We start from the raw sequence: 45,424 nt of genomic DNA on the forward strand, positions 1-45,424 counted from the left end.
TTTATGATAACTTTTACTAAATCGCAACAAAATTGCCGGGCTTTAGCCCGGCCGCCCATTCACCACCCGCCTATAGAGGCGGGAGTCCTCTGGGCTAATTTTGATAGATATATTCACAGGAAAAGGTTAAATAGCATAAATGTAGCTTTATGTGTTAGATTTGATAAGATAAAATGGAAGTTTCAAGTAAGAAAAATGGGGCGGTAAGATGGGTGTGCAGCCAAGGCCGGCTGTTCTCAATTATTTTATGCAACTTATCCATGGGGCTGTGCGGGAAAAAAGCCGCCTGCCGGCGGCCTAAAATACAGTAGTTTCCGTTTTGTATTTTCCTATAAGCTCATCTTTATCTTTTAAACCAGCCATATCCAAACCCGCGGTAATAACGGTTCTTTTAGCGTATTCAGCATTTTTTCTTTCCAACTCTTCCCCTCTTATTTCCGGCGTCATTTTAAACCCTCCTCTCAATTTTGATTTTAGTATGCTTAAAAAAGGATTAGGATATAATAAGTTATTTTTGGGTAAAAATTAATTTTTTTTTAATAGGTCAAAGGAATTGGAAATGTTTCTTTTGATAAAAACGCGCATGATGAATAACTCCAATCCTGCGCCAGTTAATGGTAACGCTATCAGCTATTGCTGCTTCTGCTTTTTGCAGGTCACTACCACGTATTGGGTTAAATGCACATAAGCCATACTACAAATATACCGGCATGCTGCCATAAAGTGTAACGCCGTGCATCTCCACCCTGCACCCCAGGGCGTAGACCTCCACCCCGCTCTGGTAAGCCCGACGCAGGGCCCTGCCGAAAAGGGGGTCGCAGCCATCATTGGGGGTGAAATATTCCCCGTCTTCCCGCTGCACCACGAACACCACCGCCGCCCGGTACCCTTCTCCCCGGGCCAGCGCCAGTTCCTCCAGGTGCCTGACCCCGCGTTGCGAGGGGGCGTCAGGAAAGCGTGCTTCCCCTCGCTCCACCAGAGTTACTGATTTTACCTCCACCAGGCACCGGCCCCGGTCCCCGGCAAGCAGAAAATCCATCCGCCCCTCCCGGTAGGGAAACTCCCGGCGCACGCCGGTATACCCCGCAAATTCCGGCAACTCCCCCCTTTGCAAAGCGCGGTACAACAGCCGGTTGGGCAGCAGGGAATCCACGGAAACCAGTATGCCGCCGTATTCCACCAGTAACAGGGTAAAAGCCGTCCGCCGCCCCGCCACGCCGGACGGGGCCAGGTAAACGACAGCACCGGGCACCAGCAATTCCCCCATCCGGCCCGAACTGGGCACATGCACCGAAACTTCCCGCCCATCCAACGTTACCAGGGCTACAAACCTGTTTTTGCGTTCCACAAACCGTGCCTCAACCAAGTTACGGGGCAGCGGCCAATAAGTCAATCTCACCACTTCCATTTAACACATTGCCGTTAATATTATTCCATATATCAATTATATTTGGCTTACCGCTTCTTTTTCCACTGCATTACTTTCAATTAATTGACTGTCTGCCCCCGCAGGAAGTTTTTCATTTGTGCTCTTTTTAAAGAAATCCATCAGGTCGTAACCGGTCAGGCCCTTCACCGTTTCCGGCAAGGTGGCCATGATGTCGGTAATGTAACCGGACACTTTGGCGGCACCTTGGCCCTGTCCGTTACCGGAATCCACGATAACGATTTTTTCCACTTTGGCCAGGGGTTCGGCAATGCTTCTGGCAATCTCCGGCAGCTTGTCAATGATCATCTGAGCCATGGCGGCGTCGTTATATTGTTTGAAGGCTTCCGCCCTCTTCAACAGAATTTCCGCCTCAGCCTCACCTTTTTTGCGGATCACTTCCACTTCCGCGTCGCCTTCGGCGCGCCGGGCCTGGGCATTGGCCTCACCAAGCAGCTTAACGCTTTCGGCTCTGGCCTGGGCATCTTGAATGTCCTTGAACTTGATGGCCTCGGCCTGCTTTTCCTGGCTGTACTTTTCAGCATCAGCCTGCATTCTGATGGTCGCGTGCAATTCCTTTTCCCGGCGCAGCGCTTCCTGTTCGGCCAGTTCTATTTCTTTCTTCTTCCTGACTATCTCCACCTGCATTTTTTCCTGTTCAACATTTTGCTGTACTTTATTGGCTTCAATATCATAGGCCAAGTCTGCCCCGGCTTTTTTCGTTTCCTGTTCCTGCCTGTACTGGTGAACCTTCAGTTCTTTCTCCTTGGAGGCTTCGGCAATCTGGGTTTCCGCCAGCAGCCGGGCTTCCTCACCCAGCCGGTTGGCTTCGGCAGTGCGAATTTGGGTTTCTTTCAGGGCTTCCGCTTCGGCAATGTCGGCATCACGCTTTACTTCGGCAATCCGCTTTTTGCCCAGAGCCTCGAGGTAACCGTTATCATCGGCAATGTCCCTGATGGTAAACGCCTTTATCTCCAAACCCATTTCCGCCAGGTCCACGGCGGCCACTTCCTGCACCTGGGAGGCAAACTTTTCCCGGTCTTTATATATTTCTTCCACGGTAAGCTTGGAAATAATCTCCCGCAGCTTTCCTTCCAGCACATCTTTGGCGGTATCTTTAATTACGCCGATAGTGTCGGTTTCCTTACCGGTGTTGAACTGCTCCAGCGCCGAAAGGATGGACTCCTTATCGGACTTGACTTTTATGACCGCCACGCCGTCCGCCTTGATGTCCACGCCCTGTTCCGTCAGGGCGCCCCGGGTCTCCACGTTGATTTTCATGTTCTCCAGCGAAATTCTGTCCGCCCGCTCCAAAAGCGGAATAACAAAGCCCCCTCCACCGGAGATGACCCGTTTTTTCAAACCGGTAACTACCAGCGCTTTATCCTGCGATACCTTTTTCCACATTGTTACTACGCTTAAGGATAAAAGTATAAGGACTACAACAATGATGGCTGCAACATATAACGTACCCATTTCCATTTCTCCTTTCAAATTTTGGTAACCAGGAATACATTTCTGTTAATGTCCACAATGACCACCCTGACCCCCCTGGGTATTTCATCTCCGTCCACAGACCTGGCCGGCGCAGAGTATGTATTGTCGTTAACCACATAAGTAATGCGGCCAAAGCTGCTGCCCTTGATATCCAACTGTACCTGCGCCGGCATACCGACCAAATCTTTTTGGGATACCGCGGCGGTGTTTTGCACCTTGTACAGCGGTACGATCAGAAACCTGAATAAAATAAACGAAACCAGCCAGCCGCAGAAAACAGCCGCCGCCAGGGTGCCAAACACCCCCAACTTCAGGTGTTGCAGGCCAATAATACCCACTCCACCGAATACGGTGATAAATGCCGCGATGACCACCGGTTTAAAAGGTGAAATCATGGATTCACCCGAGCCGGAATCAACATCACCGCCCAATTCCCCAAAATCAAGCAACTGCCCCAGTATAAACGATGCCGCGGTAAAAAGCGCTCCCACCCAGAAGCATAGCTGAAATACTTTCAGTAACATTTATTAAACACCGCCCTGCGAAAAATTTTATATTGTTGAACCATCACCCCCTTTCCTGCAAGGGCAAAGCTTGAAATTATAGCCATATTATTCTTTTTTCTCCTGCAGTTTGGCTTTCAGACGTTGCAGTTCATCATCAATTTCACCGGCCCCATTACCCAGTTCGGCAAGCTCATCATCCAGGTTTTTGCTCGCACTGCGCAATTCCTGGCCGGCGGATGCCTCGGCCTCGAACTGGAGCACTTTTTCTTCCATGCGCTCAAACCCCTTACGGGCGGTATCCTTACCAAACCCGGACATGGTTTTGTTGATTTCCTTCTGGGCTTTGGCCGCTTCGGCCCTGGCCACCAACGTGGCTTTCCTGGCCTGCATCCTGGTAAATTCATCTTTCATATCCTGCAGCTGCTTTTTCAGGTTATCCGCCACTTCCCGGGCCCGTTCGAACTGCTCCTGGTAATCTGCAGCCTTGGCGGCATGTATTTTTTTATCTTCCAGGGCCTTTCTGGCCAGATCTTCGCGGTTTTGCTCCAGAGCCTGCACGGCCTGAGCCTCCCTCTTTTCCACCATGGCCTGCGCGTCCCTGTACGAGCCCTCGAAACGCTTCACCACGGCGATCTGCTTGGCCACAGCCACCTCGGCGTCCGCAATATCCTCCTCCATGTCCCGCAGGTACTGTTCCAGCATTTTCACCGGGTCTTCCGCCTTATCCAGTAAACTGTTCAAATTGGCCCGAATGTTGTCTCCTATGCGTTTGAATAAACCCACCCAAATCGCCTCCTAAAACTTTTTTTTAGATCATTCACAGCAGATTTTTTCCGTCCGCTAATTGATTGAACAACTGACGGTATTTTTGCCTGGCCCGAAACAAAATTACCCGAACCGTGGACGGAGATTTGTTCAACACCGCACCGATTTCTGCAAAACTCATTTCTTCCAATTCCCTGAGTATTATCACCGCCCTATATGTTTCCGGCAACCGGTGCAGGGCCTCCCCGGCTAATCGCCGGTTTTCGGCATCCTCCAGGGCCCGGTCCGGGTTGCCGGTCCTGCCCCGGTCGGGAATATTCCGATCCAAAGGTAAGTGACGGTCCCGGGGATGGCCGCGCAAATACCCGGTATATACGTAAAAAGCTATACGATACAGCCAAGTGGAAAGGGTCGACTCACCATGAAAGTTTTTCAGCGAAACACAGGCCCGGTAAAACGTCTCCTGGGTCAACTCCTCCGCCAGGTGGCAGTCCCCACCCATGCGGTAAAGATAGCGAAACACCCCAACCCTGTAATCTCGATAAAGTTTTTCTATGGTTGACACAGTCAACCACTCTCCCTTTAATAAAGTGTCCGATGAGCGCCAAATGTTACACTGTAATTTTCATATGTCCGTTTTAACCTTGCGTCTCTTTAACTTTTCCAAAGCACTTAAGGGAAGTTTTTTGCGATCCCCCTTTCGCCTTAGATTAAAGCAGTTTTTTTAATAACGACTTGAGATACATGCTTATATTACATTAAGTGGTTTTGCTTACTATGTCTTACCTTATTGAAATCATATCATATAGTAAAACAGTGCTCAATACCCATATTTAACAAAATAACCTCGTAAATACTCATATTTTTAAAATATGCCAATTGTTTTTTCCATAATCTTTTAAATACTAATTATGCCTTATCACATTGCCATTTATATTCTAAGTCGTGTTATCATAATTATTGACATGTGGTTTTTAAAACTATATAATATGATCGAGGTGGTATAAGGATGAATATGGAATTAAACAATAAAGTCCTGGAAAAGATCGGCGGCGAGCTTTTTTTAACTGATGAAATAAAGCCTTCGGACATCCCGGATCTGGAATTATACATGGAACAAATACTTGGTTTTCTGGACGGAAAGCTTGGCCACTTGAAAAGGGGCGAAGATGACAAAGTCTTTACCAAAACCATGATCAACAACTATACAAAGGCGGGTATATTGCACCCGCCCCAAAACAAAAAATACAACAAAGAACACATTATTTTATTGATTCTCATCTATAACTTGAAAAACATATTGTCCATCAGCGATATCCGGACCATGTTCGCGCCCGTTTTGAACGACATCAACAGCCGGGCTGACGATATTATTCCCCTGGAAGAGATTTATGCAACATACCTGGAATTGAAAGAGGATGAATTTGCGGAGTTTCGCAGTACTTTTAACGAAAAATTCAAGTTGATCAAAGAAAAGACCCAAAGTATTAAGGACGAGAGGAGCCAGGATCTGGCTGAAATATTCTTGACGGTGCTGATGCTGGCAGCGCAGGCTAACGCCGCAAAACGGCTTGCCGAGAAAATTATCGACAATTATTTTAAAGAACTGACCATCTAAACCAGGGATAATCAGTCCATAATTTTAGAGCCGGTGCTTCCTTTTAAACTTAATATTTTTCGACCATTTTAAAAAGCATAAAAGATTTGCGGCCAGCCATAATAATAACATCTTAATTAATGAAGGAGGAATGCACAGTGCCGAGAATTATGTGCTCTGTAAAAAACTGTATGTATCAAGAAAAAAGTGAGTGCCGGGCTTCCAGTATCCAGGTAAAACCCTCAACGGAAGACTTAATCACCAGCGTGACGGATGACACCGCATGCCAAACCTTCAGACCGCGTAACGCTATGATTGAAGATATATAAATAACATTTAAAGTTCTGTCGTCTAAAAAGCGCAGGTGATATATTTTGCCACCTGCGCTTTTACTATTTGCCGCAATGATTACTTGTTCTGCAAGCCTATTTATTAAACCCGCGGCGTTTGGCAGCCAGCAGCCGGGAGGCCGTTTGCTCCGGCTCCGCCGCCCTGGCTTTGCTTTTCCCCTCAGCGGATTGGGTGAATCCGGTTTCAGCACCTATGCCGGCAGGTGCCTGCGCACCGGCCCCGGCAGTTGCGCAGGCGCGGCCGCCGTCCTGCTCGCCCGCACCTGCACCGTTTGGGCTGGAATGCGCCGGTGGTGCCGTCCGGCCGTTCACTCCACCTCGATGCCGGCGCATATCCCGCACCTTGGTCAGGGTGCCGCCGGTCCAGTCAGGCCGGGCCTCCCGCTCCCGCCCCGGCCGCAGCCGGCGCCGCAGCGCCTGTCCGGAGCGACGCAGGGCGGCGCGTTCCTCGGCTCCCAGCACCAGGCGCCGCCCGGCCACATCCACCAGCCACAGCAGCGCCGCCACCGCCAGCAACCCGGCGCTCAGGTCCCGGCGGGCCCGCACCGGCGGCAGGTTATCCGCGAATGCCTGCTCCGGTTTCTCCAGCACTGTGCCGCCCCCGGCCCGGGCAATGGCCCGCAGGCGCTGCATATCCACCCCCGTTTCCCGGTATTCCGGCGGGTAGGGCACGACCACGCCGCTGCGGGCCAGCACCTGCGGTTGTTCCCCGCCTCCGGCGACGGATAATAGATAGGCGCCCGGCTTTTCCACCGGCTGCCGGGCCTCGTAACGCCCGGGCCCGGCGGGCTGCAGCGGTACCGTCAGGGTGCTGCCGCCGGGTCCGGTGACCAGGGCACGTAAAGCGCGCACCTCCTGCCAGCTGCCGGGATCTTCCACAGTAATTTTCAGCGCCTGACCGGTCGTGTCCCCGCCGGTGGAAGTCACTTCCGTTTCTACGTTTACAGAACCGGTGTTATGCGCCGGCAGAATCCAGGACAGCACATTGCCCCACAGGCGCGGAAAAACATCCCCGGCGGCCCAGGGGCCGCTCCAACGCCCGCCCGCGTCCGGCGTCCAAGCCACCGCCCGGCCCAACCCGTACTGCCAAGCCGCCAGGACAGGATCGCCTTGCGGCGAAACCAGCAGGGTCTCCGCCAGATCTTTGCCGGTTACTGTAATATATCCTTCCAGGGGCGGTACCTCCGCCAGCCCCCGCAGCAGGGCACCGGAAGCAGCCACCCGGGGGTAAAAGCGCTGGTTGACGGCGAAGCTCCGGGTGGCCATGACCGTTTCCTTGGTGAAAATGGCCGGAATGTTATCCGCATCAGCGGTGGCGTAAAAACGCCCACGGCCCAGTTCGGCCAGCGCCTGCAGCATGCCCGCGTCGGCCCCCTCCCCCACGGCCACCGCGCTTAGGGTGATACCGGCGGACCGCAAATCGGACAACAGCGCCTGGTAATCCCCCCCGCTGGCTGAAATGCCGTCGGTCAACAATATGATGTGTTTCACCTGGGTGGGCATATCCCGCAGCGCCTGGTAGGCCGCCAGCAGCGGCGGGTAGATTTCCGTGCCGCCCCCGGCCTGAATGCTGCTGATCTGCCGGTGCAGTTTTTCCTTATCATCCACCGGTCCGGGGGGCACGACCCACCAGGGCATGCTGTCAAAGGCCAGCACGCCCACCCGGTCCCGCCCGGTGAGCACGGATATGCTGCGGGCGGCGGCCTCCCGGGCCAGGCCGATCTTGCTTGCCCCGCCGGCCGGCGCTTCCATACTGCCGGACTTGTCGATAACCAGGATTAAACCCAGCGAGGGCAATTCCCCCCGGCCCTTGATATCCATTTTCACGGGCAGGGCACGTTCCACCGGCGTGCCGGCGTAGCCGCCGGGACCGAAGGAATCGGGACCGCCCACCATCACCAGGCCGCCGCCCCCGTCCCGCACATAGGTCTCCAGTTCGCCCATGGCCCTTTCCCCCAGACTGTAGGCCGGCACGTTGACCAGAAAAACAGCCTGGTAGCGCGCCCAGTCCGTCAAGCCCCGGGGCGCCGCGCCGGGGCCGGACACCGTAACGTCCACCCGTCCCGAGGCGCGCAGCGCTGATACCAGGCCGCGCGCCTCAGCGGCGGACGGAGCCAGCACCAGCACCCGGGGCGGACCGGTCACTTCCTGGATACCCCCGGCCTCATTGTTCGCGGCAAAGGCGTCGACGGTACAGTCCTCCGCCATCACCCGAACCCGGTAGCGGTGCAGCCCGGCCGGGCCCGCCGGAACCGACAGTGCCAGCTGGTTCACGCCGTCCCGCAAACTAACGGGCCGGGAGGCCAAAAGTTCTCCGTCCCTTTCCAAGTAAATTTCTGCGCCGGTGGCGGAATCAGCGGTTACGGTTATTTCCACCACGGTATTTTCGCCCACCCGCGCCCGGGGTGGCACATCCACGTTGTCCAGTCGCACATCGGACCCGGCGGCGACGCCGGCCGGCACTACATCCACCCGCACCCCGCCGGCCTGCAGCATGCGGGCGGCAGCCACGGCCCCATCTTCCGTATCCCGCCCGTCGGTAACGAGCACCACCCGCTGCCGGGCGTCCCGGGGCAATATGGCCCGGGCAAACCGCAGCGCCTCGCCGACATCGCTGGCTTCCTTGCCCGGGTCGGCGGCGGCCCGGTAAAAGTCGGGCTGCGTGCCGGGCGGCTCTTCCACCAGGGCCCGTTTGCCGAAAGATACAACGCCCACCGCAGCGCCGGGCGGCCTGGCGGCCAGAACGTCCCTGACCCAGCGTTCCCCCTCGCTGACCGCGGGACCGACGCTGGCCGAGACATCCAGGGCCATAACCACCGCCTGTCGCTGAATCACGCTCACCAGGCCGGGGCCGCTCAGCGCCGCCACCAGCAGAACAAGCAGGGCCAGGCGGGTATAAAAACGCCGGCGCTCCCGGCGCTTTTGCACTGCATTGCCGGGCATGTGCAACCAGGGCAGGCGCAGGTACCAGGCCAGCACGCCCAGCACGGGCAGGAGCAGCCACCACAACGGATCGGTAAAGCTAACGCCCACGGCTGGCCACCCCCCATTCCACCATAACAACCAGCAGGGCCGACAGGGCCAGCCACTGCACCAGCGGCAGCGCCCGCCGGCTTTCACCGGCTTCCGCTTCCACAGGAGCCGCCCTGTCGCCGGACCCACGCGGATCACGCGCCCGCAGATCGGCCTCACCGGCGATATAACCGTTTACCGCAATTTCCCGCACCGTGCTCCCGTCATCCCGGTAAGCGATGAGCCGGTACAGGCCGGGTTCGGCGGGTACCCAGGGGGACGGCGGGAAGGGCGGGGCCAGTTCCTGCGCTGCGCCGCCGGCATCTTCCACCACCATGCGCCGGGCCAGGGGCGGAGGGACAATTTTCACCTCATCACCCGGTCGGATGCTGCCCGGTACGCCCAGGGCGGGGGGTAACAACCAGTCCAGCGTATTCTGCATCAATACCGGGAACGCCGGGCGCAGGGGCAGGTCCGAACGGTGCAGGTCCACCGACCACACCGCCACGCGCCGGTCTTTCAGTTCACCATGGGCAAACAAGGTGTTTGCACCGGACACAATGTCGACGGACCATCCCGCCCCGGTGGTTAAAACCCGGGCGTCCCGGACGTTGACATCATCCAGGCTCACATAGGCCAACAAGGGACTGCCGGGAGCAGGGGCCGGTCGCACCCGGTCGATGGCCGGCCCTACGGTGAGCCCCGGGGCCGGGGCGCCGGCCGGCGGATCCACCAGCAGTGCCGCACCGGGCGGCAGAGGTCCGGGCACGCCGTCCAGCACGGTAATATCATAAGGATACGCGCCGTGCAACAGTAGTTGGTACCGCGCCGCGTCAGCCACGAAAACTTCCGCCTGCGACATCAAACCCAGCGCCCGCTCCAAGAAAACATTACCGCCGGTGACCAGTAAAATTTTACGTTTTGTCTTGCCTTCGGGCACTGCCCAGGCCAGGTTGTCCAATTCCAGCAAGTCCATATCAGGCCGGTCTGGCTTGAGCCGGGCCTCCACCGTCACATTCCGGGGCAGGCCGGTCCAGAGCAGGTGGCCGGTCTCCCCCGGGGCAAGCCGCCATTTCTTGCTGCCCGCGGGATAATGACCCTTCATAAGGGCCACGGTGCCCGAAGCCGGGCGGGAACCGTGGTTGACCACCGTCACCTGGGCCGCCTGCCCGGACCCGGTGGAACGCAGGTGCAGGGCGGCAATGGACACGTTGGCGTCGCCGCCGCCCACCGAAATAAAATCAACATCACCGCCGGGCAGGTCCAGGCCGCCGTCGCTGACCAGTACCAGCCGGGGATTTTCGTACTGCCTGGCCAGGGACCGGGCCAGGGAAAGCGCCGGCCCGGGGTCCGCGGCACAGGTGGAAGGAGTTATCCTCTCCAGCGCCCGGCTGACCTCCCGCGGTTGGGCACTGTCCCGCACCACCACCCGGGGCTGCCGGTCAAAGGCTATTACCGTGATGGTGGCGTCGCCGCGCAGCCCGGCGGTCAGGGACACCACCTCTTCCCGGGCCCGGTCGAACCTGGTGGCACCCTGTTCCACCGCCCGCATGCTGGCGGAAGCGTCCAGCAATACAATGGTGCTGCGCGATTCAATGACGGCACGCCACACCGGGCCGGCGGCGGCCAGCACCAGCAGGGCCGCCGCCAGCAGCTGCAGCCACAACAGCGGGCCGGACCGCAAGCGCTGCCAGGGCCGGCTGGCCTCCAGCCCGGCAGGCGCCGGTCGCCACAGCAGCGTACTGGGAATCACGGATTGCCTGCGCCTTGGCCGCAATATGTATAAAGCCAGTATGGCCGGCATCGTCAACGCCAGCCACAGCATCCAAGGATGATAAAACAACACCCCAAACCCTCCCCAAGATCCCCAAGGGGTCAGACTTAAACTTGTTTAAACTAACTACTTACTTTATATATAAGCATATAGTTATACAGCTTAATACGTACAACAACCGCAACTATTCTTACCACCCGCCAGTACCAGGACAGTAAACCCATGAAACCTACCCCGGCTGGCATTTAAAAAGTGCCCCGCCTGTGGCCACCGGTAAATTACAAGTTAATAAGTCTTTAATACTCCCAACCGGGGCAAAGTATGCAAAAGGGTTTGTGCAAAAGGAGCCCCGGTGTCTAAAAGCAGGCGCCGGGCGCCCCAGCGCCGGCAACTATGGTCCAACTGTCGGAAAAATTCCCCTAAACGACGGGCGTAATCCTGCATTGCCGCGGGGGTGAAAGACACATCCACCCGGGCCCCGGTTTCCGCGTCAACCAGCGTCCACTCCCCTTCGCCCGGCGGGTTAAGCTCACCGGGAGCCAGAATATGCATTAGTGTGACCGCCATTCCCCGCCCTGCAGCCAGGCGCAGCATATCTTCCACTCCTTGGGGGTCCCAAAGATCGGAAAATACATACAGGCCGGCGGCTCCCGACAGCACCTGCAAGCCGGCTTGCAAACACCCCGGCAAATCCGTGCCCCCGCCGAAAGAAATTTCGCCCAGCCGGTTCCAGAGTCGCGGCAACGAGCGGCGTCCATTCAGGGGATCAATGGCCTGCACACCGCTTTGCCCGCCCCGGTTTACGCCGGCCGGGTTGCCGGGTTCAGCGGCGGAAACCGCGCCGGCCACTATGGCCAGGCGGTCATTACCCGCCAGAACGCAGGTGCCCAATCCGGCGGCCAGGCGCAGAGCATAACGGCCCTTGTGCTCATCACCGTCACCCCAGTCCATGGAAGCACTGGTGTCTATCAGAAAAAGCACGGAATCCTGCCGTTCATCCTGAAATTCTTTGACATAAAGGCGCCCCAACCTGGCGTAGGCTTTCCAGTCCACCCGCCGGGGCTCATCGCCCGCTGTGTATTCACGGTAATCGGCAAACTCCACAGCACCGCCCTTGCGGAGGGAACGCCTGGGGCCGGGGTGCGCGCCCGGCACCGGCCGCTGCCGCACCAACCGGTAATTTTCCAGACGACCGAGCAGCCCGGCATCCAGCAAAGTATTCTCGCCCATTGTAATACCCACCTTAATTATTAAGCCTGCTATGTTACATTGCATTAACCGGTTAGTGAATAAAAAATTCTGTTGTATAATATAAACCCGGGCCATTTAAAGGCCGTAAATTAACAATGCAAGTCGTAACACAGTAATCTATTTTTTAGGAATTAACCATTTATTACAATATATAAATATTGCAGTTAGTTTAAACTAGTTTAAGTCTGACCCCAGGATTTCGGTGATCAGGTCGTCCGCTGAAACCCCTTCGGCGGTGGCTTCGTAATTTAGCAGCAACCGGTGCCGCAGCGCCGCCGGGGCCACCCGGCGCACGTCTTCGTAGCCCGCGCCGGGCCGCCCGGCCCGCAGCGCCTCCGCCCGGGCGCCCAGCAAAAGTGCCTGCAACCCCCGGGGGCCGGAACCGTAACGCGCGAAACGACATACTCCCTCCGGGGCTTCGGGGGCGTCCGGGCGCGTGGCCAACACCAGGCGCACCGCGTAGTCCATCACATCTTTAACCAACACCACCCGGCGCACCATCTTCTGCCACTTGAGTAGTTCGCCGGGCTCCAGCACGGTCCGGATTTCCAGTTCCGCAGCACCGGTGGTCAGTGCCCCGATGGCCAGCAATTCCTCGGCCGTGGGGAAAGCCACGTTCACTTTAAATAAAAACCGGTCCAGTTGTGCTTCGGGTAGTGGATAGGTGCCCTCCATTTCCAGCGGGTTCTGAGTGGCCAAAACAAAAAAAGGCTCGGGTAGTGGGTAACCCGTGCCGCCCACCGTCACCGTACGCTCTTGCATGGCCTCCAGCAGGGCGCTCTGGGTCTTGGGTGTGGCCCGGTTTATTTCGTCGGCCAGCACTATGTTGGCGAAAACCGGTCCGGGCGCGAACCGGAACGGCTCACCGGCGCTTTTTCCGTCATAAACCTGGGTGCCCGTTATGTCCGCCGGCATCAGGTCCGGGGTGAATTGAATGCGGCGAAAGCTGAGCCCCGTTACCCCGGCCACAGCGCGCACCAGCGCCGTCTTGCCCAGGCCCGGCACCCCTTCCAGCAGCACGTGACCGCCGGCCAGCATGGCGATCAGTACCTGGTGCACAACCTCCCTCTGACCGACAATTACCTCGCCCAGGGCTTGCTCCACTTGCTGCAGGCGCATTGTCACTTCCTCCAGCGACCGCTCGACGGATTCAACAGGCTGTTCTCCCTCATTTTCACAATTTATATTATGTAAATCGTTCATTTCCATCCCTTCCTCTGGGTCCTCTGGTGCCGGGTGTTGAAAGTTGAAAGCACTTTCAACTTTCAACTTTCAACTTTCAACACCCGGCACCGGTTTAATCTTCGTTCAAGGTACTGAAATACTCCCAGACCAGCTTTTCCATATCCGGCGGCAACGGCTCCCGGCTTAATGATTCATGCGCCCGGGCCATGTATTGGCCGTATACCTCCGTGTACGGGCGCAACGCCCCCAGCGCGGTGGGCGACCGGTCCAGGCCGACCTGGCTGCCTTGCTCGCCCTGCTGCAACCGGCCCGTTACCCGGGACGGGTTGGCCCGACCGTCCGGCAATAAGGGAGTGTATACCAAATCCAGGCCCCCGCCGCTTTGCCCGGCACCGGCCCCGCCACTACCGTTGCCGCCGGCGCCGGTACCGCCGCCGCTTCCGTTGCCGTTGCCCGGCCCACCGCGGTCACCGCTGCCGCCGGCGTTACCGCCCCCCCGGTTGTCGCCGCCCGCTGCGCCGCCGTTACCGTCCGCAGCACCGCCGCTGCCTGTACCGTCGCCCGCAGCGGTAACGTCGCTCACATCTCCGGTATCCCCGGCAGCCAGGGCCGTTGCCCCGTCAGCGCCCGCGCCGGCCAATCCGTGGGCCAGGGCGGCCAGGGTAGCTGAAGCCTGGCCAAGGGCGGTGCCGGCGCCTGCCGCTTCAGCCATGCCGGACAGCGCCCCGGATAAGGCACCGGTCGCCGCAGCCAGACTACTGCTTCCGGACCCGTTCCCTCCGCCGCTGCCGGAGGTCCCCCCGGCGGCCGGGCTGCCGTTGTCCAGCACCGCACCCGCCATATCCCGCAGCTGCCGGCGCAGTGACGGGTTATCCACGGCACCGGCGCCCCGGAACAAAGCGGCGGCCATTTTCTGTCGCTGATCACCGCCAGCTTCCTGTATAGCCTGGTTCAAATCCCGCATGGCCTTGTCAATGGCCCGGGCATTGCCCTGTTCCAGCGCTGCCGCCAGGTTCTGCAGTCCCCGGCTATCTATTTTTTTCCACATATCAGCCAGCCGCCGTAAATCCTGCTGCACCGCAGGGTCGATTATTTTCCGGGCCTCGTCCAGCCGCCAGCGGGCCTGCTCCAGTTTGTTCGCCGCTTCCCGCCGGTCGGCGGAATTTTTAATTTCCCGGGGCAGCCCGGCCAACTTTCGCTTAATTTCCCCGGCTAATACATCCTCTCCGCTTACTCGCAGGTCCTTGACCCGCTCCACCACCCGGCTGGTCTCCAGGGCCGCAGCATCCAGCGCCTCCTGCTCGGCCCGCCTGTCCGCCCAGTAGGTTGCCAAGGGATTGGGCACCACCTGGAACACTACCAACAATACCGCCAGCAGCGCCACGTCCCGCCAGGGGCGCCGGTTATTTATCAACGGGTAGGCGAGGGCCAGGTCCGCACCGGCGCGGCGGCAGGCCGCTATTCCTTTCACCGCCGCCGCCCGGGACCATTTGTCGGCCGCACCTTCCTCCAGCACCCTGAATGCCGTCACCGCCGCTCCGTTTAATCCCAGCCGGTCCGCCACACGCACCACATCCAGGGCATTCGGTCGCCGGTAAACGCGCAGCGCCACCGCGGCCAGCACCGCCATGCCCCCGCCCGCCGCAGCCACAGCGGGCGGCAACACCGGAAAAAGCCATACCAACGCCACCGCCGCCACCGCCATGGCCAGTCCCCACAGCAGGGCCAGCCGGGCGCTTTCCAACCAGTAACGCGCCGCCACCCTGCCGCCCAGGGGCTGCAGGGCCCGGGCCAGTTCGGGGTCGGGCCAACGGTGGCGCCCGGCCCCGCGGGTTCCGCGCAAGTCAGCTTTTCCAAGCATTGTACCGCCTCCTCATCAGGGGGTCAGACCCGTCATTACTTCAATACAGCCACTTGTTCCTGTGTTATAGAAGAAATGGCCGTATATTACATAAAAATCGAAATATATAGATAATACAGTTAGTTTAAATACGTTTAAGTCTGACCCAGGGTTTGCGGGGGGTGATGGCGAGCACCGCCACCACCAGTGACACCAACGCCAGCACCGCCTGGTTCAGGGCGAAGCGGGCCCAGAACGGCCAGGCCGCCGGCCCGCCGGGTTTTTCCTCCCCCGTCGCGGCACCGGACGGCACGTAGCCGGTACTATAGCCCATTTTCATGGCGTATTCCCGCATTTCCCGGGGCTGAAACTGGCGCATCAGTTCATTCATCACCGAACTGATCAGGGGAATCCCCCGCCCGGTATTTATGTTCCCCGTATCCGGCATAGCATCCGTCATGGCCGACAGCGGGCTCATGAAAACATACCAGGGAATCGCCGGCGGCCGGTAGTCATCCGGATCGCCGTACGGTACGGGCCGTTCGTCGTAATTGTCCCTGGCAGCTGCAATGCCCGCAACGATGGGCGTACCGAAAATCAATATAAACACCAGCACCAGCGACACAATGGTAGCGGCCTGGCTGCGCCGCAGCACCGCGGACAGGCAGATGCCCAGGGCACCGTAACCCAGGCCGGTAATCATACACAACAACACGGCCATCATAACGGTGGCCGGGGGCACCCCGCCGTAAAGAAAGACCACCGCCAGCACGGGCAGCGCCGCCAGCACCAGGAACAGCAGGTAAACAATGGAGGCCAGCCACTTGCCCAGCACTATGCCGGTCAGGGAAGCCCGGGTGACCAGCAGCAGGTCGTAAGTGCGCCGTTCCCGCTCCCCGCTGATGGCACCGGCCGATACCGCCGGGGCGATAAAAGCCAGCAGCAGCACCAGGCCGAAAACCATGATGCCGTAAAGGGACAGCCCGACCTGGGGATAAATATTACCCACCTGCTGCAGGTTCAACCACAAAAAGGCCACCGTGCCCGCGCTGAGCAGGCCCAGGTAAACCGAAAGCAGCGCCGGAGAGCGCCAGCCCCGGGTGCGGGACCGCATTTCCTTGCCCAGCATGGGCGCCAGGCCGTTGCGCAGGCCGGCCCAGTACTCTTTCCAGCCCGTTTTGATTCCACCGGTTAACGCGCTCATTGTTCTTGCACCTCCCGGGCCAGTTGAATAAAGGTATCTTCCAGGCTTTGTTCCGTCTGAGCAAAGTGCACCACTTCCGCCCCCGCCCCGATGATTCCCTTCAGCAGTCCTGCCACTTCGGCGGCATCGCCGCTCATACGGAATTCCACCTGCTCGTCGGCGGCATTGAGCACCGCCGCCCCGGGCCAGCCTTCGATCACTTCCACGGCCGCCCGGGCCGGGCCGTTGCTGCGCAGGATAAATTTCCGCACCCGGTCGCCCGCCAGCATTTCATTCAGCGGCCCCTGCCGCAACAAACGGCCCTCGCTGATCATGCCCACATGGGTGCAAAGGTCGGCCAGTTCGGAAAGAATGTGGCTGCTGATGATAATTGTTTTACCTAACCGGCACAGTTCCCGCAATATTTCCCGCATCTCCACCCGGGCCAGGGGATCCAACCCGCTGGCCGGCTCGTCCAGCAGCAGCACTTTGGGGTCGTGAATCAGCGACCGGGCCAGGCAGAGGCGCTGCTGCATCCCCCGGGACAGGGTGTCCACAAAGGCGTCCCGCTTGTGACCAAGTTCCACCAGTTCCAGCAAATCGTCCCGCAATTTTTGGGCGGTGGCCCCCCGGATGCCGTACGCGGCGGCATAAAACAGCAGATACTCGCCCACCCGCAGGTCATCGTAAACGCCGAAGAAATCGGGCATATAGCCCACCACTTCCCGCACGCCCCGGGGGTCGCGCAGCACGTCCCGCCCGGCCACTTCGGCCCGCCCCGCGTCGGGTATGAGCAGCCCCGCCAGAATGCGCAGGGTGGTGGTTTTCCCCGCCCCGTTCCGGCCGATGAAACCGTACACGGCACCCTCGGGAACGTTTATGTCCAACCCTTGCAGGGCCAGGGTACGCCCGTATTTTTTAATTAGACCGCTGGTAGAAATCACTCTTTTTCACCCCCGTATGCCACCGTGGGCGGCAGGAAGAAAAATCCCGTGCCCTTTTCCGGGTAGCCGCCGGTCACCCTCACTTTTACTTCCCCGTCGGTAGTGGCGTAATCACCGGGCAGGTTGAAGGTGCCGGACCCGGTCAGAGGTTGCCAGGTTCCCCGCCCCGGATGGTAAATTTCCAGCACCCCGTCCGGCACAGGGCCGGGTTTGGTCGCAGGCGACATACCCCTCCGGGGGGTGCCTTGCATGGGATAATAATCAAAGCGTAACGTAACTTGATTTATTTTCACCCTTTCGGGCAGTGAAGGCCTGAAAGCAAATGTCACCGAACCGCCTTCCATGCCCCGCAGGTTGTTATGCCCGAACATGCCCCGTATTTGTGAATCAGTCACCTCCGGCATCACCAGGCCGGCCGGAACAGTGAAAGGCCCGGCAGCCAGCTTGATTTCGGGGCTCAGGGCAAACATGGTCAGGTAATGGGGCGGGCGGTAAAGTTCCTTTAACCCCAGGTCCAGCACCGGGCTTTCACTCCAGGCCAGCACGGTCAGCGGCCAGCCGGTTTCCACCGGCCCGCGTCTGAATTCTTCCATCCAGTTATCCATTAAGCCGGCCCGCCTCTGTTCAGCCACGTTCAACCGGCGTTCAGGCCTCGGTGATGGCATGCCGGGTTTCACCGCCGGTGGCCCGTCGGGATACATGAACACCTGCCAGCCATTGGGGAATTCGGGACCATAACTCCCCTTGGCATTATACTGCGGAACGCTGACCGGTAATTCCGCCGTTGCATCCTCGCCCGGTGCCAGGTTGCCCAGCACCTTGTAATTCGATCCCAGGAAAAACGCCACGTGGTCCAGGTGCAGGCCCGTTTTGTTGACAACCTTGCCCAGGACCTTGTTGCCCCGCACCTCGACGGATGCCTTTAAGCCCTTGACTGTTTCGGGAATATTTTCGTTTTCAAAGGCGATACCGCGCATGTTCCACTGTGAAACATCGCTGAACCGCACCGTCAGGTCGGAGCCCTTAATCAGCGTATAAGGTGGTTCGGCGTCTTCCCCCATCAACTCCGGGGGACGCCCGCCCCTGGACTCCACCTGCACCGGGCGGTCGGGATCCTCCAGCACAGCGGTGAAGTCAGGCCGGGTGGGGGCAAAAAATCCCACCGCCGTGTATCCGGAAGGCTCCTCGCCGTCCCGATTATCAACCACCTGCACCGCGTTCACCAGCACGTTGCCGCCGGTCTGCACCATGTACAGGTAAACCGCCGCGGCAAACAAAACAGCAAGCACGGGCACCGCCACCCAGGTATATTCCGGACGCCGGGTGCGGCGCAGCAGCCAGTAGACACCCGGCCCGGCCACCGCCATGAAAACCAGCAAAAACAGGCCCACCGGTCGCCAGCCCGGAAACGCCTCCGCCGGAAGATTATTGGTCATATTGACCAGCCTGTTCAACCGGTACTCGCTATAGTTGGGATCATAGCCCCACTTTTCGGTTTCCGGCGTCGCCAGGAAAAGCTGCCACAGGCTTTCCCCCAGGGCCCCGGCCCGCCAGGGCGCCAGGGCGGGGTCAAAGCCAAGCACCGTAACCGCGCCATTCCCCAGGGGATAGCGCATCCCCAGGGGATTGTCCTGCGGTCCCCAGGGCTCCCCCGCCCCGGACAGGCTGACCACCGCCGCAGCAACCGGCTCCGGAGCTTCCCGGCCCAACCAGGCGGCAGCCGCCTGCCAGCGGGACTGCTGCTTTATTTCCCCCACGTTAACGTTTATCGTCCCGCCGGGTAGGGCGGCCAACGCCTCGTCCACCGCCAGGCCGCCGCTTATCACCAGGGTACCCCCGTTTTTCACCCACCGGGCCAGGGCCCGGCGTTGTTCGGCGCTGAGCCGGGCAGCCCCCTCGCCGGTCACCAGGATGGTGGTGAAGGCGTTCAGTTCCTCACCCCGGCGGGGGAACAGCTCCCCCGTAAGCTGCACGGCCTTCATATAGCGGACCACCCCGTCGGGCATGACCACCCGCACCTTTTCCAGGACAGGGGGAATCTGTCCCAGCACCCCCACCCCGCCGGGCCGGGGCCCGCGCAGGTAAGTAATGTTGCTGGGAATGCCTTTGCTTACCCTGGCCAGTTCCCGATCACCGGCCCGGAACACGAAGTCGGTGCGCCCGCCGGGGCTGTTCATGGGAAACCAGAGCACCACTTTTTTGGTCCCGCCGGCCGGCAGTGAAATCCTTTCGCCAAAGGCGGCGGCCGGATAAAAGCTGGTCTTTCCGGAGGACGGCGTCCCGCCCGGCGGAACGGGATGGGAATACTTGAAATAGTTGACGGCTTCCACCACACCGGAAATGTCCCTTCCGGTGGTGTTTTTCAACCGGACCACCGCGGGGACATAGCGCCCCGGCACCCCCTGGCCCTGCCAGCCCAGTTCCGCTTCGATCTGCACCGGCTTGTCCTCCGGCGCGGCCCGGGCCGCATCCGAAGGCACCGGAAACAGGCACGTTAAAAGGATGACCATGGTCATTGCCGGCCACCCGCGCATTCTATAATAAAATACGGAAAGATACCTGACTTTAAGCCAATTTTCAAGGCCGCACAAAATAAAAACACCTCCGCACAATTAGTTCTATATTAAGTAGACGAAGGTGTTTAGCGTTTGGTTCCATAATAAAACAAGTTTTCTTTTATATCATAGATTATTCCAACTTTGTTTGTTATTATATAGTGTATCAGGAATCCAAAAGGTGACAACATTATCTTAAAAGACAAAATACTAATAAAATTTATCAGGTTGCGGAGGATATCAATGAAAAATACGCAATTTGCGGTCATTGGTCTGGGTCGTTTCGGGATGAGCCTGATTAACGAATTAAGCCGGATGGGGTACGACGTGCTGGCCATTGACAACGATGAAGAAAAAGTGCAGGATGCCGCGGAAACGGCCACCCATGCCGTACAGGCCGACGCCATGGACGAGCAGGCGCTGAAGTCGGTGGGCATAAGAAACTTTGACGTGGTAGTGGTGGCCATAGGCGAAAACATCCAGACCAATATACTGTCCACCATTATTTTAAAGGAAATGGGCGTTAAAACGGTGGTGGCCAAGGCGCGCAACGCCCTGCACGGCAAAGTTTTGGAAAAGATAGGCGCGGACCTGGTCATTTATCCGGAAAGGGATATGGCGGTCAAACTGGCCCGGTCGCTGGTTTCCCGGAATATCCTGGAGCATATTGAACTCTCGCCGGACTACAGCATCATTGAATTGATCACTCCTAAAGATTTTATCGGTAAAAGCCTGGTGGATTTGGGCGTGCGTCAGAAAATGGGGGTTACCATCCTGGCCATCAGGCACAGTGATGAAATAATTGTGGCCCCCCGGGCCAGCCAGATAATTCACCCCGGCGACGTCCTGGTGGCCCTGGGCAAAAACGCCGACCTGCAGCGTTTGGGCGAAATGGAATCTTGAGGCAACGAGGTAAAAGCAAATGTCAATCAAACGATCATTAAACCCTCCCCAGTTGCTGGCACTCAGTTTTCTGGGGTTGATATTTCTGGGCAGCATCCTGCTCAGCACACCCTGGGCGGCAAAGGACGGGACAACCGATTACCTGACCGCGCTTTTCACCGCCACATCGGCGGTGTGCGTCACCGGCCTGGTGGTGGTGGACACCGGCACACACTGGACCATGTTCGGGCAGTTGGTGATCCTGCTCATGATCCAGGTAGGCGGGCTGGGCGTAATGTCCTTTGCCACCTTTTTCGCCCTGCTTCTGGGCAAAAGGATTCAACTGCGGCAAAGGCTGATTATGCAGCAGGCCCTGAACCAGCCAACAATGGAAGGGATAGTCAAAATTTTTCGTTATTTGCTGTTTTTTTCTTTTATTATCGAAGCCGTGGCGGGGCTCGTACTGGCTATTCACTGGGTGCCGGACATGGGCCTGCCCAAGGCGCTCTGGTACGGTATCTTTCATTCCATCTCCGCCTTTAACAACGCGGGGTTTGACCTGTTCGGCAATTTTACCAGCCTGACCGGGCAAACCACTGACTTGGTCGTCAATCTGGTTATATCCGGCCTGTTCGTCACCGGAGGGCTGGGATTCGTGGTTCTATATGAAATATTGCATTATCCCAAAACACGCAAATTATCCCTGCACTCTCGAATGGTATTGATTACCACCATGCTGCTGATAGGTATAGGTTTCACGGTTATACTGGCATCGGAGTATAATCATGCCCTGCGTAATTTATCCCCCGGCGGGAAAATACTGGCCGCCTATTTCCAGGCGGTGACGCCAAGAACGGCCGGGTTTAATTCGCTGGAATTGACTTCGTTGCTGCTGTCGTCCCAATTGTTAATTATGTTTTTGATGTTTATCGGCGGTTCGCCGGGGTCCACGGCGGGTGGCATCAAAACCACCACCTTCACCATACTCTGGCTGGCCATTTACAGCATTTTACGGGGCAAAAAAGACACCGAAATACTTGGCCGGAGAATAGACCACCGGGAGGTGTTCCGGGCCCTGGCCATTGTCCTGCTTGCCCTGCTGCTGATTTTTTTGATTACTTTTCTGGTTTCACTGACCCACGAGGCTGATTTCACCAAAGTTTTGTTTGAAGTGGTTTCGGCGATGGGCACCGTTGGATTATCCCTGGGTTTGACCACGGAATTAAACGACCCGGGGAAAATTTTGATTATGATCACCATGTTTCTGGGGCGCCTGGGACCGCTGACCATAGGCTATGCGCTGGCCTACGACAAAAAACAGCCCGATGTGCGCTATCCCGAAGGGAAAATTATGATTGGTTAACAGTGAGAAAAAGGGGACAAGCACTGTAAAAAGGGGACTGGCTCCGATTCGTTTTATGAATCGGTGCCTGTCCCCTTTTTTTCTGCAACTTTCAACATTTTAACTTTCAACACCCGGCACCAAGCACGGCGGCGCAGCGGGGGCAGGTTTCGGGATGGTCGGTGTCCCGGCCGACATCCTCGTGGTACATCCAGCAGCGTGCGCATTTGACGCCCGCCGCCCGGGACACTCCCACCGCCAGGCCGGGCACTTCTTCCACGGAGAGCGTGTTTTCCGTTTTTTCCGGCAGCGGGTGCAAGGTTGCGCCGGACACGATAAACAGCACCGCCAGATCATTCTCAAAGGGCCTGACAAAACCGGCCACCTTTTCATCCACGTATAAGTGCACCCTGGCTTCCAGGGAGTTGCCGATCACTTTCTCCTGCCGCGCCTTTTCCAGGGCCCGGGTGACCACGCCGCGAATTTTCATCAGCCGGCCCCACTTTTCTTCCAAAGCCACGTCCAGGTAGCGGTCATCGGGCTCGGGCATGTCGGTCAGCTGCACGCTTTCCGGCGCCCCCTCGGTTTTGGGCACGTAACGCCACATTTCCTCCGTGGTAAAGGCCAGGATGGGTGCCAGCAGGCGCACCAGGGCGTGCAGCGCCTCATACATCACCGTCTGGGCCGACCGGCGAATGGCGGAATCCGCCTTTTCGCAGTACAGCCGGTCTTTGATAATGTCCAGGTACTGGGCGCTCATGTCCACCGTGCAGAAATGGTGTATGGCATGGTAAACCACATGGTATTCGTAATTGCGGTAAGCCGCCAGCACACGCTCGATGAGCCGGTGCAGCTTTAACATCGCATACCGGTCCAGTTCCGGCATTTTTTCATATGATACGGCGTCTTTTTCCGGGGCAAAGTCATAAAGGTTGCCCATCATGAACCGGCAGGTGTTCCTGATCTTCCGGTAAGCTTCAGTCAATTGCTTGAGAATGCCCTGGGAAACCGCCAGGTCTCCCCGGTAATCCGCCGAAGACACCCACAGGCGCAATATGTCTGCGCCCATTTGCTTGATCACTTTAAGCGGGTCCACCACGTTACCCAGGGATTTGCTCATTTTACGCCCGTTTTCATCCACCACGAACCCGTGGGTGAGTACCGCCCGGTAAGGGGCCTGCCCCGTCACCGCCACCGAAGTGCTCAGGGACGAGTTGAACCAGCCGCGATGCTGGTCGCTGCCCTCCAGGTACAGGTCGGCCGGCCAATGCAGTTCGGGCCATTTTTCCGGTTCGTCCAGCACGGCCAAGTGGCTGGAACCGCTGTCAAACCACACATCCATGATGTCGGTTTCCTTGGTAAACTCCCCGGCCCCGCACGCCGGGCAAGTCAGCCCCTCCGGCACCAGGTCCGCGGCCTCCCGGGCGAACCACACGTCCGAACCATGTTCCCGGAACAGCTTTTGCAAATGGCTGATAGTCAGGTCATTGATGATTTCCTTGCCGCAGGCCCCGCAGTAAAAGATGGGGATGGGCACGCCCCAGGTGCGCTGGCGTGATACGCACCAGTCACCCCGGTTGGCCACCATGTTGTGGATTCTGTCCCGGCCCCAGGCGGGAATCCAGCGCACCTTGTCAATTTCCTCCAGGGCCGCTTGCCGGAAGCCCTCAATAGAAGCGAACCACTGCTCGGTGGCCCGGAAGAACACCGGATTCTTGCAGCGCCAGCAATGCGGGTACTGGTGGCTGATCTTGTCCGCCTTGATAAGCACACCGGTTTCCCGCAGCGTGTCCAGGATGCCCGCGTTGGCCTCGTGGTACACCTGGCCGGCAAATTTACCGGCCTCGTCGGTGAACCGGCCCCGGCCGTCCACCGGGGACAGTATGGGCAGGTTGTATTTCAGCCCCACCAGGTAGTCCTCGTGACCGTGCCCCGGCGCGGTGTGCACGCAGCCGGTGCCGGCCTCCAGAGTGACGTGGTCGCCCAGAATAAGCACTGATTCCCGATCGATGAAGGGATGGCTGCAGGTGATCCCCTCCAGTTCGCTCCCTTTGTATTCACCGAGCACCCGGCCTTCGGACAGGCCGGTTTCCCGCAAGAAAGCCTCCTGTAATTCCTTGGCAATCAGTAATTTTTGGCCTTCGCTTTCTACAAGGATATAATCAAATTCCGGGTGCAAAGTAATGGCCAGGTTGGCAATCAGGGTCCAGGGGGTGGTGGTCCAGATGACTACATAAGTGTTATCCTCCGGCAAAACCCCCTTGCCGTCCCGCACGGGAAATTTCACGTAAATAGAGGGCGACTTTTTATCGGCGTACTCCACTTCGGCCTCGGCCAGGGCGGTTTCGCAGGCAGCGCACCAGTAAACAGGCTTCAAGCCCTTGTAGATATAGCCCCGCTTGGCCATTTCGCCGAATACGCCGATTTGCCGGGCCTCAAAATGGGGCATCAGGGTGAGGTAGGGATGCTCCCAGTCGCCGCGTACACCCAGGCGTTTGAATTCTTCCTTTTGAATATCCACAAATTTCATGGCGTAATCTTTGCATTTTTGCCTGAATTCCACGGCGTCCACGGCGTGCCGGTTGATGCCCAGGTTTTTGATGGCCTGCTGTTCAATGGGCAGCCCGTGGGTATCCCAGCCCGGCACATAGGGGGCATCATAACCGGCCATGGAGTGGAACTTGACCACAATATCTTTGAGGACTTTGTTCAGGGTGTGCCCCAGGTGAATATGGCCGTTGGCGTAGGGCGGCCCGTCGTGGAGGATAAACTTGGGTTTGCCGCTGTTTTTCTGCTGCACTTTGCGGTAAATGTCAATGTCGTCCCAGAATTGCATGATTTCCGGCTCCCGCTGGGGCAGGTTGCCCCGCATGGGAAAGTCGGTTTTGGGCAGGTTTAACGTTTTTCCGTACTCCATTTTGCTCGACACCTCAATCGTGAAATAGTATCAACAAGAAAAAGGGGACAGGTACCTTTTTCAAAAGGCGAAAAAGGAGCCAGTCCCCTTTTTCGCGTATACTTTCCTTGGCATTAAAAAAACCGCCCCGTAAAGGGACGGATGTTTTCCGCGTTACCACCCTAATTGGACCGGTTGCTAAAAATACCGTGATAATCTGGCCACATTTTTAGCCGGACCCTCTTTGATTACCGTTAACGGCGGCTGCCGGACCGGCTTAATCTCCAGCGGATTTCAGCCGTCGCCTCCCGGGTGATTTTCAGGCGGCTTTACTGTACCCGGTTCGCACCCCGGCCCGGGCTCTCTGAACAGGTCACCGCTTACTCGTCCCGCTCATCGGCTTTTACTATAACAATATAAAATTATATACAAAAAACAATCTGCAGTCAACCTTGCAGCTTGTCCCGTGCCAAACCGGCGGAGACCCCCGCCACCCGGACCGTTTTATTGCGCCCGGTAAGGCCGTGGATTATTTCCACATTGCTTTTGGGCACTCCGAACAGGCCGGCCAAAAACTCGCAACAGGCCTTGTTGGCCGCGCCGTCCACCGGCGGGGCGGTCAGGCGCACTTTGACAGCGCCGTCCATAACGCCGGCCACTTGATTTTTCGCCGCCCGGGGCTGGACCCGTACCTTGATGGTGACCCCGCCTTTTTCCTCTTTTATGTCAAGCATATTACCACCCGAAAAGCGTCGTTATTGCCTACGCGCTCTCGCCGGCTGCTTGCTCCGGCTCACTGTCATCCCGGGATTCTTCCTCCTGGTCGGTTTTGGCAGTGGCCGCTTCCAGCCAGCCCGGTCCGATTTTGTTCATCAATTCCCGGGCTTCCTCCTCCTGGCCGTCCAGCAAGCTGAGCTGCGCTTCCAAGAAGGACCGGAATTTTACCCGGAACATGTGCACCTGTTTTTCCAGAAACCGGTATTCTTCCATAATCGCCCGCACCCGGTCCTCGGCTTCGGCAATTCTGTACCGCGCCCGCTCCCGCGCTTCCTGCAGCGCGCGCCCTGATCTGTCTTCAGCCTCGCCGATTATTTTTTCGGCCTGCAGCCGGGCCTCCTCCAGCAGCACACCGGCTTCCTTGCGGGCATTTTTCAGTAAATCTTCGGCATTTTTTTGCGCCATGATGACAGCGTCTTTAATGGTTTTCTCCATTTCCTGGTAGCGCACCCTGGCCGCTTCGCTGGCCTCCAGCTTTTCTTTCAAGGACTGGTTTTCCATGTAAATGGTTTCATAACTCTGCACCAGTTGGTCCAAAAACCCGTCCACTTCTTCTTCGTTATAACCCCGAAACGAGCGTTTGAATTCTTTTTTCTGTATGTCCAAGGGAGTGAGCACGTTAAAAAAAGCACCTCCGTGAAGGCTTATTCGAAAAAATGCAAGCTGCTTGCCCAACCCTTGGTGCCGGGTGTTGAAAGTTGAAAGTGTACCATTAACTTTCAGCTTTCAACACCCGGCACCGGAGGGTGCTATCTGTACCGCCGCAGCAGCACGTTGAGGCGACCTTTTTTGGTTTGGCCGCCGGTTTCCGCCACTTCCACCCGGCCCCGGCCCCGGGCCGATATCACATCTCCGGGCTTGACCGCGGCGGAAGGGTCCAGGCGGGGACGCCAGTTCAAATAAATTTTGCCGGCGGCTATTTCCCGGGCCATTTTACTTCTGGACAGGCCGAACCCGTGCGCGGCCACCGCATCCAGGCGCAGGGACTGCACTGTAACCTTGATTTCCCGGTATTCCCGGGGCGGGGGCTCCAGTTCTTCCCGGGCAATTTCCCGTACAGTCACCCCGACCCGGCCCACGGCGGTAAGCCCGGCGGTTATATAAGGGGCCACCTCGGCGGCCACAATAACCTGGGCACCGTTTTCACCCACCAGGATATCTCCCAGCTTTTCCCGGCGCAGCCCCAGGCCGAGCAGCGCCCCCAGGTAATCGCGGTGGGTGACGTTTTGAAAACGAAAGTTGCCCTGCACCGCCAGAAATGACAGCCAGGCATCCTCCGCCGCGCCATCCATGTAATCCCGGCAAATCAAAACCCGCGACCGTTCCGCCGCGGGATATCCACCGTCAACCCGGACCGCCAAGTCGGGGTAAGTTTCCACGACCCGGGCAATCAAACCGCAGCGATAAGGGTCGTAAAAGTCGGTAACCTGAGGCCGGTGGGTTTTCAGTGCCGTTTCCGCATGATCCAGCGCCCGGGCCAGAATTTCCCTGTCTTCCGGAGAGGTTGCCGCATCCAGCAACTTCCCAGGGTTCATATTCGATCACCCCGCAGCTTTAATAAATACCGATAGAATGCAGCAACCGGATAATCAATGTGCCCAGCAGTTTAAGAGCAAAAAAGGCCGCTATGGGTGATATGTCAATCATGCCGATGGGCGGTATAATCCGCCGGAAAAAGCCCAACACCGGCTCGGTGGTTTCATAAATAAACCTGACCACCGGCTGGTAGGGATTTACCCTGACCCAGGAAAGAATGATGCGGATAAATATCAGCCAGGTATATACCTCAATGGCATAATAAACTACTGTCGTTGCACCTATATTCATAAGTCACCCCGCTAGGTTAGTTGTTGTCGCCGGACAGCTGGCGGGACCGCCGGCAGGCATTTTCCACCGCCCGCCCCAGGACGGCGCGTAACCCGCCTTCTTCCAAAGCAAAAAGTCCTTCAATGGTTGTTCCGCCGGGGGTGGTCACCATGTCTTTGAGCACGCCGGGGTGCCGTTCCGTTTCCAGGATCATTCGGGCGGCGCCCAGCATGGTCTGGGCCGCCAGGGTAAGGGACACATCGCGCGGCAGCCCCACACGCACTCCGGCGTCGGCCAGCGCCTCGGCTATAACATACATATATGCCGGTCCGCTGCCGCTTAGTCCGGTTACCGCGTCCATTAAATCTTCCCGCACCGGTATCGCCCGGCCCACAACCCCGAAAACGGCGCGGGCCAATTCCAGGTGCTCCCCGGTCGCCCACCGACCGCGGCAAACCGCAGTAGCCGCTGCACCGACCAACGCCGGGGTGTTGGGCATCGCCCGCACCACGGGCACATTGACGGAGAAAAATTTTTCTATATATGCAGTGGGTACGCCCGCCGCAACAGAGATAACTATTTGTTTTTCGCTTAATTGTCCCCCGATTTCACCCAGCACTTCGCCAATAACAAAGGGTTTAACGGCCAGAACAACAATATCCGCCCCGGCAACCAGGGCGGTATTGTCCGGGGTAACCGCCACGCCTAATTTCTCCCGCAAATATTCCCTGCGCTCCGCGTTGACGTCGCTGACCCGGATTTTTTCCGGCGCCACCAGCCCTGCACCGGTTACCCCGGCCACCAGGGCTTCCGCAATGGCACCTCCCCCGATAAACCCAAAGTTGTATTCCCCTACAGGCATAATTCAAGCATCCTTTCATCCACTATTTCATCCAGGCGAAAATACCCTTATCCTTATCCTGATTTACGGCCTCGTTTTCAATATCAACGTTACTGGGGACAAAGAGGAAAATACCCTTGCCCACCTTTTGCATGCTGCCGTCCAATGCGTAAGTGGCACCGCTGACGAAATCCACCACCCGTTTGGCCAGACCGGGCTCAGCCTGTTCCAGGTTGATAATGACCGGCCGCCTGTTTTTCAGATTGTCCGCAATACCTTGCACATCGTCAAAACTGGTGGGTTCCACCACCGTCACCCGCATCTGGCGCTGTGCATGCAAGCTCACTACCTGCCCTTTGTTTTTTTTGGGCTTGGCCGGTAAACCTTTGCTTTCTTCGGTAATATGTTCCCCCTGCTCCCTGCCCTCATCCACCGGTTCTTCCTCAAACCCCATAAAAGTCAATACCCTGTCCATAAACCTGCTTGACAAATCGCCCACCCCTTCTTAATGAGGATGTTCGAAAAGGCGCGCGCTAAGGGAACTGCTTATAGCGCACCTTTCCAGCTACGTTGGCTCGGCTTTTGCGGTGCTAACGTATTATATATTACGCTCCGCTCTCTAATTGGGGACATTCCCTAAAAGGGTGTGTCCCCTTTCCTTAAATGCCTTCGCCGCCTTGATAGGTGCCAGGTGTTGAAAGTTGAAAAATCTTTGATTTTCAACTTTCAACACCTGGCACCAAAGCCGACTACCCCGACTTGGCAAACTTTGCTCAAGTGCTGCACTAGTACCTACATGCTCCTTTTCGAACACTTACTTAATATATGCGGGAACCGAAGAGCACTGTGCCCAGGCGCAGCATGTCGGCGCCCTCTTCCACCGCCACTTCAAAATCATTGGTCATACCCATGGAAAGGTGTTTTAAATTAAACTTTTGGGCCAAAAGCCGTAGTTCCCGAAAAAAAGGCCTGACCTCTTCAGGGTTATCAACATAGGGAGCTATGGTCATCAGACCCTTTACCGCCACATTCGGCAAATCCGCAAGGGCCGCCAGAAAATCTGGCAGTTCGCCGGAACTCAGCCCGAACTTGCTCTTTTCTCCGGAGGTATTGACCTGCACCAGCACCGGCATTTTAACGCCGAGTTTACCGGCGCGCCGGTCGATCTCCTCGGCGAGGTTCCACCGGTCCAACGAATGGATTAATTCCACTCGCCCCATTATGTATTTCACCTTGTTGGTCTGCAGGTGGCCGATCATGTGCCAGCGTACTTCCGGCGGCAGCTCGGTCATTTTTCCCGTCATTTCCCGGACCCGGTTCTCTCCCAGGTCAACAATCCCCGCGTCCACAACCTCTTTGATTTCAGGGACCTGTACCTGTTTGGTTACGGCAATTATTTTTATCTGTGCCGGATCGCGACCCGCCCGCGCGGCAGCCGCGTTAATCCTCTCCTGTACCTGCTGCAAGTTTTCCCGTACACCCAAATTATCATCCCCTACAAGTCCAGCCGGGCACCTTCCCGGGCCCAGCCGGGGTTGTTTACGTAACGCACCGATTCACTTAAATGGTCACCGCCGATGACAACCTTATCATTCAAGCGGTTCCTGGCAGTAACGGGCACCCAGCGGACAATCTGTTTATGCACCACGTAAATACCGGGCTTGCCATCTTTAAAGGCTATCGCATTGACCGGCACCAGCCAGCCGGTAATTTTCCGGGTGACCAGTTCCAACTGCACCCGCCGCTGGTGGATAAAGTTTTCCGGGTACTCGGCTACTTCCACGAACATGTTTACGGCATTGTCCGTCACCCGCGCTTCCGTAATTACACCCGTCAGTTCCCGCCCTTCACAGAGCAAACTGACCGTCGCCCCCTTATCGAACAACCGGGCAGCGTACCGGTCCGGGTTGTCCACCCGTATGTAAATTAACACCGGGTCAAGGTTGTCCACCACTTTACCGATGATTTGACCGGCTGCCACCTCACCGGTTGCAGTTTGGGGACTGCTGCTGCTACTTAGTTTTTCAACCCTTCCCATGTCCAATACGTCAATCATGCCGGGAATCAGCACACTTTCCAGACTGTCCAGATGGGTGCAAAAAACGCCCGCCCGGGGGCTCCACGCCGTTTTTTCCTCCACTCCGCGTACTTGCGCCAGCGGCGCCCCCAACCGCAGCCGCTCGCCGTCCTGCGCCAGCAAACGCAACTCACCGGAAGCCGGCGCCTTGACAGGTTCCTCTTTTCGAATCACCAGGCCTTCCACAGCAGTGGTTTTCCTTATTTCATCCCGGGTCAGGAATTTTACTTCGAGAAAGTTCAGCAGCACGGTATTCTTCGCCCAGGCCAGCGTGCTCCACGCACCCCAAACAACCAAGACAGCTAGGGAAATCATAACAGTCAGGGCGATAACAAACCGGCCGGGGCGAACCCTGTATCTGCCCACACCGTACACCTCGGTCTTTTTAGAATACAGAATTCTAACAAGGCATATATTATTAAGTACCCCGTAAAACGGGAATTTCCTGCAAACCAAGTAAAAACAAATAAAAAATCGCGGGCAGAAAAAAAAGGGGACTGGCTCCGATTCGTTTTATGAATCGGTGCCTGTCCCCCTTTTTTTCTAATTCAACTCATGCCTCTCGCCGGTTACCAGGTAGATAACGGCTTCCCCGATGTTGGTGGCGTGGTCGGCGATCCGCTCAATGTACCTGCTTACATAAAGCAGGTAAGATGCCTGATATACATTGGTCGGGTCTTCTTTCATACAACCGATCAATTCACGAAAGATACGGTTGAAAATAAAGTCCACCTCATCATCCATGGCGCACATCTCAGCAGCTTTTTCCACGTCCCTTTTAACATAGGCGTCCAGCCCGTCTTTCACCATTTGCTGCACAATATTGGTCATCTCCGGAATGTACTGCACGGGCTTGACCGTATACGGGTGCCCGGACAGGCACATGGTGGCCCTGGCGATGTCCACGCAGTGGTCCCCCATCCGCTCCAGGGACAGCAAAATTTTGATGCCGGTCACCGCCACCCGCAGGTCCCGGGCCATGGGTTGCTGCGTGGCAATCACCCGCACGCATTTCTCCTCGATTTGCATGTACAACTCGTCAATCATTTCATCGCCCATAATCACCTGGGCGGCCAGGGCCACGTCCAGTTTGACCAGCGCCTGGACAGAATCGTATACCGCCTGTTCCACCAGACTGCCCAATCGCAGGATGTCTTGCTGTATTTCTTTCAGCGTTCGATCAAAGTTAGATCTGGCACTCATCCAAACACCCCCAAGTATTAGCCGAAACGCCCGGTTATATAATCTTCGGTGCGTTGATCTTTCGGCGCGGTAAATATATCGCCCGTAGCGCCATACTCCACCAGATCACCGGTCAGGAAAAACGCCGTGTAGTCGGAAACCCGGGCCGCTTGCTGCATGTTGTGGGTCACAATCACTATAGTGTAATCCTGCTTCAACACCTGGATAAGTTCCTCCACCTTCAGGGTGGAAATGGGGTCCAGCGCTGAAGTGGGCTCATCCATGAGCAGCACGTCGGGTTCCACCGCCAGCAGCCGGGCGATACACAGGCGCTGCTGCTGACCGCCGGACAGGCCCAGGGCGGGTTGACGAAGGCGGTCGCTGACTTCGTCCCACAAGGCTGACGCGCGCAGGCTCATTTCCACTATTTCATCCAACTGCCGGCGATTTTTGATGCCGTGAATACGGGGCCCGAAGGCCACGTTATCGTATACCGACATGGGAAAGGGGTTGGGCTTTTGAAAAACCATGCCCACCCTCTTGCGCAGGGTGACCACGTCACACCGATCATTGTAAATGTCGATCCCGTCCAGCAAAACCTTTCCCTCCACCCGCACGCCATCGTAAAGGTCGTTCATGCGGTTCAAGGTGCGCAAAAAGGTTGACTTACCGCAACCCGAAGGACCAATCAATGCGGTAACCAAATTGCCGGCCACTTCCAGGTTGATATTGCGCAACGCCTGAAAATCCTTGTAAAACAGGTTTAAATTATGCACCGAAATTTTATTTTCCATATGCCACAGCCACTCCATCATTGATTCATGCTTCAAACATTGTACCAGCAGTTAATTAGGGTCATGTTAGAGCATTGTTAACTTTATATTAAGAGCGGGCATTGTTTTCCACCGTGGGGTTATCCATGGGCAAAAATATAGAAAAAACCGTCCCCTTGCCCACGGTGCTTTTGACATCCACCCGTCCCCCGTGACCCTTGATGATGTGCTTGACAATGGCCAACCCCAGCCCGATGCCGCCCAGTTCCCGGGAACGGGCTTTCTCCACCCGGTAAAACCGTTCGAATATGCGGGGCAGGCTTTCGGCGGGAATGCCCACACCGGTGTCCGCCACATCCAGCCTGATTTCATCGTTTTCCACCGAAGCACTGACCGTCACACTTCCCCCCGGCGGGGTATACTTGATGGCGTTGTCCAGCAGGTTGATCAGTACCTGGGCCAGCATATCCGGGTCACCGAACAGGGGCGGCAGGCGGGATGGAAAATTGGCCTTGATGTTGATTTGTTTTTCCTCGGCATGGCTGCCACACACCGCCAGCACCCGGTCCACCAGCGCCGGGATTTCCACCCGCTGCCACCGGTGCACCACCCGGCGCTCCTCGATTTTGGAAAGATCCAGTAATTCTTCCACCAGCTTGGACAAACGCCTGGTCTCGGTGGCGATGATCCCCAGAAAATGCCTGGTCATTTCCGGGTCGTCGGTACCGCTTTCCAGCAGGGTTTCCACAAAACCGCGAATCGAAGTGAGCGGCGTCCTTAGTTCGTGGGACACATTGGCCACAAACTCGCTGCGCATCTGTTCCATGTTTCTCCTTTCGGTAACGTCACGCAGCAAAACCACCGCGCCGCCCTGACTGCTGCTGTTGAGCGGAGCGATACGCAAGTGAAAAATCCGCGGCTCGGGGGATATGATTTGTATCTCCCGGGTTTGCGGCTTATTGCCGGCCTGCACTTTTTTTAAAATGTTGTCCAGGTCGAAATTGCGAATTACCTCTACTGTGGATTTTCCGACACATTCTTCCCGGGTTATACCGAACATGGACTCCATCGCCGGGTTCACCATGATGATGCGCCCATCCCGGTCCACCGCTATCACGCAGTCGGTCATGCTGTTCAATATCGTCTGCACCCGGTTTTTCTCTTCGGTAATTTCCTCAATGGTGGCCCGCAGCCGGGCTGCCATGTCATTGATGCTTCTGGCCAGATCGCCGATCTCGTCCCGGGAAGAAATATTCACCTGCCGGTAAAAATTACCCCGGGCAATATCCCGCGCCGTCCTGGTTATTTCGTTCAGGGGCTTGATCACCCGCCGGTAAAGCACCCAGGCCAGGCCCACCGCCAGCGGCAGCGAAACGGCAATGGCTCCGCCGATATTTATTCTCTGCACGGCGTACAGTTCCAAAATGGCATAAAAAAGCAGAAACATAAAAAAATAACTGGCCACGGGACGCCAGCCAATACCCCGGAAAAACCGCCAGATACTCACTTGGGCACCTCCTTGAACCGGTAACCCACCCCTCGCACAGTTTCAATATATTGCGGCATGCCGGGATATTTTTCCAGTTTTTGTCTCAGGTGTCGAATATGCACATCCACAGTCCGGGAATCCCCTGCAAAATCATAACCCCAAATTTTTTCCAGCAGGTGTTCCCGGGAAAACACCCGTCCCGGTTCGGTAGCTATAAAGCGCAGCAACTCAAACTCCTTGGGCGTCAGTTCCTGACGCTCGCCGTCCACCAGCACTTCAAAACGGTCCTGGTCGATCACCAGGCGGCCCAGCGCCAGCCGGTTTCCTTCATCCGCCCGCCCTTTTTCGTCTTCTCCGGGCTGCAGCCGGCGCAGCCTGGCCTTGACCCGGGCCACCAGTTCCCTGGGACTGAAGGGCTTGGTCACGTAATCATCGGCCCCGATTTCCAGTCCCAGTATTTTATCCAGTTCATCGCCCTTGGCGCTGAGCATAATAATGGGGATATTCCGGGTGGCCGTATTTCGGTTCAGCCGGCGGCAGACCTCCAACCCGTCCATAATGGGCAGCATGACGTCAAGAATAATTAAATCGGGGTTCATTTCCTGCGCCTGCCGTACCGCTTCCTGGCCGTCATATGCCGTTAACACCTGAAATCCTTCCCGCTCCAGGTTAAACTTGATCAATTCCACAATGTTCTTTTCATCGTCCACAACCAGTATCCTGGGCACTTCACATCATCCCCCGGTGAATGTTATTTCAGCATTATTAATGAAGCCATCCGGCCCGCGCGCCCCTTTTGCCGGCGATAGGAAAAAAACAATTCGCCTCGGCAGGCGGTACAATAGCCAGCCACGGTTATATTTGCCCGCCTGATACCTGCCTCCAGCAGGATGCGGCGGTTCACTTCCCGTAAATCCAGCCACCACCGCCCCGGCCGGCCGGGCCGCGCCAGACCTTGCGCGTTCGGCAAACACTTGTTAACAGCCTCCATTACCGGCGCATCTACCTCATAGCAGCAAGGGCCGATGGACGGCCCAACCGCTGCAAGGACATCCCCGGGCCTGGAGCCATGATATTGCTCCATATGTCGCACTGTTTTGGCGCCGATGCGCAGCACTGTGCCCTTCCAGCCGGCATGGGCCAGGGCCGCCACCCGGCACACCGGATCCAGAAAAAAAAGCGGCACGCAATCGGCGTAATAACTGGACAGTGGAACATTGGGAGCGGCGGTTACCAGGGCGTCCACCTCCGGCAGGGCATCCTCCTCGGACCGGGCGCCCCTTCCGGCTTCGGCGGCGTCCACCGTCACCACCCGGTCGCCGTGCACCTGCCGGCCCGCCACCAGCCGGCCGGCATCGATGCCCAAAGCCCCGCAGGCCAGCCGCCGGTTGGCCAGGACATGGCGGGGATCGTCTCCCACATGGAAGCCCAGGTTCAGTGAATCATAAGGCGCCGGACTGACCCCGCCCAAACGGGTGGAGAAGGCGTGGGCCACCAGACCGGTGGCCGAAAATAAAGGTATGGTCAGGTAAGCCAGGTCGCCGCGCCGGTTAAGCAGGAAACCAGCTTTCATGGCTACATTCCTTTCTGACAAAGACAGTTATATTTTTATTATTATGTTTTTTCAGTGTAAAAACATGTTACTTTGGAGAATACAGAACTCGGAATAATAACTCCTGAATTCTTTTCTCATATTTTGTCTGAATCCTATCAATTTAGATATCAACTTTCCAAAGTTTTATTCAAAACACTTTCCAAGTTCTTGAGCTGTTTCATCACCCGTTCAAAATCGGCGCTGTCGGGCGATGAATGGATAAATTTTTCCATTCTGGCCGCCACTGCCTCGTAAGCCCGCTGCAGGTCTTCGGAACTGAACACCGTTCCCGGCGTTAACTCAATGCTTTCCTGCCAAGTCGGGGCGTAAGCATCAATCCCGGTTTTATCGGGCACCAGCGTTTCCATTACCGGCAGGGCCTCGGGGCTGCCGTGCACCAGGAAAACACGCCGGGGCTTTTGTTTGAAGGAATTCAACCAGTTCAGCAGTTCCTGCTGATCGGCGTGGGATGAGTACCCGTCAATGTTCCGGATATCAGCCTTTACAGCCACTTCCTCACCGTGGATGCGAATGGAAGGCACCCCGCTGAGCAACCGCTGCCCTTTGGTGCCGGGAGCTTGGTAGCCAACAAACAGCACTGTGCACTCGGGACGCCACAGGTTATGCTTCAGGTGATGCTTAATGCGCCCGGCGTCGCACATGCCGCTGGCAGACAGTATTATGGCACCGCCCTTGACATTATTTAGGGCTATGGACTCTTCCGCCGTGCGGGAAAAATGCAGCGCCGGCATGGTCAGCGGGTTGTCCCCGGCTGAAATCAGGTCGGTGGTTTCCTTATCGAAAAGATCCAGGTGTCGCTTGAATATTTCGGTCGCCGCAACCGCCATCGGGCTGTCAATGAACACCTGCATGGGCGGCATCTGTCCTTTGATCATCAGCAAGTTGATATCATAGAGCAAATCCTGGGTGCGCTCCACGGCGAAGGCGGGGATAATCAAATTACCCCCCTTGTTATATGTTTCCTCAATAACCTCTCTCAGCTTTTCCAGCCTGTTTCCCTTATCCTGATGCAGCCGGTTTCCGTAAGTACATTCCATTACCAGGTAGTCGGCTTCGTTTATTACAGTGGGGTCTTTGACATAAGGCTTGCCGGCCGAGCCGAGGTCGCCGGAAAATACCAGTTTGGTCTGCCGGGACCCTTCCCGCACCCACATTTCCAGGATGGCGGAGCCCAGGATATGACCGGCATCGACAAACCGTACCGAAATGTTTTCATCCAGACTGATTATTTGATCATATTTGACGCGCTCAAGATTTTGTACATAACGATAAGCATCTTCGGCAGTGTAAATGGGATTGACAAGTTTCCTGCCCGCCCGCCGCGCTTTACGGTTTAAACGCTCAACCTCCATTTCCTGGATATGGCCGCTGTCCGGAAGCATAACCTCCAGCAGGTCCACGGTGGAGTTGGTGGCCAGCACCCGGCCGTTGAAGCCGTGCTTGAACAGTTTGGGCACCAGGCCGCTGTGGTCAATGTGGGCGTGCGTGAGCAGCAGAAAGTCGATGGAAGACGGAATCACGGCAAAGGGCTGGTAGTTGCGCTCCCGGATCAACCGGGGACCCTGAAACATGCCGCAATCGACCATTATTTTCTTGCCGGACGCTTCCACAACATGACAGGAACCGGTTACCGTCCGGGCCGCGCCGTAAAAGGTTATCCGCATTGTTTATGCCCCCAATATCGGATGTAATATACGTGTTAACGCAGGTAATAATGTTATTAACTATTCACTGCATTTACCGACAATCCCTGCAAGAAAGGCGTAAAAAGTAATTACACTCTTGACAGAGAAAGCCGCAAGTCATAAATTAAATTAAGGAAAGGAGTGCATATACTATGCCGATTTACGAATTCCGTTGTCATAAATGCGGACACCGTTTTGAAAAATTATGTTCCATGGGCGAAAACGGCACAGGCCTGCAGTGCCCGGAATGTTCGACAACCGGACCGAAAAGGGTCATGTCGGGGTTCAGCAAGAAAAGCGCCGGCGGCACCGAAGTGGCCGGCGGCGGGGGCGGCGGCTGCAGCGGTTGCAGTTCCTCCAGCTGCAGCACCTGCGGACATTAAAAAAAGGGGACAGGCACCGATTCACAAAACGAATCGGGAAAAAAAAGGGGGACAGGCACCTTTTTCAAAATGCGAAAAAGGAGCCAGTCCCCTTTTTTTCTGTCCCTTTTTTTCTTCATGCCCGTATCACCGCACGCAGGTCATCACCACATCATCAATACGCACGCTGTTGTCGTTGCCCGTGCCGGGCCGGAACACAAAACGCAATTCCACCTGGTCGGTGCCGCGCGGCAATACCCCGGTGGAAAACGAATACTCCTGGTAAGTGGTGTTCGGCAAACTGCGGGGGCTGAAGGTCGGGTCCACTCTGCCTATATACCTACCTGCACTATTATAGACAAGTATTTCCACTTCCAATATAAAATTGCCGGTCCTGCCGGGACGCACATGCTCCATGCCCCAAAAAGTAATCTGGTAAATGCGTCCGGGCTCGGCGTACAGTCTTTGCGACAGCGTCGCGTTACGATCCGGGTCGGCCCCCAGTTCAGCCGCGTAATTGCCGGAATGTGCAGCCCTGGTGCGGAACACGTTGGTACCGGACCAGACAATGGGTGTATACCGGTCGGCCCACTGCTCAATGCCCGGGTCGCGCAGCATGTTGGTTTTGGGACAGGGCACCTGGGCCGGAGGGGGCGGCATTTCCCCCGGGCGCACTACCTGAATAACCGTATCAACGGAAAAGTTGCGCAGTTCCCGGGCCATGTTGAAAGCCCGAAGGGTGAAGTCATCAAAGGCCACGTAATTTCCCTGTTTGTTCCGCAGGTCCCAGGTGGCATTAAAAGTCTGGCACTCCCCGGGTTGCAGAACCACCCTGCTTTCGACCTGGGTGAAAAACTGGTCGTCGGACCAGCGCCAGACCTCCCGGCCGTTGCGCAGGGCCACAATGTCAAAACGCTGCCCGGTGCTATAATATAAATTAATGTTGCGGCCGGAGATATTGCACTTTCTAAAGGTGATCAGCACCCGGTCCCCACGCCGGTAGCGCCGGCGGTCGGTGCGCAGTTCGTAGCGCAGGCCGTCGACAATCCTGGTGTCATAAGCGCCTTCTCCCGGTTGACCGGGAGTGACAACCCCGGTGGGAATCATTAATTTCTGCCCCACCCGGATGTAGTTGGGGTTGGCAATGTTATTCACTGCCACCAGTTGCTGCACGGTGGTACCGAACCGCGCGGCAATTTCAGCCAGCGTATCCCCCGGTTTAACGGTGTATGTGAACATGTTATTACCCCTCCTTTCCGGTATCATAAAGCCGGTATAGAAAAAGCCCTAACCCACTTTATGCAACAGGGAGGGAAAATGTGCGTAACAGGTCGTCAATGGTCAAATTGGTTGTCGGTGGTCAGTGGTCAGTCATCAGTAAATATTGTAGCTATTCTGTTTCCTGTTTAGTTTATCAATCAAAGTGTACTAATTTAATTCCGCCGGAGGCCAGAGAGACTTTGACATCTATAATCCGCTGGTTGGATGAGCCACGGAAGGCCAGGGAGATATCCCGCAGGCTTTCTACGTAAGGCCCGTCCACCAGTACGTCAATATACTGCATAACCGGCCAGTCCCGAACCTCCTCAAAGGTATACCCGGTGTATACCCAAATATCGAACTGCGGCCATTCTTCCCGTACCAACTTCAATACCCCGGCCAGCGCCTCCGCCTGCATCAAGGGGTCGCCACCGGAAAAAGTAATTCCCCGGGTGAGCGGAGTAATATTGTCTCTGATAACCTCCAGCAATTCACCGGGGGTCAGTTCCCGTCCGCCCGACGCGGGTATCAGGTCTGCATTATGGCAGCCCGGGCAATGCCTCGGACAACCCTGGGTGAATATCACCAGCCTGAACCCCGGCCCGTCCACCACACTCTCTTTCACTATTCCGGACATACTAATATTTGACAAAGCTTATCAGCCCCCGTTTTACTTTTTGAATCTAAAACCAACAGCAATGTGCATGAGCGTTATAAAGGAGCACGCAAGCAACATACCGCACCCGGCTTCGGGGTTTGCAACCCCGGCATACCGGCCTGCGCTACTTCCGTCCGCCGAACAACCTGGCATAAAGGGCCATCTTCCGGTACCGGCGGCGCATGGTTGGTGAGGACAACCGATAAATATCCAGCACTTCGCTGAAAAACCGGGCTGCCCTGCGCGGCCGGCCCACCTGCTTGAAATATTTGGCCGCTGCGAAAAATGTATTAACCGAACCATAGCGGAAGATATCCTCAATGAATTCTTCCGTGCGGTCATCATCCCGGGCAGGTCCGTGTTTAAGCAAGTAAAGGTAGGGATAACCGTGGGCCACCCGGGGGTTTAACTTTACCGCTTCTGCCAGTTCAACCCGGCTTTGCTCCTTTTGCCCCAGGTGGTAGTAAGAGGCGCCCAGGTAAAACCGGACCAGAGCCGAATCGTCCATTTTTACCAGGGCTTTTTGCAAATACTCCACGGCCCGGCGGTACTGCCCCTGCATAAAATACAACTCGCCGAGCTCCAACTGGGCGTTGGCATTATGGGGGTTGGCCTGAATTTCCCGCAACAGCCGGGCCATTCTTTGCCGCTGTCGCAGCGGGGCGGCAAAATCGGGTAAAATGCCGATAAAGCTGCGGTCTATAAAAACATAGATCAGGACTATGATCAAAAGCGCCAGCAGCGGGTTGCGGGTAAGCATGGAAATGATTAAAAACAACCCAAACGTTTTCAAAGGTTTAACCTCGCCATCCGGTAAAGTATTGACCTAATTATAACATCTTTATAACAGTAACAAAAATAAAAAAGGGGACTGGCAAAAAAGGGGACTGGCTCTTTTTTCGCTTTTTGAAAAAAGTGCCTGTCCCCTTTTTTGCCTGCTGACCCCCTTTTTTGCCTGCCTGTCCTTCTTTTTTTCCGGGTTACCGGTTCCGCTCCAGCACTTTTTGCCATTCCTCCCTTTCCAGGAAGCTGCCGGCCACATTATCCTCCATCTCCAGGAACATCTTGTAGGGCACCGCAAAGGAAAGAATATCCTTGTCAACCTGCTTGCGGGCCGAAATGTCGGTCAGGCCGATGATGGCCCTGGGGGTTTCCTCTTCCCCTTCACTGTACGGTAACAAGCAGGTCTGGTGGCAGCCCGCACCAAAGGGCGCAATAACGTGAACGCCGGCTTCCCGGGCATAGTTGGCCAGCACCACCAGGGCGGACAACTGGTCCGGGTTGGCCAAAAACACCACCACTTTGAGCTCTTCGTTATCTTCCACCTGCTCCAGGGGTTTATACACGACATATTCGGCCGGCACGTCCCGCATGGGCAGCGCCTCCACGAACTTGGCCGTCAGCTGCGGAGTTTTTACGTATCTCTCCCCGTGTTCCAGCGCGGGCATGTTGCGCACGATATTTTTACCCATCTCCGTCCGGCAGAATTCTTTGTTCCCGTTGGACAGGAAACTATAAAAGTTTTCTATGCCCCCGGGAAAATTTTCGTACAGGTTGCCGAAACCCAGACCGGTACCGCCGCCCATGCAGCCGAAAGTTTTCCGGTCAAACACTGCTGTTTTGCCGGTGGCCGCGGCCCGGAGCATGGCCACCACGCAGCCCCAGCGTCCCTCTTTGAACTGCAAAGCACCTTCCGGTTTCTCATTGGTCCAGAGCACTGCCACCGGTGAGTACTTCAATTCAATCGCCTTTGCAATGGCACTGTGCATTTTTTCACCTTCTTTTTTAAATTAGTTAACAGGTTGACATTTAATGATTTTGCCATTATTTTAACATAAATATTACCATAGCTTCAGTTATAGAATTATAATCTTTTTAAAATTGGAGTAATAAAGATAGAATATTAAGTGAACGCGTAAAACCGGTGAATTTACAACAAGGGGGATTATGTTTTGCAAACCAAAAAGTTACCCGCCCGGCAGGAGATCCCTGCCGAGTACAAATGGCGCCTGGAAGATATTTATGCCGGCGACGAACTGTGGGAGCAGGACTTCCAAAAAGCGCTGCAAATGGCCGGCGAAGTGGAGGCTTACCGGGGCCGGCTCGGAGAGTCGGCCCGAACCTTGCTGCAGGCGCTGCAGGCCCGGGAAAGCCTCAGCGAGCTCAGCGAAAAGGTTTATACCTATGCCCGGATGCGGCGGGACGAAAACAACACCAACCCTACATACCAGGCCTATACTGACCGGGCAGAATCATTAAGCGCCCGGGTACAGACGGCGGTTTCCTTTTTCGTGCCGGAAATCCTCCAAATCCCCACCGAAACACTGGAGCATTTCCGGCGGGAGGAACCCGGGTTGGAGCTTTACCGGTTCGCCCTGGAAGACATTTTCCGGCACAAGCCCCACACCCTGTCCGCCCGGGAAGAGCAAATCATGGCCCAGGCCGAGGAAGTAACCCTGGCCGCGGCCAATATTTTTCGCATGCTCAACAACGCTGACTTCACTTTCCCGCCCATAAAAAATGAAGAAGGCCGGGAAGTGGAGGTCACCCACGGCCGGTACATCCGGTTGATGGAAAGCCGTGACCGGCGGGTGCGCCGGGACGCCTTCCAATCCATGTACAGCACCTATCGCAAATTCAACAACACCCTGGCGGCCACCCTCGGCGCCAATGTAAAAAAAGACACGTTTTATGCCCGGGTGCGCAAACACCCCTCGGCGCTGCAGGCCGCACTCTTTGCCGACAACATTCCGCCCGAGGTTTACGACAATCTGATCCAGACGGTGCGCCGCAACCTGCAGGCCATGTACCGTTATGTCAGCCTGCGCAAGAAACTTCTTGGGCTGGATGAGCTGCACATGTACGACCTGTACACCCCGGTGGTGGAGAATGTGCGATGGGCCATCCCCTACCCCGAGGCCGTGGAAACGGTCAAACGGGGGCTGGCCCCCCTGGGCGGCGAATACCTGGAAACCATGAGCCGGGGGCTGGCTGAGGGCTGGGTGGATGTTTACGAAAACAAAGGGAAAACCAGCGGAGCGTATTCCTGGGGCCCTTACGGAGTACATCCCTACATATTGATGAATTACCACGACAACCTGAATAACGTTTTCACCCTGGCCCACGAAATGGGGCACGCCATGCACTCTTATTTTTCCTTCAGGGAGCAGCCCTATATTTATGCCCACTACACCATATTCACCGCCGAGGTGGCTTCCACGGTCAACGAATCCCTGCTGATGGACCACCTGCTGAATACCGTCACCGACCGGGACAAAAAGCTCTACCTGCTCAACCATTACCTGGAGCAGTTCCGCGGCACCGTGTTCAGGCAAACCATGTTCGCCGAGTTTGAAAAAATCATTCATGAAAAGGTGGAATCCGGGGAAGCCCTCACCGCCGACCTGCTATGCCAGATATACCGCCGGCTCAACGTGGATTATTACGGGCCTGAAATGGTGGTGGATGAAGAAGTGGACATGGAATGGGCCCGCATTCCCCACTTTTACACGGCATTTTACGTTTATAAATACGCCACCGGGTTTTCCGCAGCCGCGGCCCTGACCAGGCAGATGTTGAAAGAGGGTGCGCCGGCGGTGGAACGCTACCTGGCCTTCCTGAAAAAGGGCGGCTCGGACTACCCGCTGAACCTGCTGAAAACAGCCGGGGTGGATATGGCCACGCCGCAGCCGGTACAGGAAGGACTTGACGTATTTGCCCGGCTGGTGGATGAAATGGAAGAACTGGCCCTTAAACGCTGATTGTAATGAATAATAACCCCTGAGAAAAAGACTGTAAAAAGGGGACTGGCTCCGTAAAAGGGGACTGGCTCCGGTAAAAGGGGACTGGCTCCGATTCGTTTTGTGAATCGGTGCCTGTCCCCTTTTACGCAGTCCCCTTTTACGGTGCCTGTCCCCTTTTACCCCTTTCTACCCGAAAAACTCATTGTTTTTTCTCGCCCTCCCGCCATCGCCGAACAAACTCCCGCGCCTCCGCCCCGGTCTGCACCACCCCTTCCGCCTGGGCGTCCGCCAGCGCTTCCAGCACGCGTCTCACCAGGGGCGATGGTTTTATACCCAGGAGGGAACAAACCTCCGCCCCGTCAAGCAGCCGTGGCGGAGATACATACAGGTGGCCCTGGTTGTAGTATTTATGCAACATGTCAGCGATAAATTTATTATAAGCAGCGGCTGCCTCCACCTGCCCGGAGGCCAGGCGGCTGGAGGCAACGTCCGCCAGGGACAGCAGCAACAGCCCCGGGGCTTCCCGTCCGGCCCGCCGAAAGAACCGGCGCACGGCCCTTGGTGTGACGGGAGCCGACTTGTAAAGAAAAAGCAGGTCCATATGCTGCCCCACCAGCGTGGCCAAAACCTCCCCTTCCCGCTTGCTCAGTTTAAGCCTTTGGGCCACCGACCGGGCCACGGGCTCACCGGCCCGGTTATGCCCGTAAAAGGTGTACTTGCCGTTGCCCGCGTATTCACGGCAAAATTGCTTGCCGACATCGTGCAGCAGGCAAGCCAGCTTCAGCACCGGCAGGCGGGAACGGCCCCGGGTAATGTTTTGCGCCAGGTATTCTTGCAGGCCATTGCGTACACCATCGGGCAACCCGGATAAAAAGGCGCGCCCAAACCGGGCGACAGTAACGTCCCTATCCTCGCCGCCCGCGGTAATGGTCTTTCCCGTTAACTGGGTTCGACCGCCCTTCGCGGCCTTTGTTACCCCTTCCCTGCCCGCGGGTGTTCCCGGCACCAGCGTCTCAAACCGTTCCAGCGCCTTCAGACTGTGCTCCCAGGCGTCGTCCACATGATATCCCCCCTGCTGCAGTCCCTTCAGGGGCACAATCTCGGGAAAAATCTGCTCCAGCAAAGTCGTTTGACCATTCATCAGCCTGACAATGGACGATGACGCTTTATGTAAAATGGCAAACAGCTCATCCCGGATTCTTTCTCCGGCACACACGGTGATAGGCCGGCGCATGTGCCGGATAAGCTGCAAAGTGTCCGGCGCAAGGACAAACCCCAGCCCGGCCGAGAACCGGAAGGCGCGCAGCGCCCGCAAGGGATCGTCCTCAATGGCGGCGGAGCTGCAAGCCCTAATAATACCTTTGCGCAAGTCCTCCATGCCGCCCAGGGGGTCGATAACACTGTTTTCAAGAAATGATCCGCCACAATAAGCGGCCAGGGGCAACGACAGGGCGTTAATGGTAAAATCGCGCCTTCGCAAGTCCGCAACCAGCCCACCTTCCGGCATGCCCTCCAGATCCAGCTGAACGGTTTGCTCTCCCGCCTGTAATATCAGCCGGTGAATATCCCGTCTTTCATCCAGGGGCACCGGCGTACCGGAGAGCTTTTCGGCTAATTCCAGTGCCAGATTTTTCGCCCGGCCCTCCACCAGCAGGTCCACGTCACCGGCCGCCCGGCCCTGGATTTTATCACGCAAGTAACCGCCCACCAGGTAGACATTCATGCCCCGAACGGTTATCAGTTCCTTGATATTTAGTATGATCCGATCCATTTCTATCACCTGCGGCTGCCATAGATTAATTCGCGTTTCAGCGTCCCAAAGAACGATGCCATGCAGGCATGGTCTTCCCCCGATAAATTAGACAGTGATTTAAGCGCTTTTTCTTTGTTTTTCACAGTTTTTTACGTAAGCAATTTAACATGAAGCTTATCCTCAACATGACGGACCGGCGGCCTTGACATCCACCCTGCGCGTGTTGATTATTAATTACCGACGGGCGGCTCCAGGAAACATACACTTAGATACAAGCCCGTCTGAATTGCAAGTGTAACACGCGCCGGGGCCCGTCTGTCAAGGCTTCCCTTCGGCGCCTTATTTACAGTACATGGCTTTTCCCTCTGGGCTCACCTAAAAACATAACTTTTTAATAT

40 protein-coding genes and 1 other annotated feature are annotated in these 45,424 nt (G+C 56.6%); of the genes, 6 read left to right on the plus strand and 34 right to left on the minus strand.

Annotated features, from left to right (window positions below; all coding sequences use genetic code 11):
- Positions 1-297: 297 nt before the first annotated feature.
- The 6 genes from BM299_RS19485 to BM299_RS15520 form a co-directional block, all read right to left on the minus strand.
- Complete coding sequence (locus BM299_RS19485; protein ID WP_165608370.1) at positions 298-447, minus strand: hypothetical protein; 150 nt, start codon at positions 445-447, stop codon at positions 298-300.
- Positions 448-694: 247 nt separating this feature from the next.
- A complete protein-coding gene (gene sfsA, locus BM299_RS15500) occupies positions 695-1,408 on the minus strand; it encodes a DNA/RNA nuclease SfsA (protein ID WP_092486431.1) in 714 nt (237 codons plus the stop codon).
- Between the two features lie 36 nt (positions 1,409-1,444).
- Positions 1,445-2,908, minus strand: a complete 1,464-nt coding sequence (locus BM299_RS15505; RefSeq protein WP_245779820.1) for a flotillin family protein — start codon at positions 2,906-2,908, stop codon at positions 1,445-1,447.
- An 8-nt stretch (positions 2,909-2,916) separates the two neighbouring features.
- Entirely contained in the window at positions 2,917-3,447 is a 531-nt protein-coding gene (locus BM299_RS15510; RefSeq protein WP_092486436.1) for an NfeD family membrane protein, read from the minus strand.
- Positions 3,448-3,534: 87 nt separating this feature from the next.
- Positions 3,535-4,212: a PspA/IM30 family protein gene (locus tag BM299_RS15515; RefSeq protein WP_092486439.1), complete on the minus strand. Its 678-nt coding sequence runs from the start codon at positions 4,210-4,212 to the stop codon at positions 3,535-3,537.
- 34 nt (positions 4,213-4,246) lie between these two features.
- Positions 4,247-4,759 (minus strand): RNA polymerase sigma factor, encoded by a 513-nt coding sequence (locus BM299_RS15520; RefSeq protein WP_245779816.1) that lies wholly within the window; start codon positions 4,757-4,759, stop codon positions 4,247-4,249.
- A 444-nt stretch (positions 4,760-5,203) separates the two neighbouring features.
- Here BM299_RS15520 and BM299_RS15525 point away from each other — a divergent pair, with 444 nt between their 5' ends.
- On the plus strand, positions 5,204-5,812 hold the full coding sequence (locus BM299_RS15525) for a DUF1836 domain-containing protein (RefSeq protein ID WP_092486445.1): 609 nt from the start codon (positions 5,204-5,206) through the stop codon (positions 5,810-5,812).
- 137 nt (positions 5,813-5,949) lie between these two features.
- Positions 5,950-6,120: a DUF1540 domain-containing protein gene (locus BM299_RS15530; protein WP_165608371.1), complete on the plus strand. Its 171-nt coding sequence runs from the start codon at positions 5,950-5,952 to the stop codon at positions 6,118-6,120.
- Between the two features lie 96 nt (positions 6,121-6,216).
- Here BM299_RS15530 and BM299_RS20250 read toward each other — a convergent pair whose 3' ends face one another.
- The 8 genes from BM299_RS20250 to BM299_RS15570 all read right to left on the minus strand — a co-directional run bounded on the left by BM299_RS20250 (position 6,217) and on the right by BM299_RS15570 (position 19,846).
- Positions 6,217-9,174, minus strand: coding sequence for a VWA domain-containing protein (locus tag BM299_RS20250; RefSeq protein ID WP_092486451.1), 2,958 nt, complete (start codon positions 9,172-9,174; stop codon positions 6,217-6,219).
- Positions 9,164-10,999 carry a vWA domain-containing protein gene (locus tag BM299_RS15540; protein WP_092486454.1) on the minus strand — a complete coding sequence of 612 codons (1,836 nt, stop codon included), beginning with the start codon at positions 10,997-10,999 and terminating at the stop codon, positions 9,164-9,166. The genes BM299_RS20250 and BM299_RS15540 overlap by 11 nt, the downstream gene beginning before the upstream one ends.
- A 213-nt stretch (positions 11,000-11,212) precedes the next feature.
- Positions 11,213-12,157, minus strand: coding sequence for a DUF58 domain-containing protein (locus tag BM299_RS15545; protein WP_165608373.1), 945 nt, complete (start codon positions 12,155-12,157; stop codon positions 11,213-11,215).
- A 195-nt stretch (positions 12,158-12,352) separates the two neighbouring features.
- Positions 12,353-13,381 (minus strand): AAA family ATPase, encoded by a 1,029-nt coding sequence (locus BM299_RS15550; RefSeq protein WP_165608374.1) that lies wholly within the window; start codon positions 13,379-13,381, stop codon positions 12,353-12,355.
- A 94-nt stretch (positions 13,382-13,475) separates the two neighbouring features.
- Complete coding sequence (locus tag BM299_RS15555) at positions 13,476-15,224, minus strand: DUF8809 domain-containing protein (RefSeq protein WP_092486462.1); 1,749 nt, start codon at positions 15,222-15,224, stop codon at positions 13,476-13,478.
- A gap of 124 nt (positions 15,225-15,348) precedes the next feature.
- Positions 15,349-16,407 carry an ABC transporter permease gene (locus BM299_RS15560; RefSeq protein ID WP_092486465.1) on the minus strand — a complete coding sequence of 353 codons (1,059 nt, stop codon included), beginning with the start codon at positions 16,405-16,407 and terminating at the stop codon, positions 15,349-15,351.
- On the minus strand, positions 16,404-17,330 hold the full coding sequence (locus BM299_RS15565) for an ABC transporter ATP-binding protein (RefSeq protein ID WP_092486468.1): 927 nt from the start codon (positions 17,328-17,330) through the stop codon (positions 16,404-16,406). The genes BM299_RS15560 and BM299_RS15565 overlap by 4 nt, the downstream gene beginning before the upstream one ends.
- Entirely contained in the window at positions 17,327-19,846 is a 2,520-nt protein-coding gene (locus BM299_RS15570; protein ID WP_131820663.1) for a DUF4350 domain-containing protein, read from the minus strand. The genes BM299_RS15565 and BM299_RS15570 overlap by 4 nt, the downstream gene beginning before the upstream one ends.
- A 282-nt stretch (positions 19,847-20,128) precedes the next feature.
- On the opposite strand from BM299_RS15570, the gene BM299_RS15575 reads away from it, so the two are divergent.
- A complete protein-coding gene (locus BM299_RS15575; protein WP_092486474.1) occupies positions 20,129-20,788 on the plus strand; it encodes a potassium channel family protein in 660 nt (219 codons plus the stop codon).
- A 19-nt stretch (positions 20,789-20,807) separates the two neighbouring features.
- The gene (locus BM299_RS15580; protein WP_092486477.1) at positions 20,808-22,130 is read left to right on the plus strand and encodes a TrkH family potassium uptake protein; all 1,323 of its coding nucleotides are present in this window, start codon (positions 20,808-20,810) and stop codon (positions 22,128-22,130) included.
- A 106-nt stretch (positions 22,131-22,236) separates the two neighbouring features.
- On the opposite strand, the gene ileS is transcribed toward BM299_RS15580, so the two are convergent.
- The 15 genes from ileS to BM299_RS15655 form a co-directional block, all read right to left on the minus strand.
- Positions 22,237-25,026: an isoleucine--tRNA ligase gene (gene ileS, locus BM299_RS15585; RefSeq protein WP_092486480.1), complete on the minus strand. Its 2,790-nt coding sequence runs from the start codon at positions 25,024-25,026 to the stop codon at positions 22,237-22,239.
- Between the two features lie 130 nt (positions 25,027-25,156).
- Positions 25,157-25,411: a binding site (T-box leader), on the minus strand.
- 40 nt (positions 25,412-25,451) lie between these two features.
- Positions 25,452-25,739 carry a DUF167 domain-containing protein gene (locus BM299_RS15590; protein WP_092486483.1) on the minus strand — a complete coding sequence of 96 codons (288 nt, stop codon included), beginning with the start codon at positions 25,737-25,739 and terminating at the stop codon, positions 25,452-25,454.
- Positions 25,740-25,767: 28 nt separating this feature from the next.
- A complete protein-coding gene (locus BM299_RS15595) occupies positions 25,768-26,400 on the minus strand; it encodes a DivIVA domain-containing protein (RefSeq protein ID WP_092486486.1) in 633 nt (210 codons plus the stop codon).
- A 131-nt stretch (positions 26,401-26,531) separates the two neighbouring features.
- Positions 26,532-27,317 (minus strand): photosystem II electron transport protein, Sll1252 family, encoded by a 786-nt coding sequence (locus tag BM299_RS15600; protein ID WP_092486488.1) that lies wholly within the window; start codon positions 27,315-27,317, stop codon positions 26,532-26,534.
- A 19-nt stretch (positions 27,318-27,336) separates the two neighbouring features.
- Positions 27,337-27,609, minus strand: coding sequence for a YggT family protein (locus BM299_RS15605; protein WP_092486491.1), 273 nt, complete (start codon positions 27,607-27,609; stop codon positions 27,337-27,339).
- A 16-nt stretch (positions 27,610-27,625) separates the two neighbouring features.
- Complete coding sequence (proC, locus tag BM299_RS15610) at positions 27,626-28,450, minus strand: pyrroline-5-carboxylate reductase (RefSeq protein WP_092486494.1); 825 nt, start codon at positions 28,448-28,450, stop codon at positions 27,626-27,628.
- A gap of 22 nt (positions 28,451-28,472) precedes the next feature.
- Complete coding sequence (locus tag BM299_RS15615) at positions 28,473-28,904, minus strand: cell division protein SepF (RefSeq protein ID WP_092486537.1); 432 nt, start codon at positions 28,902-28,904, stop codon at positions 28,473-28,475.
- A 343-nt stretch (positions 28,905-29,247) separates the two neighbouring features.
- A complete protein-coding gene (locus tag BM299_RS15620; protein ID WP_092486497.1) occupies positions 29,248-29,913 on the minus strand; it encodes a YggS family pyridoxal phosphate-dependent enzyme in 666 nt (221 codons plus the stop codon).
- Between the two features lie 11 nt (positions 29,914-29,924).
- Positions 29,925-30,872, minus strand: coding sequence for a biotin/lipoyl attachment domain-containing protein (locus tag BM299_RS15625; protein ID WP_092486500.1), 948 nt, complete (start codon positions 30,870-30,872; stop codon positions 29,925-29,927).
- Between the two features lie 177 nt (positions 30,873-31,049).
- Positions 31,050-31,709 carry a phosphate signaling complex protein PhoU gene (gene phoU / locus BM299_RS15630; protein ID WP_092486503.1) on the minus strand — a complete coding sequence of 220 codons (660 nt, stop codon included), beginning with the start codon at positions 31,707-31,709 and terminating at the stop codon, positions 31,050-31,052.
- A 17-nt stretch (positions 31,710-31,726) separates the two neighbouring features.
- Complete coding sequence (gene pstB, locus BM299_RS15635; protein WP_220427526.1) at positions 31,727-32,482, minus strand: phosphate ABC transporter ATP-binding protein PstB; 756 nt, start codon at positions 32,480-32,482, stop codon at positions 31,727-31,729.
- Positions 32,483-32,570: 88 nt separating this feature from the next.
- On the minus strand, positions 32,571-33,968 hold the full coding sequence (pnpS, locus tag BM299_RS15640) for a two-component system histidine kinase PnpS (RefSeq protein ID WP_245779818.1): 1,398 nt from the start codon (positions 33,966-33,968) through the stop codon (positions 32,571-32,573).
- On the minus strand, positions 33,965-34,678 hold the full coding sequence (locus tag BM299_RS15645; protein WP_092486506.1) for a response regulator transcription factor: 714 nt from the start codon (positions 34,676-34,678) through the stop codon (positions 33,965-33,967). Before BM299_RS15645 ends, pnpS begins: the two co-directional genes overlap by 4 nt.
- A 23-nt stretch (positions 34,679-34,701) precedes the next feature.
- On the minus strand, positions 34,702-35,523 hold the full coding sequence (gene pgeF / locus BM299_RS15650; RefSeq protein WP_092486509.1) for a peptidoglycan editing factor PgeF: 822 nt from the start codon (positions 35,521-35,523) through the stop codon (positions 34,702-34,704).
- Positions 35,524-35,672: 149 nt separating this feature from the next.
- A complete protein-coding gene (locus BM299_RS15655) occupies positions 35,673-37,229 on the minus strand; it encodes an MBL fold metallo-hydrolase RNA specificity domain-containing protein (protein ID WP_092486512.1) in 1,557 nt (518 codons plus the stop codon).
- A gap of 173 nt (positions 37,230-37,402) precedes the next feature.
- Here BM299_RS15655 and BM299_RS15660 point away from each other — a divergent pair, with 173 nt between their 5' ends.
- Positions 37,403-37,633, plus strand: a complete 231-nt coding sequence (locus tag BM299_RS15660; RefSeq protein ID WP_092486514.1) for an FmdB family zinc ribbon protein — start codon at positions 37,403-37,405, stop codon at positions 37,631-37,633.
- A 126-nt stretch (positions 37,634-37,759) separates the two neighbouring features.
- Here BM299_RS15660 and BM299_RS15665 read toward each other — a convergent pair whose 3' ends face one another.
- The 4 genes from BM299_RS15665 to BM299_RS15685 all read right to left on the minus strand — a co-directional run bounded on the left by BM299_RS15665 (position 37,760) and on the right by BM299_RS15685 (position 41,299).
- Positions 37,760-38,851, minus strand: coding sequence for a BsuPI-related putative proteinase inhibitor (locus tag BM299_RS15665; RefSeq protein ID WP_245779819.1), 1,092 nt, complete (start codon positions 38,849-38,851; stop codon positions 37,760-37,762).
- Between the two features lie 175 nt (positions 38,852-39,026).
- Positions 39,027-39,524, minus strand: coding sequence for an anaerobic ribonucleoside-triphosphate reductase activating protein (gene nrdG, locus BM299_RS15670; RefSeq protein ID WP_092486520.1), 498 nt, complete (start codon positions 39,522-39,524; stop codon positions 39,027-39,029).
- A gap of 130 nt (positions 39,525-39,654) precedes the next feature.
- Complete coding sequence (locus BM299_RS15675) at positions 39,655-40,323, minus strand: tetratricopeptide repeat protein (RefSeq protein WP_092486523.1); 669 nt, start codon at positions 40,321-40,323, stop codon at positions 39,655-39,657.
- Between the two features lie 187 nt (positions 40,324-40,510).
- Positions 40,511-41,299, minus strand: a complete 789-nt coding sequence (locus BM299_RS15685; protein WP_092486529.1) for a DUF169 domain-containing protein — start codon at positions 41,297-41,299, stop codon at positions 40,511-40,513.
- A 183-nt stretch (positions 41,300-41,482) separates the two neighbouring features.
- Here BM299_RS15685 and pepF point away from each other — a divergent pair, with 183 nt between their 5' ends.
- The gene (gene pepF / locus BM299_RS15690) at positions 41,483-43,291 is read left to right on the plus strand and encodes an oligoendopeptidase F (RefSeq protein WP_207545211.1); all 1,809 of its coding nucleotides are present in this window, start codon (positions 41,483-41,485) and stop codon (positions 43,289-43,291) included.
- Positions 43,292-43,472: 181 nt separating this feature from the next.
- Here the strand turns inward: pepF and BM299_RS15695 are convergent, their stop codons facing one another.
- A complete protein-coding gene (locus BM299_RS15695; RefSeq protein WP_092486534.1) occupies positions 43,473-45,044 on the minus strand; it encodes a tRNA nucleotidyltransferase/poly(A) polymerase-related protein in 1,572 nt (523 codons plus the stop codon).
- Positions 45,045-45,424: the final 380 nt, after the last annotated feature.

The organism is Desulfoscipio geothermicus DSM 3669 (assembly GCF_900115975.1).
Lineage (GTDB): Bacteria > Bacillota > Desulfotomaculia > Desulfotomaculales > Desulfallaceae > Desulfoscipio > Desulfoscipio geothermicus.

Coding starts and splice junctions, on each gene's coding strand:
- BM299_RS19485 (WP_165608370.1), bottom strand. CDS start 447: ATGACGCCGGAAATAAGAGGGGAAGAGTTGGAAAGAAAAAATGCTGAA.
- sfsA (WP_092486431.1), bottom strand. CDS start 1,408: ATGGAAGTGGTGAGATTGACTTATTGGCCGCTGCCCCGTAACTTGGTT.
- BM299_RS15505 (WP_245779820.1), bottom strand. CDS start 2,908: ATGGAAATGGGTACGTTATATGTTGCAGCCATCATTGTTGTAGTCCTT.
- BM299_RS15510 (WP_092486436.1), bottom strand. CDS start 3,447: ATGTTACTGAAAGTATTTCAGCTATGCTTCTGGGTGGGAGCGCTTTTT.
- BM299_RS15525 (WP_092486445.1), top strand. CDS start 5,204: ATGAATATGGAATTAAACAATAAAGTCCTGGAAAAGATCGGCGGCGAG.
- BM299_RS15545 (WP_165608373.1), bottom strand. CDS start 12,157: ATGGGCGAGAATACTTTGCTGGATGCCGGGCTGCTCGGTCGTCTGGAA.
- BM299_RS15550 (WP_165608374.1), bottom strand. CDS start 13,381: ATGAACGATTTACATAATATAAATTGTGAAAATGAGGGAGAACAGCCT.
- BM299_RS15555 (WP_092486462.1), bottom strand. CDS start 15,224: ATGCTTGGAAAAGCTGACTTGCGCGGAACCCGCGGGGCCGGGCGCCAC.
- BM299_RS15560 (WP_092486465.1), bottom strand. CDS start 16,407: ATGAGCGCGTTAACCGGTGGAATCAAAACGGGCTGGAAAGAGTACTGG.
- BM299_RS15570 (WP_131820663.1), bottom strand. CDS start 19,846: ATGACCATGGTCATCCTTTTAACGTGCCTGTTTCCGGTGCCTTCGGAT.
- BM299_RS15575 (WP_092486474.1), top strand. CDS start 20,129: ATGAAAAATACGCAATTTGCGGTCATTGGTCTGGGTCGTTTCGGGATG.
- BM299_RS15580 (WP_092486477.1), top strand. CDS start 20,808: ATGTCAATCAAACGATCATTAAACCCTCCCCAGTTGCTGGCACTCAGT.
- ileS (WP_092486480.1), bottom strand. CDS start 25,026: ATGGAGTACGGAAAAACGTTAAACCTGCCCAAAACCGACTTTCCCATG.
- BM299_RS15590 (WP_092486483.1), bottom strand. CDS start 25,739: ATGCTTGACATAAAAGAGGAAAAAGGCGGGGTCACCATCAAGGTACGG.
- BM299_RS15600 (WP_092486488.1), bottom strand. CDS start 27,317: ATGAACCCTGGGAAGTTGCTGGATGCGGCAACCTCTCCGGAAGACAGG.
- BM299_RS15605 (WP_092486491.1), bottom strand. CDS start 27,609: ATGAATATAGGTGCAACGACAGTAGTTTATTATGCCATTGAGGTATAT.
- proC (WP_092486494.1), bottom strand. CDS start 28,450: ATGCCTGTAGGGGAATACAACTTTGGGTTTATCGGGGGAGGTGCCATT.
- BM299_RS15615 (WP_092486537.1), bottom strand. CDS start 28,904: ATGGACAGGGTATTGACTTTTATGGGGTTTGAGGAAGAACCGGTGGAT.
- phoU (WP_092486503.1), bottom strand. CDS start 31,709: ATGAGTGCCAGATCTAACTTTGATCGAACGCTGAAAGAAATACAGCAA.
- pstB (WP_220427526.1), bottom strand. CDS start 32,482: ATGGAAAATAAAATTTCGGTGCATAATTTAAACCTGTTTTACAAGGAT.
- pgeF (WP_092486509.1), bottom strand. CDS start 35,523: ATGAAAGCTGGTTTCCTGCTTAACCGGCGCGGCGACCTGGCTTACCTG.
- BM299_RS15655 (WP_092486512.1), bottom strand. CDS start 37,229: ATGCGGATAACCTTTTACGGCGCGGCCCGGACGGTAACCGGTTCCTGT.
- BM299_RS15660 (WP_092486514.1), top strand. CDS start 37,403: ATGCCGATTTACGAATTCCGTTGTCATAAATGCGGACACCGTTTTGAA.
- BM299_RS15665 (WP_245779819.1), bottom strand. CDS start 38,851: ATGTTCACATACACCGTTAAACCGGGGGATACGCTGGCTGAAATTGCC.
- BM299_RS15685 (WP_092486529.1), bottom strand. CDS start 41,299: ATGCACAGTGCCATTGCAAAGGCGATTGAATTGAAGTACTCACCGGTG.
- BM299_RS15695 (WP_092486534.1), bottom strand. CDS start 45,044: ATGGATCGGATCATACTAAATATCAAGGAACTGATAACCGTTCGGGGC.